This is a genomic window from Flavivirga aquatica (assembly GCF_001747085.1).
Classification (GTDB): domain Bacteria; phylum Bacteroidota; class Bacteroidia; order Flavobacteriales; family Flavobacteriaceae; genus Algibacter_C; species Algibacter_C aquatica.
On the sequence record NZ_MDJD01000050.1, the window covers coordinates 1 to 50106 of the forward strand.

47 protein-coding genes and 1 riboswitch are annotated in these 50106 nt (G+C 31.3%); of the genes, 16 read left to right on the forward strand and 31 right to left on the reverse strand.

What is annotated here, in order from left to right:
* Positions 1-373 (forward strand): T9SS type A sorting domain-containing protein (locus A8C32_RS14110; protein ID WP_131798811.1); only part of this gene is annotated, 373 nt, incomplete at its 5' end.
* A gap of 76 nt (positions 374-449) precedes the next feature.
* Here the strand turns inward: A8C32_RS14110 and A8C32_RS14115 are convergent.
* The 6 genes from A8C32_RS14115 to A8C32_RS14140 form a co-directional block, all read right to left on the reverse strand.
* Positions 450-1241 carry a TIGR00266 family protein gene (locus A8C32_RS14115; protein ID WP_069831079.1) on the reverse strand — a complete coding sequence of 264 codons (792 nt, stop codon included), beginning with the start codon at positions 1239-1241 and terminating at the stop codon, positions 450-452.
* A 53-nt stretch (positions 1242-1294) separates the two neighbouring features.
* Complete coding sequence (locus A8C32_RS14120; protein WP_069831080.1) at positions 1295-1750, reverse strand: DUF4442 domain-containing protein; 456 nt, start codon at positions 1748-1750, stop codon at positions 1295-1297.
* A gap of 545 nt (positions 1751-2295) precedes the next feature.
* Positions 2296-2646, reverse strand: a complete 351-nt coding sequence (locus A8C32_RS14125) for a hypothetical protein (RefSeq protein WP_069831081.1) — start codon at positions 2644-2646, stop codon at positions 2296-2298.
* Between the two features lie 11 nt (positions 2647-2657).
* Complete coding sequence (locus tag A8C32_RS14130) at positions 2658-6311, reverse strand: flagellin family protein (RefSeq protein WP_069831082.1); 3654 nt, start codon at positions 6309-6311, stop codon at positions 2658-2660.
* Between the two features lie 587 nt (positions 6312-6898).
* Positions 6899-7366, reverse strand: coding sequence for an N-acetylmuramoyl-L-alanine amidase (locus tag A8C32_RS14135; protein WP_069831083.1), 468 nt, complete (start codon positions 7364-7366; stop codon positions 6899-6901).
* A gap of 700 nt (positions 7367-8066) precedes the next feature.
* Positions 8067-8312, reverse strand: a complete 246-nt coding sequence (locus A8C32_RS14140; RefSeq protein ID WP_069831084.1) for a hypothetical protein — start codon at positions 8310-8312, stop codon at positions 8067-8069.
* 511 nt (positions 8313-8823) lie between these two features.
* On the opposite strand from A8C32_RS14140, the gene A8C32_RS14145 reads away from it, so the two are divergent.
* From A8C32_RS14145 to A8C32_RS14170, 6 genes are all read left to right on the forward strand, one after another.
* A complete protein-coding gene (locus tag A8C32_RS14145) occupies positions 8824-9225 on the forward strand; it encodes a hypothetical protein (protein WP_069831085.1) in 402 nt (133 codons plus the stop codon).
* A 533-nt stretch (positions 9226-9758) separates the two neighbouring features.
* Positions 9759-10196, forward strand: a complete 438-nt coding sequence (locus A8C32_RS14150; RefSeq protein ID WP_069831119.1) for a DUF4870 domain-containing protein — start codon at positions 9759-9761, stop codon at positions 10194-10196.
* Positions 10197-10289: 93 nt separating this feature from the next.
* Complete coding sequence (locus A8C32_RS14155; RefSeq protein WP_069831086.1) at positions 10290-10631, forward strand: PadR family transcriptional regulator; 342 nt, start codon at positions 10290-10292, stop codon at positions 10629-10631.
* Positions 10628-12439, forward strand: coding sequence for a PspC domain-containing protein (locus A8C32_RS14160; protein ID WP_069831087.1), 1812 nt, complete (start codon positions 10628-10630; stop codon positions 12437-12439). Before A8C32_RS14155 ends, A8C32_RS14160 begins: the two co-directional genes overlap by 4 nt.
* 133 nt (positions 12440-12572) lie before the next feature.
* Positions 12573-13301 carry a head GIN domain-containing protein gene (locus A8C32_RS14165; RefSeq protein ID WP_069831088.1) on the forward strand — a complete coding sequence of 243 codons (729 nt, stop codon included), beginning with the start codon at positions 12573-12575 and terminating at the stop codon, positions 13299-13301.
* Between the two features lie 110 nt (positions 13302-13411).
* Positions 13412-14251: a GIN domain-containing protein gene (locus A8C32_RS14170; RefSeq protein WP_240491754.1), complete on the forward strand. Its 840-nt coding sequence runs from the start codon at positions 13412-13414 to the stop codon at positions 14249-14251.
* A gap of 69 nt (positions 14252-14320) precedes the next feature.
* Here A8C32_RS14170 and A8C32_RS14175 read toward each other — a convergent pair whose 3' ends face one another.
* The 15 genes from A8C32_RS14175 to A8C32_RS14240 form a co-directional block, all read right to left on the reverse strand.
* Positions 14321-14908 (reverse strand): carboxymuconolactone decarboxylase family protein, encoded by a 588-nt coding sequence (locus A8C32_RS14175; protein WP_069831089.1) that lies wholly within the window; start codon positions 14906-14908, stop codon positions 14321-14323.
* Between the two features lie 93 nt (positions 14909-15001).
* Positions 15002-17593, reverse strand: coding sequence for a TonB-dependent receptor (locus A8C32_RS14180; RefSeq protein WP_083253363.1), 2592 nt, complete (start codon positions 17591-17593; stop codon positions 15002-15004).
* A gap of 42 nt (positions 17594-17635) precedes the next feature.
* Positions 17636-18652 (reverse strand): phenylacetaldoxime dehydratase family protein, encoded by a 1017-nt coding sequence (locus A8C32_RS14185; RefSeq protein ID WP_069831091.1) that lies wholly within the window; start codon positions 18650-18652, stop codon positions 17636-17638.
* A gap of 2 nt (positions 18653-18654) precedes the next feature.
* On the reverse strand, positions 18655-19668 hold the full coding sequence (locus A8C32_RS14190) for a carbon-nitrogen hydrolase family protein (protein WP_083253364.1): 1014 nt from the start codon (positions 19666-19668) through the stop codon (positions 18655-18657).
* 705 nt (positions 19669-20373) lie between these two features.
* The gene (locus A8C32_RS14195; protein WP_069831093.1) at positions 20374-21738 is read right to left on the reverse strand and encodes a hypothetical protein; all 1365 of its coding nucleotides are present in this window, start codon (positions 21736-21738) and stop codon (positions 20374-20376) included.
* Positions 21739-22447: 709 nt separating this feature from the next.
* Positions 22448-23440, reverse strand: a complete 993-nt coding sequence (locus tag A8C32_RS14200) for an AraC-like ligand-binding domain-containing protein (protein ID WP_069831094.1) — start codon at positions 23438-23440, stop codon at positions 22448-22450.
* Between the two features lie 34 nt (positions 23441-23474).
* Complete coding sequence (locus tag A8C32_RS14205; protein WP_069831095.1) at positions 23475-24542, reverse strand: hypothetical protein; 1068 nt, start codon at positions 24540-24542, stop codon at positions 23475-23477.
* A 10-nt stretch (positions 24543-24552) separates the two neighbouring features.
* On the reverse strand, positions 24553-26436 hold the full coding sequence (locus tag A8C32_RS14210) for an FAD-dependent monooxygenase (protein ID WP_069831096.1): 1884 nt from the start codon (positions 26434-26436) through the stop codon (positions 24553-24555).
* A gap of 116 nt (positions 26437-26552) precedes the next feature.
* The gene (locus tag A8C32_RS14215; RefSeq protein ID WP_069831097.1) at positions 26553-27503 is read right to left on the reverse strand and encodes an MBL fold metallo-hydrolase; all 951 of its coding nucleotides are present in this window, start codon (positions 27501-27503) and stop codon (positions 26553-26555) included.
* Positions 27504-27528: 25 nt separating this feature from the next.
* Entirely contained in the window at positions 27529-28182 is a 654-nt protein-coding gene (locus tag A8C32_RS14220; RefSeq protein ID WP_069831098.1) for a CoA transferase subunit B, read from the reverse strand.
* A 44-nt stretch (positions 28183-28226) separates the two neighbouring features.
* Positions 28227-28922 carry a CoA transferase subunit A gene (locus tag A8C32_RS14225; protein WP_069831099.1) on the reverse strand — a complete coding sequence of 232 codons (696 nt, stop codon included), beginning with the start codon at positions 28920-28922 and terminating at the stop codon, positions 28227-28229.
* 7 nt (positions 28923-28929) lie between these two features.
* Complete coding sequence (locus A8C32_RS21390; protein ID WP_349267250.1) at positions 28930-29229, reverse strand: hypothetical protein; 300 nt, start codon at positions 29227-29229, stop codon at positions 28930-28932.
* Positions 29174-29824 (reverse strand): flavin reductase family protein, encoded by a 651-nt coding sequence (locus A8C32_RS14230; RefSeq protein WP_349267251.1) that lies wholly within the window; start codon positions 29822-29824, stop codon positions 29174-29176. The genes A8C32_RS21390 and A8C32_RS14230 overlap by 56 nt, the downstream gene beginning before the upstream one ends.
* 2 nt (positions 29825-29826) lie before the next feature.
* Entirely contained in the window at positions 29827-31080 is a 1254-nt protein-coding gene (gene fahA / locus A8C32_RS14235; protein WP_069831100.1) for a fumarylacetoacetase, read from the reverse strand.
* An 11-nt stretch (positions 31081-31091) separates the two neighbouring features.
* Positions 31092-32249, reverse strand: coding sequence for a homogentisate 1,2-dioxygenase (locus A8C32_RS14240; protein ID WP_069831101.1), 1158 nt, complete (start codon positions 32247-32249; stop codon positions 31092-31094).
* 143 nt (positions 32250-32392) lie between these two features.
* Here A8C32_RS14240 and A8C32_RS14245 point away from each other — a divergent pair, with 143 nt between their 5' ends.
* A complete protein-coding gene (locus A8C32_RS14245; protein WP_069831102.1) occupies positions 32393-32971 on the forward strand; it encodes a TetR/AcrR family transcriptional regulator in 579 nt (192 codons plus the stop codon).
* Positions 32972-33057: 86 nt separating this feature from the next.
* On the opposite strand, the gene thiH is transcribed toward A8C32_RS14245, so the two are convergent.
* From thiH to A8C32_RS14290, 9 genes are all read right to left on the reverse strand, one after another.
* On the reverse strand, positions 33058-34170 hold the full coding sequence (gene thiH / locus A8C32_RS14250; RefSeq protein WP_069831103.1) for a 2-iminoacetate synthase ThiH: 1113 nt from the start codon (positions 34168-34170) through the stop codon (positions 33058-33060).
* A 9-nt stretch (positions 34171-34179) separates the two neighbouring features.
* The gene (locus A8C32_RS14255; protein ID WP_069831104.1) at positions 34180-34950 is read right to left on the reverse strand and encodes a thiazole synthase; all 771 of its coding nucleotides are present in this window, start codon (positions 34948-34950) and stop codon (positions 34180-34182) included.
* Between the two features lie 19 nt (positions 34951-34969).
* Positions 34970-35623: a thiamine phosphate synthase gene (thiE, locus tag A8C32_RS14260; protein ID WP_069831105.1), complete on the reverse strand. Its 654-nt coding sequence runs from the start codon at positions 35621-35623 to the stop codon at positions 34970-34972.
* 190 nt (positions 35624-35813) lie between these two features.
* Entirely contained in the window at positions 35814-36032 is a 219-nt protein-coding gene (locus A8C32_RS21135) for a four helix bundle protein (protein ID WP_240491755.1), read from the reverse strand.
* A gap of 96 nt (positions 36033-36128) precedes the next feature.
* Complete coding sequence (locus tag A8C32_RS14270) at positions 36129-36890, reverse strand: hydroxymethylpyrimidine/phosphomethylpyrimidine kinase (RefSeq protein ID WP_069831106.1); 762 nt, start codon at positions 36888-36890, stop codon at positions 36129-36131.
* Positions 36891-37490: a thiamine phosphate synthase gene (locus A8C32_RS14275; RefSeq protein ID WP_069831107.1), complete on the reverse strand. Its 600-nt coding sequence runs from the start codon at positions 37488-37490 to the stop codon at positions 36891-36893.
* A 288-nt stretch (positions 37491-37778) separates the two neighbouring features.
* Positions 37779-39638 (reverse strand): phosphomethylpyrimidine synthase ThiC, encoded by a 1860-nt coding sequence (gene thiC, locus A8C32_RS14280; RefSeq protein WP_069831108.1) that lies wholly within the window; start codon positions 39636-39638, stop codon positions 37779-37781.
* A gap of 100 nt (positions 39639-39738) precedes the next feature.
* Positions 39739-39939, reverse strand: a complete 201-nt coding sequence (gene thiS, locus A8C32_RS14285; RefSeq protein ID WP_069831109.1) for a sulfur carrier protein ThiS — start codon at positions 39937-39939, stop codon at positions 39739-39741.
* A 101-nt stretch (positions 39940-40040) separates the two neighbouring features.
* Positions 40041-40146, reverse strand: a riboswitch (TPP riboswitch).
* A 128-nt stretch (positions 40147-40274) separates the two neighbouring features.
* Complete coding sequence (locus A8C32_RS14290) at positions 40275-40652, reverse strand: hypothetical protein (protein WP_069831110.1); 378 nt, start codon at positions 40650-40652, stop codon at positions 40275-40277.
* Between the two features lie 91 nt (positions 40653-40743).
* On the opposite strand from A8C32_RS14290, the gene xerA reads away from it, so the two are divergent.
* From xerA to A8C32_RS14320, 6 genes are all read left to right on the forward strand, one after another.
* Entirely contained in the window at positions 40744-41871 is a 1128-nt protein-coding gene (gene xerA / locus A8C32_RS14295) for a site-specific tyrosine recombinase/integron integrase (protein WP_069831111.1), read from the forward strand.
* Positions 41872-41940: 69 nt separating this feature from the next.
* Positions 41941-42888, forward strand: a complete 948-nt coding sequence (locus A8C32_RS14300) for a hypothetical protein (RefSeq protein WP_083253365.1) — start codon at positions 41941-41943, stop codon at positions 42886-42888.
* Positions 42881-43411 (forward strand): SLATT domain-containing protein, encoded by a 531-nt coding sequence (locus A8C32_RS14305; RefSeq protein WP_069831112.1) that lies wholly within the window; start codon positions 42881-42883, stop codon positions 43409-43411. The genes A8C32_RS14300 and A8C32_RS14305 overlap by 8 nt, the downstream gene beginning before the upstream one ends.
* A 226-nt stretch (positions 43412-43637) precedes the next feature.
* Positions 43638-44198 carry a DUF4468 domain-containing protein gene (locus A8C32_RS14310; RefSeq protein WP_069831113.1) on the forward strand — a complete coding sequence of 187 codons (561 nt, stop codon included), beginning with the start codon at positions 43638-43640 and terminating at the stop codon, positions 44196-44198.
* A gap of 249 nt (positions 44199-44447) precedes the next feature.
* The gene (locus A8C32_RS14315) at positions 44448-44900 is read left to right on the forward strand and encodes a hypothetical protein (RefSeq protein WP_069831114.1); all 453 of its coding nucleotides are present in this window, start codon (positions 44448-44450) and stop codon (positions 44898-44900) included.
* A 162-nt stretch (positions 44901-45062) separates the two neighbouring features.
* Positions 45063-47300: a hypothetical protein gene (locus A8C32_RS14320; protein WP_069831115.1), complete on the forward strand. Its 2238-nt coding sequence runs from the start codon at positions 45063-45065 to the stop codon at positions 47298-47300.
* 219 nt (positions 47301-47519) lie between these two features.
* On the opposite strand, the gene A8C32_RS14325 is transcribed toward A8C32_RS14320, so the two are convergent.
* Positions 47520-47723 carry a hypothetical protein gene (locus A8C32_RS14325; protein ID WP_069831116.1) on the reverse strand — a complete coding sequence of 68 codons (204 nt, stop codon included), beginning with the start codon at positions 47721-47723 and terminating at the stop codon, positions 47520-47522.
* 168 nt (positions 47724-47891) lie between these two features.
* Here A8C32_RS14325 and A8C32_RS14330 point away from each other — a divergent pair, with 168 nt between their 5' ends.
* Together A8C32_RS14330 and A8C32_RS14335 are read left to right on the forward strand one after the other, a co-directional pair.
* On the forward strand, positions 47892-48104 hold the full coding sequence (locus tag A8C32_RS14330) for a helix-turn-helix transcriptional regulator (RefSeq protein WP_069831117.1): 213 nt from the start codon (positions 47892-47894) through the stop codon (positions 48102-48104).
* A gap of 24 nt (positions 48105-48128) precedes the next feature.
* On the forward strand, positions 48129-49964 hold the full coding sequence (locus A8C32_RS14335) for an ATP-binding protein (protein WP_069831118.1): 1836 nt from the start codon (positions 48129-48131) through the stop codon (positions 49962-49964).
* Positions 49965-50106 lie beyond the last annotated feature (142 nt).

Consider the following 50106-nt stretch of genomic DNA (forward strand, 5'->3'; position numbering starts at 1 on the left):
CAATAATAAAAACTTATACTATAACTTAAGACATGGAGAGATTCAAATTATATTAGATGAAGTTAAAGAATATAATGAATTTTCTATAGTATTTAAAAAAGATTCTGCTTTAGAAACAACAACATTTAAAAATGAAAATTTCTTCACCTTTTATAACCCCGAAAATAAACATCTGGAACTATATAATATAGATAGCATAAGTAATATAGAATCATTAAATATTTACAATACATTGGGGCAAATTATTATATCATTGAATTCATTAGAAGCTAATACTATAAATATTTCTAATTTAAATGACGGTATATATATTCTTAAAGTAAAAACTAAAAACGCTCAAAAATTAAAGAATAATAAGTTTGTAAAGTATTAATACGCTTTTGATAAAAAAGATAGCCCATGTGAAATTGTAAATTTCACATGGGCTATCTTTTTAACTATAAATAGAATCAATTATCTCCATCTAACAAATCTCCTAATCCACCTAAAATACTTCCTTCTCCTTTATTACCACCACTTCTAGGAGCAGAAGCTAATACTCTCCCTGCTAATCTACTAAAAGGTAATGATTGTATATAAACAGTTCCAGGTCCTTGTAATTTAGCAAAAAACAGACCTTCTCCTCCAAATACAGTATTCTTTATACCTCCAATAAACTCTATATCATAATCAACAGTTTGATCAAACCCAACAATACAACCTGTATCAACTCTTAAGGTTTCTCCATCTAACAATTCTTTTTTTGCCATAGTACCTCCTGCATGAACAAATGCCATACCGTCTCCTTCTAATTTTTGCATAATAAAACCTTCTCCTCCAAAAAGACCTCTACCCAATTTTTTAGAAAATTCAATACCTACACTCACTCCTTTCGCTGCACATAAAAAGGCATCTTTTTGACAAATAAATTTCCCTCCAAACTCTGTTAAATCTATTGGGACAATCTTTCCTGGATAAGGTGATGCAAACGACACATTTTTTTTCCCAACAAACGTATTATAAAAAGCAGTCATGAATAAGCTCTCTCCTGTTAAAATACGTTTTCCTGCTCCTAATATTTTACCTAAAAACCCAGTATCCTTTTGCGAGCCGTCTCCAAAAATAGTTTCCATTTTAATACCATCATCCATCATCATAAAGCTACCTGCCTCAGCAATAACAACTTCTTGCGGATCTAATTCAATTTCTACGTATTGCATTTCTTCTCCGTAAATTCTATAGTCAATTTCGTGTGCTGTCATTTTTTATGTTTAATTTATTGTTAGTTGATCTATTGATCGTTTTGTTACAAAACTCATTTTTTAATTTTCAAAGACCATTCAAAATTAAAAGTAGAAACGACAATACCCTCTTCATTTACTCCAACAGATTTCATCCATAATGTTTGTCCCTCTTCAGTTTCAATAGCTCTTTTAAGAGCTTCATCAATAGCTTTTCCATCATGACATGTAAACATAATTTTGCCAGTAGCTTTTTTTGTAAATATGGCATTGCTACTAGTCACCAACATCGATACACGTTTACCAGATTCTTGAATTTTTCCTATCATTAATGCTCCTGTAGAAAACTCTGCTGCCATACCTTGTACAGCCCAAAATATAGACTTAAATGGATTCTTGTTGATCCATCTATATTTGACACCAACTTTACATTTCTCTTCATCTAAATGTTTTGTTCTAACACCGCATAAATAAGCAGATGGCAATTTAGTTATGATAAAAATATTTAATTTCCTAGGAGTTAAAGTCATAATTAATCATTTAATTTTTTATCCCTAATAACAATATGTCCATAGGGCTTACTCTTTCTTTTGAAATTTATTCAATAATAACAAGGACTAACATAATATTCATCCTTAATATTGTTTTTATAACAAATGCTTATACTAAGTATTTTCTGGTGTTACTTAAAGTGTTTAAAACAAATTTAAACAATATTTACAGTAGTCAAGAAAACCAACATCAAAAACTACCTTATTGTCCTTATTTTAAACTTTCATGGATGAATTCTTAACTTATATTATTAACATTCTTCATCTCTTTTAGAGTAAAATAATTAGATTTTGTAGTCAACCACTAAATACCTGTTTTATTATAAGGATTCCTTTAGCGTTGTTTATAGCATTTCCTTAAAATAGATGCTTAAACATACTTTGTTTACCACCATAATAACAAATTAGGTTTTTAATTTATTTTTCTTTTATAAAAGCCCAATTAGAAGGTTTATCTTCCAACTGAACTTTGATGCTAATTTAATTAACCTGAGAAGTTTTTTTATCCTCCTTCAAGTTTATAATTAAATAGTCTTTTTAATTATTTTTTTACTTAACCATTTACTAATTTTATGTTGTCCAAATCCAATTACTACCATCATAAAATATGGTGTCATTTTGATTCCTTCAGGCAAACTACTAACTAAAACAGCTTTGTAATTTGCATAAAAACGAATTAATATATAAGTAAGTATTAATATTATAATGTTATTTGTTTGAATACGCCAATACTTAAAAGTTAGTTTTGTTATTTTGTCTTTCCTCTTTTGAATACGTAGCAATACATAAAGTAAAATACCCAACCACATTAAAACTACATGAAAAAGCCATTCACTTATACTCATACCTCCTAAGACTAATTTTATAAATTCCATATGCTTATATTTTAATATGTTATTTCAAATTTATTCTTATTACTACTATCTTTATAATAATATCCTATTCCTAGTGCTTCAACTGCTGTAGAATTATCTATATATGCAGGACAATTAGCGTCTGGATATGTAAACAACAACTTATCTTCTGGTCTTAAAATAAATATTACATTATCAAGTTTTGGATTTTTAATTGTTACTGCTCCAAAGGTAGCAGGGAATATTAAAGTGTTTGTAAAATCAATTATTTTAGCTGATACCGATTTAAAAGAACACCTATTGAATCTAGTTGTGCCAAAATGCTTTAATCTCATATATCTATTAGACGAGCCTATTTGAGAGCTTGATACTTGTAAATCAAAATCAAAATCGTTAAATTCTAAATTAAAATATTTAGCTTCTGTATCTAGAAGATTAGAGCCTGAATTTGTCCAATTATAATCATTATTTATATGCACGTAACCATCATTGAATTTATGAGTATATTCATTACCAGTAACAGTATTTTCATATTGGTTTAAATTAAACTGTAACCATCCATCTACTTTAAAGTTTGAGTGTGTTAGGCTCCTTGGCACTCCTCTCTGAAATTCTACACTAGTACCAAAATATGCGTTAGTATAATTTGTATGCGGAATATAAAAATTCTCTGATGAATAATCCCTAGAATCTAAAGAAGGTTTTGCTCCATAAACTTTAAAATTCTTGATTTCACCACCATAATTAATTGTTTGATTTAATGTATGCGCAAAAAATGAAGTAGAGTAATAATCACTTAATTCATATGTAAATACTTTTTCTTGTAAATAAGTAGATCTACCTTGCCAATTAAATATCACTTCAACATCATTTAAATCTAACTTATTTGTATCATCTCGAAAGATATTAGTGGCGCCTAATAACATAGCAGGATCATCATATGTGAATTTACAATGCTCGAATGCATCTTTCATTCTAGCGTACTCATTTTCTACAGTAGGCATGATTACATTATGAAAATGTGAATTTTTAATGTATACTGCATTTCCCTCTGTTGTTATTCGACCTCCATTCATGAATAAATTGTCAACCTTAGCATTTCTACTTAACGACACAGATTTGCCTTCAATTGTCGAATTTGTTATTTTTAGATTCCTAGCAGTAGAAGAAATACCTATCTCGTATACTTGAGGCGACCAATTATTTCGTGTAGATCTTTCTAGGTGTATATTATCTAAAGTTACATTTTTAGTACCTACAAAAGATAAATCCCCTCCATAATTATTTCTAAATATTACATCACGATATGTCACATTCATATTTAATCCTCGTCTATCTTCGTGGTTAGTTCCAAAACCTGGCTCTTTATCTCCATTATCAGCTATCAGACCTCCTTGCCATAAAAAGTAACTAGGTCCATTACTTAACCCCTCTCTTTTATTGAATGTAGCATTACAATTAAACAATGATATATGGGACCCTAGTAAGTCAGGGCGTATGCGTACGTTTATTAACTCTTTATCTGTTACATCCTTAAACACTAAACGCATCTGTGCCCAATTAGGGTTCCTAATTGGAATTTTGTTATAGAATGTCTGTATAGGTGACTTCTCTATAAATACACCTCTAGAATCATAATATATTACTTCATAAGTTGGAAATGTTAATCCACTCCAACCCGCAAAACCTGAGCCAGTAACATGATAAAAAGGATTATCATCCCACTGAAATGTAGTTATATCTAACATATCAGTAGAGTATATGTAATCTGTTTCTTCAACTTGTATATTGCCATATCCGTCTATGTTACCTAGACTTAATCTAGAATCGACATTACCAGCTATAGCCTTAGTACCTGCAATTATGTTAGTAAATTGAGTATCGCCTTTACCGTACCAGCCATCCGCTTGAAAATAACTAGATTCGCAATTAATAAAAGTAGCAGTTTCGACGTTGTCTAAGAAAGTAAAACCATGAACTCCTTCATGTGCTCCTCCCACACTTTCATCATGGTAAAGTGTTTCTCCTATAATTAATAGATTAGATACGGCTAGTCGTTTAATCTCATAGAAGGACATAAAATAACTTTCTTCGTAATTATGAGGTAATGATCGTATTTCTGCTCCGTTACCTTCTATAACTACATCTGTCCCGTATCCATAGACTAACCCTTTAGGTGTATTTGCTGATTTCTGTTCTGCTGCCACAGCCCTAGTGTAATATATACCGTTATTAAAACTCATAGGACAGTCACTAGAATTACGTATATATGCTTGGGCTAAAAATGCCTCGTAATTATCTGTGCCAGTACCTACATCAGTATTTGTAATAGTAACTACTGCATTATCAACCAAAGTTACTGTAGTCGGACTAACTATGCTTGCTATAGTTGTAACTAATGTCTCACCTCCAGCACCTGCTCCTTGTATAAACAACACGTCATTTATATCAGAACTAGTAAAATTAGCTCCAGTTATTGTAAGTAAGTTAGTAGAAGCAGATATACTCCCAGCTGAAGCATATAGTATGCCATCAGGATTAGCTCCTACATTATTAGCTGATATTGAATTAAAATCCCAAGTTCCATCTACAGAACCTCCATTAGCTAAGTTAAATAGTATATTATGAGGATCAATTATAGCTTTAGTCTTACTTCCTGTAAGTTTAAATCCTGCAAAATTGATCACTCCTCCACCACTTTCTAGAGTTACACCAGGCGGTATTATTCTATTCGCTGTTAGCGAAAAATCCCCTTGAATACTTAATGTTTTATTGGTATTAGAGACATCATATAATTGAAATTCAGTCATAATTGCAACAATATTAGGGTTACCTCCTCCTGATTCAATTTCAGATTGTAAAGCAAGTCTCCCTGATGTTAATGGCAATATTACTTCTACATCTTCAACCGCATCATTTATTATGACAGTACTCCCAGAATCGGTTTCATTATTTATTTGCATTGAATCATATCCAAATATAGCATTCCCTTCAATCTGAATACCTGGAATAGAAGGGGAAAGAGTTGTTCTTTCAGAACCTCCACTATTTGATATCCCTCCAATAACAACCTCCAAATTATCTCCAGTTATAGAATCAGTTTTTGTGATACCTTTACCTTTATAAGTATCTAAACTAGGTTTAACTAAATCTAATTGTCTTTTGCTAGCTACTCGATTAGATACATTATTATCTTCAATAATTAAGTCCTCTTCAATATTTATATTTGGAGCTAATAACTTAATAGGTATATCATCTCCCAAATGAAGCTTACTTCCTGCTGTTTCTATGGATGCTTCATCATTGGCAGTTAATATAAGGTCATCCATAATTATGAATGTTTTATCCCGAAAGTCCGTAAACAGATTATTATCTGTTGTAAAACACATAAAACAAGGAGCTCTATTTAAACTTAAATGACACGTTAAAAAATCTATACTTCTATTATAAGTAAATAGAGCATCTGTATTGTATATATCATCAGGTTGTTTTTCTAAATCTTGTATAGTAAAATGTTTAACCTCATTACCTATAGAATCAACAACCAGCATTTTATCAGCTAAAGAAACAGCTCCTAAATGATTAACTGTAAATATCTTAACTCTGCTATTATGTCCATCAATTTGACTATTGCCTATTAAAAACGAAAAGAGTATTAATAGTACGGATGTTAATATTTTTTTCATAATTGAGTAATTGTTTTTAGTTTATATTAAAAATATTTCTTCTGTTTATATTAAAACATTTCAATTCTCTCGGATATATTTACTTCTATCAAATGCTATTGTTAAATCACAATATCTTAAGTTATTCCAAGTTCTAGAAACTATAAAGTCTTTAGTTTCTAATATCTTTGATTTTTGTAGATTGTCATTAATAATTCTTGGAAAGAAGGTAAAGCCTTTTATCTAATTTATAATCCAAATATGATTAGACGTTCTTGATAGAAATAAGCACTATTAGTTCATCTTTACCTATCAGAATTAATTATATATTGAACCTGAATCATAGCTTATAATCTATATTGAAGGAGTTCTGCGAAAAGTTTACTCCATCTCCTCCAAAATATATGGGTCTGAATACTTCATAGGTTATTGTACCAGATATGGTCATGAGAAGACATTTGCGCTAGAGTCAATGTAACTTCTTTATGATTTCCTTTTTCCAATAATATTATAAGCTATTTCTCAGGGATCGAAACCAATTATAAACCTACTTCGCAAATCAGAAGTTCCATTACTACTATTACATAGTTCCAAGTTGTATAACTTTTTCATAATCCAATATTTATTAATTTAATTCCTATTTCTTTTAACCATTTTTGAACATCAAAGCTAGGACAACCTTTGTTTGATATTTGATTATGACCTATAATTTTAATTTTAGGGTGTCTTAAAATCATATATCTTATATAAGTTTCCAGAGCCTTTTTTTGCGCCTTGGTTCTTGTGTCTTTTGCTATAAGAATATTGTCTTTACTTACTCCTCCTGAATAAACAATATGTTGACTAATACCATTATATCCTTTAGCTCCATTAGTTACCTCCCAATTATCAACATAATCATCTTGATTAAATTCATGAAGACTAACAAGTGTTCCATCTAATTGTATTAAATCGCAGTAACCAACACGAGACCATCCACGACCTTTTAAATGCCAATCTTTAATATTTTGTTTAGTTACTTCTCTTTCTTCAGGAGTTGCAGTACAATGAATTACTAAGTATTTAAGTTTTGCCATTTTTGTTAGTTTTAATTTTTAATCGTTTACTAATTGAAGTACAAATATTTATTAATAAAAAGTATTTAACAAAAACTTGTAAACACTGTAAACACATGTGTTTACAGTGTTTACAAGTGTGTTAAATAAGGTTACAACTTTTTTATTAGGAAAGCGTTTTTTTGTAATGTTTGTATAAAAACGGAACTATGGAGTTAAAGAAAATGGAGAAAGATGAGTATACAAAAACCCTGTTTTTAGGTGCTACTCAAAACCTAACTATTAAGAGGTTTTAAATAAACTACGTAAGTTACTCATAGTGATCCATAAAATTATTGAACCTACTTTATTCCATAAACGATTTTTTAAGCGAATAACAAAGCGGGAGTCATATAAGAGCTAGAGAGCTTGCAAAGTTTACAAGTCTTATCACCGTAGTTTTACATCTTATATTAACAGACAGAAAGAAAAATGTATTATTAACAATTAAGGTAACCAGTAAAATTAAAAAACTTAAATAATGAACTAGATAATACAGAACATCTAAACCAAATCTACCCTAATAAACGATTCAAAATATATTGATAAGGACTTACTGGACAATTAAATAACTATACAACCTATTTCCCTATAAATGGACGTATATTATATATGTAAATAATGCTAATTATAGTGATATTAGCATTGATAAAACAACATAACCTTTTAGTTTAAACAATACTTAAAACATACTTATTTGAGATGCCTCTATGATTTCTACCTTTTTAAGTTCTTTATCTACAGGTGTAGCAAGGATTTCATAAAGTGTCTTTCTAGAAATAGGGTAAACAGGATAAATATATTTGCGTAGTACTACGGTAACAGGTATATCTTCTGTTTTATGTTTTTTATACAACTCAAGTATTAACTTATACCTAAGTAGTTTGTTTTTATTAACTCCATGCTGTTGACGTTCAAGTCTTGTCATATAACAAAAATAGGAAACTTGTCTAATTTAAGCAAGTTTTTTCTTACATTATATAATTAACTTAAGCTATCTATGTGACATTTGTCCATAATTTAGATCCTAATTATAACACCAAGCTTATTACTGTAATATGTATAAGAGTTTTCTTTTTCCATTTTAAATATTAATTTCTTGTAGAATTAAATACTCTTTATAGATAAAAAGTTAACTATAAATTCTGAAATTTTAATTAAAGAAGTTTCATAAGTCTCAGAAAACAAATATTTTATAAGTTTGTAGAAACTAGTAGAAATGTTTTAAATTTTAGTTCTCTTTCTCAATTCGTTATCATAACTGCATATCGGCTAGTAATGTCATCTCTTTTAGAAATAGATTTTAAATTCTTTCATCTTAAAGTGAGTTTTATCTTCAAATATTGAATAAATTTCATATATTTGTTTATATACATGAACAAAATCAAGACAAACGTACTAATTAAAGCAAAAAAATAACGGACACTTTTCCTTTTTATATGAAAAAGCGCTGGAATAAGGCATTAAACTTAGGTGGTCACAAGCTTACAGATATTGCAAAAGGTATAGATATGAAAAGCGATACGCTAAGAAAAGCAATATATCGCGAAAGTATAAACGATGGGTATTTAGTACTTATTGAACAGAATTTTGGGATTTCTAAAACATGGATTAAAGAAGGTAAAAAACCTATTCTAATTAATAAAGAGGAGGCCTTAATTAATAAAATAGAGGAAGATTCTTATTATATACTAGAAAAAATAGATCCAGAGAAAATAGTTGCTTATTTACTTTTAAGAGAAAAAATGTTTACAAAGTTAGGATCATTTAATAATTTAGTAGAAAAACTACAATCTACTAAATGTCATAAAGGTAATACTAAAAAGCACCTGAATGATTAGGTAGGACTATACGTTTTTATAAACTAATTACCAAAATTATACAGACCTCCTTTGATAGTTCAACTTAATTATCCGCTAAACTTTACATATGCTCCCCTTAGTATTTCATTACTTTTTAACTTTTTTAAAATAATTGCATAACCTTCATTCCTACTTGTTATAATAAGCCTATAAGTTTTATTATGAGCTATCATTTCTTTAGACATCTCTCCAAAAAATATATGTAATAAAATATACTAATTATTAATAATAAAAACTATGTTTTTTATTATTAATAGCTTAAAAAAAGGTTATTGCATGATTTTTAGATTATACAATATCTTTGAATTTTCACAATAAAAGGTTTAGTGTATAACTCGTAGCCTTTAATTGATTTAATTATTTGTGCGTCCATCAATTGTATAGCCTCAGTAAACCATAAAATGTCAAGCATATACAAACGTTAAAGTTTTGTTAATTTTCAGTACTATGCGTAACACAGTACTTTTTTTTAGATATATATTTGCATAAGAAACTATTATATGTTTAAAATTATGTTAGACAACCATCATAAAAATATAGCTACTTTTATTCATTTATCAACATTTAGTAGGTTTATTATTCCTTTTGGAAACTTCATTGGCCCTATTGTTTTGTGGATAACAAATAAGGACAAATCAGAATTTGTGAATGAACATGGTAAACAAGCAATAAACTTTCAAATTAGCATTTTACTATATGCTATTATTGTAGGTACATTAACCATTCCCTTTTTCATCTTTAAAATTTTTAATGGTATAGATTTTCATGGATTTCATAATTTTCATATTAATATAGATAAACCATCACCTTTCCTTTATATAGGAGGAGCTTTAGGATTTTTAGCAGTTATAGGCTTTATTTTTGAAATTGTCTTTATTGTATTAGCAAGTTTAAAAGCTAGAGATGGTAAATTATACCATTATCCATTAAAAATCAATTTTTTAAAATAATATATACTGAATTTATTTCAGTCTTTCATCAAAATAATCATTATCAAATCAATCAAAAAATGAACAGTTTTACAAAATTAAACGAATGACACTATGAAGATAGAGAACACAAAAGCACAAATGCGTAAAGGTGTATTAGAATTCTGCATCCTATCTGTTTTAAAAGACAATGCAGCTTATGTTGCAGAAATTTTAGGTACACTAAAAGATGCAAAATTACTAGTGGTAGAGGGAACAATTTACCCGCTACTAACCCGACTTAAAAACGCAGGACTTTTAAGTTACAAATGGGAAGAATCGACCTCTGGACCTCCAAGAAAATATTATGAACTTACAGAAACAGGAAAACTTTTTTTAAAAGAATTAGACAGTACTTGGAATGAATTACAAAACGCAGTAAACATAGTAACAAGCCAAAAAACCAAAACAAAATGAATAAAACAGTCAATATAAATTTAGCAGGTATATTTTTTCATATAGATGAAGATGCATACTTAAAACTGCAACATTATCTTGAGGCTATAAAACGTTCATTTACAAACTCTCAAGGTCAGTCAGAAATCATAGAAGATATTGAAGCTCGTATTTCCGAACTTTTTAATGAACGCGTACAAAATAACAAACAAGTTATACGTATAAAAGAAGTAGATGAGGTCATTTCAATTATGGGACAACCTGAAGACTACCTTGTTGATGATGAGATTTTTGAAGATGAGCCACAATCCTCTTATAAAAAGAAATCGACAACTTCTAAAAAACTATTTAGAGATACAGACAACTCATATATTAGTGGTGTATCTTCGGGGTTAGCTCATTATTTTGGAATTGATGCAATTTGGGTTCGTTTGGCTTGGATTCTTTTAATCTTTGGAGCTGGTACAGGTTTCCTACTTTATATTTTACTTTGGATTTTAGTTCCAGAAGCCAAAACTACTGCTGAAAAAATAATGATGACAGGCGAACCTGTTAACATTAGTAACATTGAAAAAAAAATTAAAGACGGGTTTGAAAACGTAACAGACGTTGCTAAAAATGTAGGAGAATCAATTGGAGCAGCAGCAAAAAATGTAAGCGAATCAGTATCTAATGCAGCTAAAAATGTAAACGTAAAAAAACAAAGTAACTCCATTAAATCATCATCAAAAACCTTTTTCGACACTGTAGGAGATGTTATCATGTTCTTCTTTAAAATTTTTGCCAAGTTTATTGGAGTCTTACTAATAATTATTGGTTCATTTGCTTTAATAGCACTAGCTGTTAGCTTGCTATCATTAGGTGTTGCTGATATTATTCATATACCAGGTTTAGATTTAGTCGACATTGCAAATACAGGTAACACTCCTATGTGGCTTATTTCCTTATTAGCCTTTTTTGCTATAGGAGTTCCTTTCTTTTTCTTATTCTATTTAGGGTTAAAAACCCTAATAAACAACTTAAAATCAATAGGAAAAATAGCGAAATTTACTTTATTAGGATTATGGCTTATATCAATAATAGGCTTAGTTATTGTTGGTATCAGACAGGCTAGTGAACATGCTTTCGAAGAACATTTTATTGAAAAAACAGAGTTCCCCATTACTTTCAATGATACTTTAAATATTAAAATGATTGGTAATGATAACTTTAATCTTGGTTTTCACAGACGTCACAATGATTTTAAATTAGCTCATAATGAAAATGGAAATAAAGTTATTTATTCATCAGACATCAATGTTATTGTAAAATCTACTACAGATTCTATAGCAACCATAGTAATTAAAAAAAGCGCCGATGGAAGAGATTACGATACAGCTATAGAACGTGCAAAAAATATAAATTATAACTTTCAGCTTAAAAATAATACACTCATACTTAATTCTTACTTAACAACTAACCCAGAGAATAAGTTTAGCGATCAAGAAGTCAACGTTATATTATACATACCAATACATACAATTCTATATTTTAACAGTACAACCAAATCATACTTATACCACTCAAGACGCAATGACAACATCGTTACTAACAGAAATACCAACCATTATTTAAAAATTCTTGATAACGATATTGAATGTTTAGACTGTCCTGATGGCGATTTTAAAATAAAAGTTAATACCAATGGTGTTAAAATAAATGAAGATGGTATAGATATTAATGATGGTGAAAATAGTTTAAAAATAAATGAGGATGGTATAAGAGTAAAATCCGACGAAGTAAAAGTAAATATCGATTCAAACGGTATTAAAATAGAAACAGTCAAATAATGCTAATTTGAACATAAAATGATATAACAATTCATCAATAAAAAACAACAATTCAAATACTTAAATTACTCATCAATAATTATTTAAAAGATATTTGAATACTAAATAATCATCAATCAAAAAACGAACAATTATGACAACTTTAATTAAAATTATTATAGCAAGTATATTGAGTTTAACTCTTTTTTCATGTAATTTTGATATCAACTTTAACCCTGGTGTTAAAGGAAACGGAAATGTGGTAACAGAAGAAAGAACTATTAACGAACCTTTTACATCCATAAAAGCTACAGAAGGCTTAGATGTTTATTTAACGCAAAGTGAAAACGAAAGTATAAACGTTGAAGCTGATGAAAACTTACAAGACATTATTATAACAGAAGTTATTAATGGTGTTTTAAAAATTCATACAAAACAAAGCATTGGCAAGTCCGTTTCTCAAAAGGTTCGAATAAGCTTTAACACTATTTCAAGCATTACATCAACTAGCGGTAGTGATGTCTATTCTACAAATACTATTACGGTAGAAAACTTAGACATAAAATCTACTAGTGGTAGTGATATGAAACTTGATGTAAACACATCTTTATTAAACTGTAAATCTACAAGCGGAAGTGATTTAAGGCTATCTGGAAAAACTTTAAAACTAATTGCAGAAGCAACTAGCGGAAGTAATATTAAAGCTGCCGATTTAAAAGCTGAATCAAGCCAAGTTAAAGCCACCAGTGGTGCAGATATTACTGTAAACACATCAAAAGAATTAACAGCAAAAGCTAGTAGTGGCGGGGACATAAAATATTATGGAAACCCTGAAAAAGTAAACACAAACAATAATGTTTCGGGAAGTATTAAAAGAAAATAAAACGTATAATTAAACCAATATTAGTTTTTAAAACCATTTCAAACTTTACTCCAAGTTTGGGATGGTTTTTGTTTTATATTTGCTTGTATAATTTATTTCCATAATTAAATATGAAAAAAAAACTTACTATTTCATTCATCAGTTTTCTATGCTGTCATCTCGTTATTGCCCAAACGCTTGAAAAAATAAAAGGCAATAGAAATGTAATTACAAAACAGACAAATATAGAATCGTTTCACACTATTGCATTAGATGATGATTTCAAAGTTGAATTAATACACAATAATACACCTTCTATAGAAATTGAAACTGATGAAAACCTACATGAAATCATTGAATTTACTGTACAAGATAGTATACTTCGTTTAAAAAAAACGTTAAAAATCACTTCTAAAAAAGCATTGTATATAAGAGTTAGTTACGATAATTCGTTAAAAAACATTCAAACTACAGACAATGCAGAAATAAGCTCGATTACCTCTATAAATTTAGCTAACATAGTTTTAAATACTAAAGGGAACTCCAATGCAGCGCTAACCATAAAATCAGATAATTTTAGTTATGAAGCTAGTGATAAATCTAAAGCTAAATTAAATATAACTAGTGAACATTGTTCTATAAATCAAATAGGTACAACCAAACTAGAGGCTCTTATTAATTCTAAACAGTTTGCAGCAATATTATACCAGCGTGCCAATGCTATTATTGAAGGATCTTGTGATGAAGGAATTTTGGAAATGGATAACAACACCACATTTAACGGTAAAAACTTTACTATGAATACTTGTAATACAATTTGTGAAATCAATAGTGACGCTTATATTGAAGTATTAGAAAAATTAACATTAAATATATCTGGCACTAGTTCTATTTATATTTATGAAAACCCACAAATTATAATAAACAAATTTACGGACACCTCTAAAATTGAGAAAAAAGTAAAAAAGTGATACAATTTGTATCACTTTTTTTTATTTAATTTTAATCAAATTATGCTTATTACTATTAATCATATACATCTATCCGTGCTTACCAGGATTCCAACCTTTAGAACCTATTAAATCTTTTGCAACTTCTTTAGGATAATCTTCAAGGTCTGTTGCCATGGTATCATTCCAACGATTTAAATAACCAAATAATGCTAACGAAGCAACAATCTCTACAATTTCACTTTCACTAAAGTGCTTTTTTAATTCATCAAAATCTTTTGCTTCAGCAATATTTGGTATTAAAGCACCTTTAAAAGCTACATTTAGTGCAGCCCTTTCTGCTTCAGAAAATAAAGGAGAGGTATGAAATTCCCAAACAGACTCTATCTTTTCTTTAGATGCTTTATAAATCCTAGAAAGGTTTGCCATATGAGCTTGACAATAACGACAACCACTAGCTTGACTAGAAATAAGACTAATAAGCATTTTTAATTCTTCTGAAACAGTTCCTTCGTATAAAACAACTTGGTTTAACTGCATAAATGCTTTCGATATTTCTGGTCGTCTTTGCATGGTTAATATACTATTAGGAATAAACCCTCTCGTTTTTTGGTAGTTATCGAACTTAGGCTCTAATTCTGAATGTAAACTTTTTGAAAGTGGTTCTAAATGTGCCATTCTATTTTATTTTTAATTATTAAAAAATTAGAGGTCTCAAACCATTACAACACCGAAACCTCTAACCCAATCAAACTATTTTGAATATATTTTTTAAAAGAATTTATAACTAAGTCCTAAATTGAATTCTGCAGGCCTTGCATAAGTTCCGTAAATAATACCAACTCCTGGATTATTATAACCTCCAACAAGATAGGTTTCGTCTGTAATGTTACTCCCTCCTAGGGTGACTTTCCAGTCTCTTTGAGGTCCTTCTAACGATAAAGAGGTATTAAACAACGTTAATCCTGGCTGTCTAAGAATCGCTGTATTTTCTACATCATTATAAACTTCACTTTTATTTACCATATCTACATGAAATAATAATCTAGCTTTATCTTCTCCTAAAGGAAACGTAATATCGGCCGATACCGAACTAGAAAAATCTGGTGTATTTATAAAGCTAAAATCTTCTGCTATTACAGCATTAGGATCTGTAATAGAAGTATAAGACGCATCAATATATCCAAAGTTTCCCGAGAACAATACATTTTTAGAAGCACGCCATTGCGCATCTACTTCTATACCTTTAATTTCTGCCTGAGCAGCATTTTCAACAAAAGGGGTAATACCTCTTTGTACTGTAATTTGTAAATCTTGATAATCTGTATAAAAAGCAGACACATTAAAACGAACCGTATTATTGGCTAAATCCGTTTTCAATCCAAGCTCATAAGTATTTGCTTTTTCAGGAGCAAACTCAGGTGCTTCAAGTACAGGAGTTGTTACCCTTGTTGTCCATCCTCCAGATTTAAACCCTTGAGCAAAAAAACCATAAGCAAAGACACTCTCAGAGAATTTATACTCCGTACCAAATCTAAATGTTGGTTCACTAAACGTTTGCTTGTTCACTCCTGGAGGATAGTATAATGTAAGATCAGATGTTGGAAAATCTGCAGGTGATACCACGCCTGTTTTTAATGCAAAACTGTTTAAATCTCGTTGTCTACCATCCAATTCTTTTTCTTCATAAGTAAAACGTGCGCCACCAGTTATACTCCATTTATCTGTTAATTTAAGTGTCGCTTGTGCAAATCCTGCATAACTTTTATTTTTAACAAAATTCTGTCCATATATCTGTACTAAACCTCTACCTAAAACCACTTGATCGGTAACCGACCCATCTTCTGAGAAATAATAAAGACCTCCTATCCATTTAAGCTTATCACTATTTCCTACCAATTGGAATTCTTGTGTAAACTGTTCTTGAGGCATAATAAACCCTGCTGTTCCAAAATCTAAAGGAGAAAAATCTTGATCTTCTGCAAATTGAGATTTTAAATTTCTGTATGATGAAATAGATTTAAAATCTATATTGTCGTTAAGTTCCCATTCTAATGTCAAAGCAGCTCCCCAAGTATCAATTTTTGTTCCCGAATCTGCAGTTGCATAATTAGTAAAAGGATCATCGGTTATAAAACGTTCGTCATAAGGCGTAGCACCTATTAATTCTAAACCAGGAGCATTTGCAATAGAATTACATAACTCTGGAGGTAATAATCCTGCTGCACAAGCATTATAAGCACCAACTATTGTTGGAGCTCCTCCTACATCGTTAAACATTGCTAAAATTTTACTAGCATTTTGATTTTCTCTTACACGTTCATAATCTGCACTAAATGTAGCAGTAAAACTATCTGATGCTAACCATTTTAGCTTAGTTCTCCAGGTATCGTTATTTTGGTTTCCTTGATCTCCATCATTATTGACGTCTGAGAAAACACCTAAACGTGGATTTGCTAAATCTGCATTTGCTGGTCCATTATAAGGAAGCCTTTCTACATGACCATCTCTATTAATTGACGATACAGAAACGCTCGATAATAATTTATCCTCGATTAAAGGAATATCTACCGATACTTTAGTATCTAACCTGTTATAACTACCTGTAGTTATTTGCCCATTAGCAGAAAATGTAGGAGACGGATCTTTTGTAGTAATACTTATAGCTCCACCAATGGTATTTCTACCAAATAAAGTTCCTTGTGGACCTTTAAGCGCCTCTACCCTAGACACATCTAATAAATCTATAACCGAACCTACAGTACGTCCAAAATAAACGCCATCAACATATAATCCTACTGCTGGTTCATAGGTTATTGCAAAATCTACTTGACCAATACCTCTAATGTACGGTGATAATATAGATTGACTACCACTAAAAGGCGCGGTAACATCTATTTCTACATTTGGAATATAATCCCCTATTTGAGATACATTCCCAATACCTTTAGTTTCTAATGCTTTTGCTGAAAATGCAGCTACCGAAATAGGTACTTCTTGTACATTTTCAGATTGTTTTCTTGATGTTACAACTACTGTTTCTAAACCATAACCTCCTTCTTTAAGGGAAACATTAATTACAGTTTGGCCAGCAACTGAGACTTCTTTAGTTTCATATCCTATATATGAAAATACCAATATACTATCACCATTTAGAGTGATTGAAAATTTTCCATCAAAATCTGTTGCCGCTCCTTTAGATTGATTTTTCACGGCAATATTCACACCAGGCAAAGGTATTTTATTAATATCTGTAACAATCCCATTAACTGTTAGTTCCTGAGCAAAAGTGGATAGCGAAAAAACCATAAGAAGACACGCTATATAAACTTTAAGCTTTCGTTGGATTACATATTTTTTCATTGTTTTGAGTTTTAAAGATTAGTTATTTAGTTTTGTGAGAGTTTATCTAAACCAAGGAAGAAGTCCCGATTTTGGATGACAGTTTATATATTCGAATATTTGACCTTCGGGTAAAACCGATACTTCATGCCAAAGTTTTATATCTATTTGTCCTCCTAAAGATTGTACCATATTTAAAAAACTATTAAAAATGGCTAAATGCGTAGGATGTGTTCTAGACCATGTTTCTAAATGTTCTAACGTTAAAAAGTATGCAAAACCGAATGTTTTCTTTGTTTTTTCACCAGCTATGGTTAGTTCATCTGAAAATCTTGAACTACAACACCCTGTTTCTTCTGGATGCGTTGAAATAAATTCCATACCCTTTATTAAATTAGGGTATACTTCTGTATGATAATAAGTATTTTCTTTATTATTACTTTCTGTTAAATTTTGAGCAGATCTAATAATAGCAAGGTTTTTTGGGGTCTTTAAATGCACTCGCTTTCCTAAAGTTTCAATTTGAGACTGTTCTATTAAATTTTCCATATTCCCCTCTAATAAATTAACTTCAGAAATATCTAATCGATCTCGCATACCTCCCCAATAGTTATGCTCTTTAATTGGCCCTTTAAAATCGTTAAACATGGTTGCTGCTCCAGCTTTATCTTCAGATGAGAAAAGCGTTTCAAAACGTTCTATAGGAATAACCATAGGCTCAGACCAATAGCCAAAATCATCATTTATACGGTCTTTAGAATCCCACCAATTTGTAAATGAGCTTGATGCTCTCCATGTTTCATAACTTACTTTAGAGTTCCAATAAGAAATATAAAACCCATTACTATACTCTTCATTATCTACTACATGACCTCTTTCTGTATGTATAGGAGCGTGGTTTATTTTTAATAAACCTAAATACCAATTATGAAACTCATCTGGTGTTTTATTAGACTCTTTTTTAATTTGGTATCCAAAATAACCAATAACAATTTCAGTACAATCCTTTTTAATATCTGCACTCCAAGCAGGAACGGGAGGCTCCCACCCTTTAGGCATGTTTTTTTTATACTTTCTCATTGCTATTCGGTTATTTCTTCGCTTAAAATCTCCTCTGCTTTCGCATCTTTTCCCGCATTATATTCTTCTCTCAAAACCACTGGGCGTTGTGGATTTGGATTAAAAAGTAATTGGGTAACATCTGGTCTAGCATAATGACCGGCAGGATCTGCAGCAGCCTTAGCAACAGCAATAGCTCCTAAATCAATATCGGCATATAAAATACCTTCTTGATCATGTGGAATTGGTTCTGCTAATTCAGATCCATCTGGACCATAAATTCTAGCATGACCACCACCCAATGGTAAAAAAACCTTTTTAAGATCGGTATCACATAGCATATCATGAATTTCCTGTGTTATTAAAGGGGTTGGAGCAACGACGTAGCATGAGCCTTCTACCGCATAAATTCTACTTGCAGCAGTATTTACTTCATACCCCAATGCAAAAGCCTTTCCTTCGTATAAAGAGAACCCTGGCCATGCAGCAAAGTGTACCTGTTCATTTTGTGAATACATGGCATATTTACTTAAAGGTTGTAAATGTTCCCAACATGCTAAAGCTCCTAATTTTCCTATGCTTGTATCATGTACTACAAGATCACTACCGTCTCCATTGCCAAACACAGTACGCTCAACATGAGTTGGTTTTAATTTTCGTCTTGCAGATACGGTCTCACCTTCATCATCAATAACTAATTGTGCAATATATAATGACCCACCATCTCGCTCACTAAACCCCATACCTACATATATATTATTACGTCTTGCAACTTCACAAAGTCTCATGTGTTGCTCACTTCCTAATTCCATTGCATTTTCAAAATATGGTTGTACATATTGCATCCCCATAGCAGGTGCATCAAGCCATATCCACCAAGGGTAACCTGGTAGCCAACATTCTCCAAAAGTGACAAGCTTGGCTCCATGACTTGCGGCTTCTTCAATTAATTTTATTGCTTTATCAATTGAAGCATTAAGATTTAAAAAAACTGGTGCTGCCTGTACAGCGGCAACTTTGTAGCTTGTATTTTCCATAATAAATAGACTTTTTGTTTAACTGTTATCAAGTAACAACAAATAAATGATCACTAATTGTTCAATAGCGCACAAAATATTGTCTATTAGCGCAATACAAAAAAAACATCCTAAAAAGACAGTTTTTTTTATATACTTGGAAATTTATTTAGGAAACTCTAGTTCGAAAAACGGTATAACAATACATTTAAATTAGATCGTAGAATTAACACTTATTTTTCGATGAAATATCTTGATTTAATAACAGTTTAAATCTAAAATATTGTATGGCGCTTTATTCTTTTTAATTCTAAACACCTTGTTTATAAATTACATAATAAGTTTATGTTTTATCACAGCTTTTTAGATAAAAAACTACTTTAACTTTAAACTAGTATAACATCTTAAAATGTACTTCGGGATTTTTAATCTATTTCTTTCCTTTGAATGTTTTTCTAATCTACTTTGAATACCATTTATTAAAAAAGCTTAGCAACATAATTGTTACTAAGCTTTTCTTATAGAAATCATCTTAACTTTTTTATTTTCTAAAAAATGTCCATATTTCGGTTATTTTCTCATGCGTAGCGATGTTATACCTTTTAAAAATAACTTTATCTGAACAAATTTTAACTCATTTTAGCTTAAAAACAAAAAGTCAAGATGAATTCATTTATTTAAAAATTAAAGACAAACAAAATATTAATTAGTTCATCTTTAATATTATTAGTTATTTCTTGGTAATCCAATTTGGGTCCCTATAGCACTTTCTCTAGGCTGTGTAATTACTGGACAATTAATAATTGCTCCTGTTGCCGTTAATAAGTTAGATAATGAATTTGCTAATGGACTTGGGTTTGCATTTCCTCTAAAAGGAATTAAAGTACCGTTTGCTAAAAGTGCATTTACTTGATCAAAACTTTTTAAGATTGGGCGCTCATTTTCTGGAACTGTAAATTCTGTAATATGTGCATCCCACATAGGTGCATACCTTCTATCTCTAGGGTCAATTGGGAATGTATTTGTTGGATCCTGCACTTGTCTGGTACTTAAAGAAGCTGAATTTAATCCTTGAACTCCATCACCATCTGTATCTGTTGTTCTACCATTAGCTGTAGGACTAAAAGGTAACATAGAACCTCCTGGAAACACTCCAAATCTTGGTAAATTAGCTAGCCTTGGTGCAAAAACCCCTAATTCGATAGTTGCAGGTCCTGGAGCAGAAGTATCTGTTACAATATGAAAGTAGTATGGTTTTCCATCTTGCCACCCATCTAAAAGTTGCATTACAACAGAAGCCTGACCTATACCAAGGTTTGGATTATTTAAATCATCTTGATCTCTACGACGGTTTCCATTTGGATTAGGTATTCTGTCATGGATACCTGTATTGTTAGCTACCATTTGAGCATTAATAACAACTCCACTAGGTAATACGACATAAGAAGACCATGCTGAATCCGCTAAAGCACCTGGGTTAGCTTGAGCAGGAGGAAAACCAAATAATAATCCGTCGTCAGATCTAGCTCCAGCTCTTAAAGATCTTTTTGGGGAAAAATCTACAGAACCTTCAAAAACCAGTCTTCCTTTTTTCGTCCAAAAAGCTTTTTGTTCACCTCCAGATCCTACAGATCTAGCCATTCTAGGAGAAAAAATAACACCTAATTCTCTAGCCATTACTCTATTAGAAGCTTCAGTTATTACATAATAACCTTTTCTTCGAGTTCCATTAGGCAATGTTTCCCAACCTTGAAACATTGGAAATCTAGCTGTTGGTCCAGCAGGAACTACAGTTCTATCGATTCGATAATCAATACCTAATACACTAGGTAAAAACACATTTTGGTCTTCGGTAAAAGTAAGTGCAGGATTAGATACATCGTAAGGAACTCCTCCATCTTTTTTAATACTAGCCAATAAAAGCTTAGCTTCTTTATAGGCTTCTTTAGATTGAGTCCGCAAGGATTTAGACGATAGTACTGTTGACTCCTCTGCTGTTACATTATCATCTATTACATTGTCATCCTTATCACAGGAAACAAATAAAGAAGCAACAAAAATACTTAAAAGGGTTGTTATAAAATTTTTCATTTTTGATTTTTTTTTTAATAATTAAACTAAAAAACAATTGGCCAATCATTTTTAAAATATCAAAGGCTTTAAGATTTGATATTTATTAAGACGTCGTAATATTTTATACTTACAGAGAAAAGATTACAAAACCCTCACAAACAACTTGTTTTGATTATCTTACATATCTTAACTCTGTAGAAATCAACTTATTCGAAAGAAAAATCTTCTAATAAAAAAAATTGATATTTTTTTCATTAACAAGCAATTAGCATCTACTATTTTGTTTTTAGGAAAATAAAGCATCTTGGGTTTAACAATAATATTAACAAGTGTTTTAGATTTTTATAATATCATAAGGATACCAAATAATTCACTTTTCAGATTTATTCGGCATAGCAAGGAAAATGTAATTTATATAAAATCTGTTGGTTATAATTTAATACCAAGAATCAGGTTAATTATTTCTAATTTAAAAAAATCGATTATTAAATATTATTGTAGAGCTTAAAAAACTAAAGTTCTTAATTTTAAGAATGAGTAGAAAAGTAATTTTTCAAGACTTAAGATAAAGAGTACTTAAGCTTATTAATTTTAAATTATAATGATTTAATACTTATTAACCGCTGCTATTATATCTAGTTGTAATATATTATAAAAACATATAAAAGAGATGACAAAACGAAGTATCATTCAGATTTATGTTTCTTAAAATCAAAATAATAGTTAATTAATAAACAACTTGAATTCTGTTTAAACTAAACGATTGTTCGCAAATATTTCTATATTCTCCTGGAGGGATACCAAATTTTTGTTTAAAACATTTTATAAAATTACTAATATTGTTAAATCCGTTTTTATAACCTATTTCGGAAACACTTAATTTTGATAAGCCTAGATTTTCAATATCATTTTTACATTTCTCTAATCGAGAATTACGTATGTAATTATTTATAGTACAATTTTCGTCATTAAAAAGCTTATGTAATTGTCTTTTAGAACATTTAAATGTTTGAGCTATTTGCTGAATGGATAACTGCGGATTGGTAATTTGTTCTTCAACAAAAGACTTTATACTTAACAACATCGTTTCTTTAGATGGCGATGCATTCTTGTCTGATGCGAATTTTAAGTTCAAATAATCATTTAATAACTGAAGTAAATTATTAGCTAAATATTTTCTTGTAAACACGTCAACTACTTTTAGTTCAAGACTTAAACTGTATATAAAATTCTTTAAAATTTTCCCTAAACCAGAGTCATCTAATAAACAAGCCGTATTAGCAGTTATATAAGAGGTTCCATAAGTCAATAAATTACGAGGAATTTTTAAAACTAATTGTTCAAATCCACCTTTAAAATCCAATTCATGAGGACGTGTACTATCTGTAAAAGTCCAATCGTTTTGCTTTAAAAGAACTGTTTTTCCATCTTGCTTTAAAACTGCTTGCCCACTTAACTGATAATTAATTAAAAAATAAGCTTCAGAAGATTTAGAAATCTGACTTTTACTTCTGCGTACACCGCTACCTTGAGAGTATATTTTACAAACGTGAATCGTATCTAATTGATGACCTACTAACGAACCATAAAAAGATGATTGACCTCCATTATGAAAAACATCTAATTCTACAAGTGTTTTGCACACATAATCGTTCCAATAAGACAAGGCATCTTTAGGATCTACTTTTTCCGTACTTATATAAAAATCAGGTGCTTGCATAAAATATAGGGATATATAAATATACGTATTTTTTTTATCTTTTCTTAATTAGCCAAAAATTTAAAAAGCCAGTAACTACTAAAATTAGTGGAAAAGAAATACCTAACATGGTATCTGCAATCCATAAATCTAACTGATAATTACCTGTTTTCCCAGCTACTAAATCTTGTCCTGTTATATACGGTGATAAATTATAGTATATAGCATACATTAATAACCCCATGGAAGTGGCAATAATCACTTTATATAATCCCTTAAGAGGTTGAGGTGTTTTTTCAAAAAGTAAAAACTGAGTCATATTGTTTACTAAAAATACACCAAAAACCATGCATATAGGCACTAAAACCATATACACCATCATATCCATTTCTAGTATATCTATAAAAAAATATTGAAAAACAAAAGTTATAAGTAGTACTAATATTGTATTTATTATGGCTTTAAATGGTTGTTTACCTCCTGTCCATCTGTCTAAAATCCAACTATCAAATAATGCCAAGTATAATATAATTGGGCAACAACTAATTATAAAAACAATAGCACTCACAAAATTAAAAATGCCTTTGGGGTCTAAAACCTCATGATACCATGGTGCTAGGTCTGCTACATTTTCATAATTAAAAAATAGAGTCCAAACTAAATAAGCTAAAACATATGCTAGAATTAAAGTAAAAAAACCAACACCAGCGATATTTTTTACTTTTCCAATAAAGGGCCAAAAATTCACAACTACAGCAAGCCAAATGGTTACAATAATAGCTATAATCATGTAATGAGATAATTGTGGAGAAAGTATCCAATTCCCTTTTGCTAAAATTAATATAGCTAAACTACCTATTGCAAATCCAAAAAGAGCCGAGATTAACGTAAGAACAACACCTTTGAATGGTTGAGGCTTTTGGTCTAAACCTTTAATAAAAGGCAGGTCATTCTGCCACAAAATACCAATTATTATTTGAGCTGGTGTAGCTGCTAAAAAAAAGAAAACTACCCATTGATAATTTATTGGGGTAAATATTGCTGCAATGGTAAATGCCATTACCATAACAAGTAATAATGCCAAAATACCTTGTGTTAAAGTTTGTTTAATTGAAAATTCCATAACCTTAGTTTTAAGATTCTATTAATACATTATTTTCTTTAATCGCTTTAGCTGAATTTATAATAGTATTCCATTCACTAACAGCTTCAGTTTTATCCATTAATAACAAAATTAATTTAGCATTTAGCTTATGGCTTTCTTCTTCGGTTAATCCTTCATGTGCTTCTATTAAAGCTTTGTACATGTCATCTTTTTGGTGTTGAGGATTCATATCTTTTATATTAGATTTTGAATAATCTTCAGAATTATTAGTGGCTTTTAAAATTGCTTTTTTTATACGTTTGTTATCTAATACTTTTCCTCTTGAAGCAATGTAATGGTCTGGTCTTAATAAATACCAACTTCCTTTTTGTGCATCGTATCTATTTTTAAAATGCTCATTACTATCTACTAAATCACTATAATTTTGTGTATCTGAAATAACAACTATTTTCACATTAAATATATCTGTTAGGTCTATTACATCTACTGGTATTTCTCCATATACTATTAAAGTAAAATCATTTCCTAGTTCGTCAATAAGATGTGTTGTTTTACCATGCTTTTTTAATGTAACATCATTGAATGAATACCCAGGTTGTAAACCAGCCTGCCAATCATCAGAAGGATTATCTGTAGATGTTAGCGAAGAATCTAAATATTTAAAAGCATTTGATAGTCTACCACTATTCACCAACTTTTGAGCGAATAAATGATCTTTCGCCAAATCTAAAGTTTGGTTTCTAAATACCGTACTTATTTTAGATTTAGGTGAAATAAAATCGGTAGCATTAGAAGAATGATATATATTTTCGTCTGCCGCTGGACTTCTTTCTTCTTGGTAAGTGTTTAAAAGTGATTTTGGAGCTAATCCTTTTATCACGTATGCCAATTTCCAAGATAAATTATCAGAATCCTGCACACCTCCATTAGCCCCTCTTGCTCCAAATGGAGAGACTTGATGTGCGCTATCGCCTGCAAAAAGTACGCGATCATGAATCAAGCTATCCATACGCATGCATCTAAAATTATAAATGCTGGTCCACTCTAATTCAAACTTACAATCATCCCCTAGCATTTTACGTAATCTAGCTTTAATGCGCTCTTGGTCTAATTCTTTAGCCTTATCAATACCTTCTCTACCCAATTGCAAGTCGATACGCCATACACCATCTGGTTCTTTATGTAATAATGCGGAATAGCCTTTATTAAATGGCGGATCGAACCAAAACCAACGTTCTGTTGGAAAATCATTTTCCATAGTTATATCTGCTATAAGGAAATTTTCCTCAAACAACTCACCTTCAAAAGGAAGATTCATCGTATTACGTGTTGGACTATGTACCCCATCGCAAGCCAATAAATATTCAGCTTCTATATTATAATTTCCTTCTTCGGTTTCAATTTTAAGTGTTACCTTCTCTTCATCTTGCGCTATAAAATTCGCTTTACTTTGCCAACGCAAATCTATTAAAGGATTATTATGAGCTTCCTCTGCTAGATATTCTTCAAAATAATATTGTTGTAGATTTATAAATGCTGGTATTTTATGACCTTCTTCTGGTAATAAGTTGAATTTATAAACTTCATCATCTTTATAAAATACTTTTCCTAAATTCCAGGTAATACCTTTATCAATCATTCTAGATACGGCATCTGGATTTATTCTATGTATTATTTCCAGACATTTTTTTGAAAAACACAAAGCTCTACTACCAACACTTACCGAGTTTTCCTTGCTAAAAACAACGCTTGATATACCTCGGTTAGCTAAATCTAATGCTGTTGTTAAACCAACTGGACCTGCTCCAATAATGGCAACTTGGTGTTTTGTTGGCGTATTAGAATTCATATCTGAAACCTGTTTAAGCGGATAGATAGGATTCGTGTACGTTTTTGGTATAACCCATTTCATAAGTTGATAGTTTTAATGTTTATAATCCTGCAAGGTTCTAGTCCTTATAGGTGTTTTTTGTCTACTTTTTTTACACCTACAAGGTTCTTTAAAATCTTGTAGGTGTTGATTATGTTTTATGAGTTTAACTCATTCCACATGGCTACATCTCTTTCGTCTGTCCAAATTCTTGGATGCGAAATTCCACTGGCTTCATCAAAAGCTCGGGTTACATTGAAAGGCATACAGTGTTCGAAAATGACCCATTCCCCAAAACGAGGTGTCATATTTTTCATTAATGCATCATAGCATTGTTTTAAAGTTTCTCCTCTGGTAACACTTAATAAAGCTTCTTGATATAGCATGGTTACGTATTCTGAAGTCATTTGTATGGCTTCTTGACATTCTACTTCATTCTTTAAGGCTTCTCCACGACCAGGCACTAATGCTTTTGGTTTAAAATCACTCAATTTTTGAAGTGTTAATGGCCAGTTTTTAAGTTGTGCATCGCCACAATAAGGTGTTGCTCCATACTCTACTAAATCGCCTGCAAACATGACTTTTTCGTCTGGTACCCAAACGATACTATCACCTCGGGTATGCCCTTCGCCTACATGCATGATTTCTACTTTTTTGTTTCCTAGATCTACTGTAAGTTTATCTTCAAAAATCATGGTAGGGTGTGTTAACCCTGGAATACTTTCATGACCTCTAAATAACCTTGGAAAGCGTTCAAACTCACTTTGCCAATCTTGAGCACCACGTTCTTCAACCATTTCATTGGTTTTTTGAGACATGATAATTTCGTCTACACCATACTCACTAGCTCCTAAAACTCTTACGGCATGATAGTGTGTAAGTACTAAATATTTAATAGGCTTATCTGTTACGCTACGTATTTTAGCGATAACATCTTTTGCCATTCGTGGTGTTGCTTGTGCTTCGATAACCATTACGTAATCGTCTCCAATTATAACACCACTATTGGGGTCTCCTTCTGCTGTATATCCGTAGCACCCTTTTCCTAGTTCTACAAAAGAGATTACTTTTTCTCCTAAATCAGCTTTTGATGCAAATTCTTTTGCCATTGTTTTAATTTTTTATGTTCAATTATTATATATGCATTTTAGGTATCTCTCCTTCAATGATTAGATTGCCTTCTGTGGCTTCTTTTATGGTTTCTACTGAAACGTCTGGTGCTCGTTCTAATAGTTTAAATCCGTTTTCTGTGACTTCTAACACTGCCATATTGGTTACTATTTTCTTTACACATCCAACACCTGTTAGTGGTAACGAGCAGCGTTTTAATAGTTTAGATTCGCCCCGTTTGTTGGTATGCATCATCGCTACAATGATATTTTCTGCACTGGCTACTAAATCCATAGCACCTCCCATGCCCTTTACCATCTTACCTGGGATCTTCCAGTTTGCGATATCGCCATTTTCGGCTACTTCCATAGCACCTAGTATGGTTAAGTCTACATGTTGGCCTCGTATCATCGAAAAGCTCATCGCTGAATCGAAAAAACTGGCTCCTGGTAATGTAGTTATCGTTTGTTTGCCTGCATTAATCACATCGGCATCTTCTTCGCCTTCAAACGGAAAAGGCCCCATGCCTAAAACTCCATTTTCACTTTGAAACTCTACTTCTATATCGTTACGCACGTAGTTGGCTACTAAAGTGGGAATACCTATACCTAAGTTAACATAGTAGCCATCTTGTACTTCTTTTGCTATTCGTTTTGCTATGCCTGTTTTGTCTAACATCTTTTAAGTTTTAAGTGTCTAAAAGTTTTGATAACTTCTATTTTTTAATCTTTTACCCTTACCGTTCTCTGTTCAATACGTTTTTCATAGGTGTCTCCTTGAAAAATGCGTTGTACAAATATGCCTGGGATGTGAATCTGGTTGGGGTCTAATGTTCCCAGTGATACCAATTCTTCTACCTCAGCTACTGTTATTTTTGCTGCTCCACACATATTGGGATTAAAATTTCTAGCGGTACCTTTAAAAATTAAGTTTCCTGCTTCATCGCCTTTCCATGCTTTTACAAAGGAAAAATCGGCTTTAAAGGCATGTTCTAGCACATACATTTTACCATTAAACTCACGGGTTTCTTTGCCTTGGGCCACTTCGGTACCATAGCCCGCTGGGGTATATACTGCTGGAAATCCTGCTTGGGCTGCACGACAACGTTCTGCTAATGTCCCTTGCGGAATGAGTTCTACTTCTAATTCTCCTGATAGCATCTGGCGCCCAAACTCATCATTTTCACCAACATAAGACGATACCATTTTTTTGATTTGTTTTTGCTGAAGTAGTAAACCAAAATCGTCTACACCAGCATTGTTTGAAATACAAGTGAGTCCAGACACACCTAATGTTACTAATTCTGCTATTGCATTTTCTGGTATACCAGAAAATCCAAAACCACCTAACATTAGTGTCATGTTGTTCTTTATGCCTTTTAAAGCTTCTGATATATTATTTACTTTTTTATTAATCATCGTTTAATTAATTCATGCAGAACAGCACTTCTAAAGCAATTTCTGGCTTGTTATTTTCTATAAAGATTTTAGCATACTTATGCAACTCATTTTGTATATCTTCTTTATCTTTCATTTGAAAGATTCCTTGTATTACTTTAGTGTTTTTATGCTTTTCAATTTGTAATGGATCTGGAGTTTGTTCCAAATTACCTAGTCTTCCTAGGTTATTTCCTGAAAGGATATTACTTTCTATTACATGCTTTGGTAAATTATCGATACCTAATCCCTTTATTAAAAATAGGTTTAGGTATTTCGAATAACGCATTGCCACTGGCTCTACAATACCAACTTTCTCCCATACGGGCTACTAAATCCAATTTTTGAGTATCTAAACTTCCTTTATCATTCAAATATTTTTCTTGAATATGAATGCGTTCTACTTTAGAAATTACCAAATTTCCTGCGCCACCTTTATCTCCTAATTCTATAACGTCTTGAACTGTGCACTCAAAAGACACAGGTGATTCTGCTACTCTTGGTGGTGTTACTACTTCTGAAGGAATTGCTGTAAAACCTGCTTTTTCAAATTCATTAATACCTTTATCGTACTCGGTGCTGGACAATGAGGTTTGCTCTACAATATTGTGGTTTACTATATTTATAACCACTTCGCTTACTGCTTTTACATTTTCGTAGGTATGCTTAGTGGTATTGTCTCTTCCGCGTCTTGCTGGTGAAAAAATTAAAATTGGTGGATTTGCACTAAATACATTGAAAAAACTAAAAGGGCTTAAATTAACATGACCATTCGCATCTACCGTACTAGCTAAAGCAATAGGACGCGGTGCTACTGCAGAAAGCAAAATTTGATGCAATTCTGAAGTTTTAATCGTTTTTGGATCTATCGTTTTAATTGCCATTATTAATTGTTTTTTGCTGGTAATAGTTTTGTTCTTACTTCTCCAAACCCAACACGTATATTGTCATTTTCACAATAGCCACGCATAATAACCGTATCGTTATCGTTTATAAACTTGCGCTCGGAGCCATCGTTAAGTTTTATTGGCTTTTGTCCTGCCCATGCTAATTCTAACATAGAGCCATAACTGTCTGGAGATTTTCCGCTTATAGTTCCTGATCCCATCATATCTCCTACACTTAAATTGCAACCATTCATAGTATGGTGTGCTAGTTGTTGCGCCATATTCCAGTACATATATTTAAAGTTGGAATGACTTATGGTAGTTTCTGCTTCGTTTTCGGGTTGTAAGGCTACTTCTAATTTTATATCGTAATTCTTTTTACCTGAATATTCTAAATAGGACAGTACGTCTGGTTCTTGCTCTGGTCCTTGAACTCTAAATGGTTCTAGGGCTTCCATAGTAACTACCCAAGGTGAGATTGAAGACGCAAAGTTTTTTGCTAAAAAGGGTCCTAATGGAATGTATTCCCATTTTTGTACATCTCTGGCAGACCAATCGTTGAAAACAACTTTCCCAAAAATATAGTCTTCGGCATTATTTGTATTTAAGGTTTCTCCTAAATTGGTACTTTTCCCTATAATGTATGCCATTTCCAGTTCAAAATCTACACGCTTTGATGTGGTGTAAACGGGCTTGTCTTCTCCTATTGGTAGTGTTTGCCCCATGGGTCTATGAATATCTTGACCACTTGTTATTATTGAAGATGCCCGACCGTGATACCCTACTGGAATATGTTTCCAATTGGGTAGTAATGCATTTTCTGGATCTCTAAACATTTTACCTACATTGGTGGCATGCTCTATACTTGAATAAAAATCGGTATAGTCTCTTATAAATACAGGTAAATGCATCTTAGCTTCGCTTTGTAAAATAAAAGCTTTGTCATGCTTTTTTAAGACTGAATTCTCATTTATTAATTCATTTTGAATAATCAACCTAACATCATTCGTTGTCTTTTTTCCTAAATCTATAAACGGATTTAAAAACTCATTTTTAAAAACATGTTCATCTATCTTTAAAAGATTAAAAATACCTAAACTAGCTGCTACGCTTAAGTCTAAGATATGATCTCCTATAGCAATACCTATACGCTTAGTTTCATCTGAGTTTGAAAAAATTCCAAACGGGATGTTATGAATAGAAAAATCTGAATTTTCGGGTATGGTAACCCAACTTGCTTTATTTGTCTTCATTATTTATATTATTAATCTAACCAAGATGTATGGTAGGTTTCATCTGCTATTTTCATGGCTTCTTCTGTTACTTTTAATGGTTTAAAAGTATCTACCATAACTGCTAATTCTTCTGTTCTTGTTTCTCCTATACTACGCTCTGCTGCTCCTGGATGTGGTCCATGTGGAATCCCTGCTGGGTGCAATGAAATATGCCCTGCATCAACATCGTTTCTACTCATAAAATCACCATCGACATAATACAATACCTCATCGCTATCTATATTACTATGATTGTAAGGTGCTGGAATACTATCCGGATGATAATCGTATAGCCTTGGCACAAAACTGCAAATTACAAAGGCATTGGTTTCAAAGGTTTGATGTACTGGTGGCGGTTGATGTATTCGCCCTGTTATGGGTTCGAAATCGTGAATTGAAAAGGCATACGGATAATTAAATCCATCGTAACCAACTACATCGAATGGATGTGTTGCATAAATGACTTCTATAATATCGTTCTGCTTTTTTATTTTCATAAGAAACTCGCCTTTTTCATCATGAGTTTCTAATTGGTCTGGTCTACGAATATCACGTTCACAAAATGGTGAATGTTCTAATAATTGCCCAAACCAATTTCTATAGCGTTTTGGTGTATAAACGGGGCTATAAGATTCTACAATGAATAAGCGATTGTCTTCGGTATCGAAATCTATTTGATAAATCATACCTCTGGGGATTACTAAATAGTCGCCATAACTAAAGGTTAGGTTACCCATATGCGTTCTAAGTGTTCCTGTTCCTTTATGGATAAAAAGGACTTCGTCTGCATCTGTGTTTTTATAAAAGTAATCACGTAATGACTTTTTTGGTGCTGCTAGAATAATATTGCAATCACTATTAGTTAGCATGATCTTTCTACTATCTAAATAATCATTCTCTGCTGGCACATCGAAACCTGTAAATTTATAGGACTTTAAATTGTTTGCTTTTGCAACTTTAGGCGCTACACTATATTGCTTTACTATTTCCTTTACTTGGGTTGGACGATGCTCATGATATAGGTTTGATGATATGCCATCGAAACCTATGGTTCCAAATAATTGTTCGTAATATAAATCCCCATTTGGCTTTCTAAAAATGGTGTGTCTCTTTCTTGGAATTTCTCCTAATTTATGATAAAATGGCATAATCTTAAAACATTTGTTTATTCAAACATAAACAATTGTTGATTAAAAAACAAATAACTTTTATTTAAAGCATTTTTTTTCTTTTATTTGCAATACCATTTATTTGGCAAAAAGCTAGGTATAGTAACGATTTAACTAAGTATATGAAGGTCAGCACAAAAAAAGAGGAATTTTTACAAGAATCATTAAAACTGATTCACGAGAAGGGATTTAAAGCTACAACTATGAGAGACATTGCTGATAGATTGGGTTTTGATGTTTCTAACAGTTACAACTATATAAAGTCTAAACAGGAGATCTTAGAAAGCTTCTTATTTAGAACTTCTAATGAGTTTCATGACTCCATGAATAACATCATGGGATCTAATTATCCAATAGATGAGAAATTGAAACAGGTTATCTCTGCTCATATAAAAATTGCTTCTCAACGGCCTTATGAAGTTGCTCTTATGGTTAACGAATGGCGAAATTTAAAAGAACCTAAGTATACTCAATATGTTGAATTACGAGATACTTATGAACAAAAATTTGGCGATTTACTTAAGGAAGGTATTGATAACCATATTTTTAAAGCTATGGACATTGAAATTGCTACGGCTGTTATTTTATCGTCTATTAGATGGTTTTATGATAAGTATACTAATGATGGAAAAAGCAATTTAAACCCTATTGAATTGGAAAGACAGATTATCGATTTTGTTTTTAATGGGGTATTGTTGTAAAGTTTCTTTTTAACTGTTGAAACCTCTTTTTTAAAGATTACTTCGGTCGTGCCTCTCTCGTAATGACGGGGATAATTATATTTTTTCTACTGCCAGTTATTAGCCCAATCTTTCCAAACAACTTCTAGTCCTTGATTTTTTAACATAGCTGCGACTTCTTCTGTAGAGCGTTCGTCTGATATTTCGAACTGCTCTAATGATTCTGGTTCTACAGCGTACCCGCCTGGATTTGTTTTAGATTCTGCGCTTATTGAGGTTATTCCTAAATTAACAATATTATTTCTAAATACTTCACTTTCTCTGGTCGAGATAGACAGTTCAACATCTTCATCTAACAGTCTGTAAGCACATATTAATTGTACCAAATCTGGATCTGTCATTTCTACTTTTGGCTCTAAACCTCCTGAATGCGGGCGTAGCCTTGGGAAGGAAATTGAATATTTTGTTTTCCAATAGGTCTTTTGCAAATATTTTAAATGTAATGCGGTAAAGAAACTATCTGCTCTCCAGTCTTCTAATCCAAATAATGCCCCTAGCCCTATTTTATGTACTCCTGCTTTTCCTAATCGGTCTGGAGTTTCTAATCGGTAATCGAAATTCGATTTTTTTCCTTTGGGATGGTGTTTTTTATATTCTTCTCTATGATAGGTTTCTTGGTATACTAAAACAGCATACAATCCGCTATCTATTAATTGTTCGTATTCTGGCTGATCTAGTGGTTGTACCTCTATGGTAATATTTGCAAAATGCGAGCGTATTAATTGTAGAGCATTATTTATATACTCTACGCCTACGGTTTGATTTGCTTCTCCTGTTACTAATAAAATATGGTCGTAACCTTTGGATTTTATGTACTCGACTTCTTTTAAAATTTCGGCATCTGTTAGTGTTCTTCTAGGAATTTTATTGGTTAAACTAAAGCCACAATAGGTACATATATTTTGACACTCGTTGCTTAAATACATTGGGGAATACATTTGTATAGTATTCCCGAATCGTTTTTTTGTAAGTCGCCTACTTTCTTGAGCCATCTCTTCAATATATGGTCTTGCTGCTGGAGAGATTAAGGCTTTAAAATCTTCTAAACTTCTTTTTTCTGCTCGCAAAGCATTCCATACATCTTGTTCTGTTTTCCCTAAAATACTGGACAGGGTTTCATCCCAATGGTATTGATTAAATGTCTCTTTAAATGTACTCATGTGTTTATTCTAATTCAAAAAACTAGTTAATGGACTACTGGCTTCTGCATGTTTTTTTACTGGGGCTAATTTTGCATTGTATGCTATTCTGCCTGCTTCTACTGCCATTTTAAAGGCTTTCCCCATATCTATTGGGTGTTGAGAAACTGCTATGGCTGTATTAACTAATACGGCATCTGCTCCTAGTTCCATAGCTTGTGCTGCATGCGATGGGCTTCCTATACCTGCATCTACTATAACTGGTACATTACTTTGGTCTATTATTATTTCTAAAAACTCTAAGGTTTTTAAGCCTTTATTACTTCCTATTGGTGCTCCCAATGGCATAACGCATTGTGTTCCTACATCTTCTAAACGTTTACACAATACGGGATCAGCATGAATATATGGCATAACTATAAAACCTAGTTTTACTAGTTCTTCGGCTGCTTGTAATGTTTCTATTGGGTCTGGTAATAAATATTTTGGGTCTGGATGAATTTCTAATTTAATCCAATTGGTATTTAGGGCTTCTCTTGCCAATTCTGCTGCGAAAACGGCTTCTTTTGCTGTTCTTACTCCTGATGTATTGGGTAATAAATTAATATGATTTTCTTGAAGATGTGTTAGTATATCGTCTGATTGATTATTAACATCCACACGTTTTAATGCTACGGTTACCAACTCACTTTCTGATGCTATAATGGCATCTCTCATAACTGCTGAATCGTTAAATTTACCAGTTCCTGTGAAGAGTCTTGACTTGAATGTTTTATCTGCTATGGTTAATTGATCACTCATAAATTATTAAGCCTTTTTGCTATTTGTTTTTTGGCGCTTTCCAAACTTGCTCGTTTGTTGATGGGCCTTTTAATTTTTTATTGAATTTTGTAATACGGTTAAAATCTTTAGTGATTTCTCCTGAAACGGCTATACCGTGTACTCCTGTTTTTACAATTTCGGGTACATCTTCTAATGTTATGCCTCCTATAGCTATTATTGGTGTTTCTGTTTTTAAGGCGTCTAGAATTGCGATGTAACCTTGGGTGCCCAGAATAGGGCTTAAATTGTTTTTTGTTGTTGTAAACCTAAATGGTCCTAAGCCTATATAGTCTACTTTTTTAGCGATTAAGGCTTCGCAATCTTCTAGGGTATTTGCTGTACCTCCTACCATATAAAATTTTCCTAAATATGCTTTTGCTTCTTTTGGACAGGCATCTGTTTTACCTAAGTGTACTCCGTCTGCTTTTACTGTTTTAGCTATTTTATAATGGTCGTTAATAATAAGACGTGTTTGGTAATGCCCTGTTATTTCTCTAGCTTTTTTAGCGGTTTCTAAAATAACGGCTTCGGGTGTGTTTTTAAGGCGTAACTGCACTAATTCTGCTCCAGATACACAGGCATTTTGTATGTTATCTAAATGGTCTTGTGGTGTTGCTCCTTGCGATATATAGTGTAGTTTTGGAATATTCATATGATAGTAGTTAAAGTATTTTTAGGAGTTATAGAATTTTAGGAGTTAAGAATTCATTGAATTAAGTATGCTTCTACAATATGCATTAAGCATTTTACTAACTTCTCTAATTAATTCCATTTGTTCTGTATTATCTTTAATGTATGTTAGGTCTTTAGATAAAAAATTATCTACATTCTTCTAAAGATGCTTATGCTATATTATAAAATCGTAATTTCTCTTTATTACTTAGTCTTTTGTACCCTTCGGCTATATTTGCTGTGATAGAAACAGATGCTCTTCTAAATTGAGAGGTTAATCCGTAGATTTCCTCTTTTGGAAACTGTTTCGTTATTTTATAAGTTTCTAAAACAAATTGATGTCCTTTTTGCCAAACCATTAAATTTTCAAAACTCTTAGATCTCTCCATCTCGTAACTAACTTATATTCTTTAACTTATTAATTGTTATTAATTTCTAGATTCCTTTTTCACCTCTAAACTACCATAACTTCTAAAATTCTATAACTACTTAATGCCAGTACTATGTATTCCTAATAGCGAGTTATGACTGTTTAAGAATCTTTCGGTGTAATACTTGGCGTTTTTACAGGCGTCTTCTAATGGTATTTCTAATGCTAAATTACTGGCTATAGCTGATGATAATACACAACCGCTGCCGTGTTTTTGATAAATAGTTTTTGCTTCTGGTTCTATATTTACTTGTACAATACCGCTATGGTATAGTTCGTCCCATCCTTTTTTATCTTGACGATGCCCACCTTTAAGGTAAATATCTGTTTTTTCTGAAATATATTCTACAGTTTCTTCTATATTTTTTTTAGGAAACAGGGCTTTTATTTCATCGTAATTTGGGGTTATGATATCGCATAATTTTAATGCTTTTTCAAAATAAGATAGTGATTCTTGCGAATGAAAACTGAATCCTGCACTGGCTTGTAAAATGGGGTCTAAAACAATTTTAATATCTGGATTTAATGTTTTTAATAATGATAATACGTCGTAGACTACTTGCCAATTTTCTACTATTCCAATTTTTGCTACTGGAATTGTAAACCTTTCGAATAGTGTTTTTATTTGCTTTATAATGAATTCTTTTTCAACCCATTGCGCGTCTTTAAAACTGATATCGTTTTGATTTGTAACACTGGTACATACTGATAAACCATATAAACCATGTGCTTGGAAGGTTTTAATATCTGATGTTAGTCCTGCTCCCGATGAGGGATCGAAACCTGCTATGGATAGTATATATTTATGTGCTTCCATTTAAATAGCGTTTTTAATGAAATAATCATTCATTTTTTTAAAATCTTGAATGGGTGTTTTACTATTCCAAATGCCTCCTAATACGCCTACACCTTGAAATCCTAATTTTTTAAATTCTGATAGGTTTTTAGTGTTAACGCCACCCATTCCTATAATTCTTTTGTCTATATGATTTACATCGAAACCTCTCCCTTGGTAGCCTTGTTTGGATATTGATGAAAATACGGGACTTAGCAAATGATAATCGAACTCGAATTCGCAGGTTTTTAACTCTTCTGGTTCGTGAAATGACGAACTAATGGTTTTTCCAAACATATTTAACCCTTTAAAATACTGTCCTGGATTGTCTATGTGGTCTATTCTTTTTTGTTCTTGAAAATGAATGCCTTTTATATTGAAAACATTTATCAATTCATGAAAATAATGTACTACAATTCTGTTGTGATATTTTTTATCTATCTGATTTAAATAGTCGCTATGTTCTTGATAGTTTTTATGTGGTTTTCTAAAATGATAGTACGCTAATCCTTCTTGAAATAGTTGGTTGAGTATTTCTATTTCGTTGGGTATATCTTGTTCTGGTGCTATGACTACTATCATTCTTTTTTTGAGTTTTAATAACTTTTCAGTGCTATTTTTTCATTCTTCAAAAACCACTTGAAATTATTGGTTTTTAATCAGGCACATAATAACAAATCAATCCTTTATTATTACATCTAATAAATTAATTCTTTCTTATATTATTTTCTTTTATTAAGAAGTTAATTAGACTGATAATGAGTTAGGGATTGCAGTGAAAATCCTTTTGCTTTTTCTGCAAAAGATTGTAACGGAAAGCCCGCCCACGCTTTTACTAAAAAAAGCGTGGGAACTTCCTAAATATCTATACTACAGGTATACTTCTGATCCTTTTTCTTTAAATTCTTTAGATTTTTCGTCCATACCTTTCTGTATGACTTCGTTATCTACTATGTCGTTTTCTGCTGCAAAATCGCGTACTTCTTGCGATATTTTCATGGAACAGAATTTTGGCCCACACATGGAACAGAAGTGTGCTATTTTGGCTCCTGCTGCTGGTAGGGTTTCGTCGTGATATTCGCGGGCACGTTCTGGGTCTAATCCTAAATTAAATTGGTCTTCCCAACGGAACTCGAATCGTGCCATACTTAGGGCATTATCTCTGTGTTGCGATCCTGGATGTCCTTTTGCTAAATCTGCGGCATGTGCTGCTAATTTATAGGTTACAACGCCTACACGTACGTCTTCCTTATTGGGTAGCCCTAAGTGTTCTTTTGGGGTTACGTAACATAACATGGCACAGCCGTACCAACCTATCATGGCTGCTCCTATTCCGGAGGTTATGTGGTCGTAACCTGGTGCGATGTCTGTGGTTAATGGCCCTAGGGTGTAGAATGGTGCTTCGTCGCAAACTTCAATTTGCTTTTCCATGTTTTCTTTTATCATGTGCATTGGCACGTGACCTGGCCCTTCGATAAAGCATTGTACTTCGTGCTTTCGTGCTATTTGTGTTAGCTCGCCTAGGGTTTCTAGTTCTGCAAATTGTGCTTCGTCGTTTGCATCGGCTACAGATCCTGGGCGTAAGCCGTCTCCTAATGAGAAGGCTACATCGTAAGATTTTAAGATTTCGCAAATTTCTTCGAAATGTGTGTATAGGAAACTTTCTTTGTGGTGTGCTAAACACCATTTTGCCATAATGGATCCGCCTCGAGATACAATGCCTGTTACGCGTTTTGCCGTCATGGGTACGTAACGTAGCAATACGCCTGCGTGAATGGTAAAGTAATCGACGCCTTGTTCGGCTTGTTCGATTAAGGTGTCACGGAAAATTTCCCATGTTAAATCTTCGGCTACGCCATTTACTTTTTCTAGGGCTTGGTAAATGGGCACGGTGCCTATTGGTACTGGTGAGTTACGCACTATCCACTCTCTTGTTTCATGAATGTTTTCTCCTGTTGATAAATCCATGATATTATCTGCTCCCCAACGGCATGCCCATACGGCTTTTTCTACTTCTTCTTCGATTGATGATGTGGTTGCTGAGTTCCCTATATTGGCGTTTATTTTTACTAGAAAATTACGCCCTAATATCATAGGTTCTGCTTCTGGGTGATTTATATTTGATGGTATTACTGCACGCCCTCTTGCTACTTCTTCTCGTACAAATTCTGGTGTTATTTTGGCTGGTATTGATGCACCAAAATGTTCTCCTGGGTGCTGTTTTCTTATTTCGGTCATCTCGTCTATTCGCTGGTTTTCACGAATGGCGATGTATTCCATTTCTGGAGTTATGATTCCTTTTTTTGCGTAATGTAATTGGGTTACGTTTTGTCCTTTTTTTGCGCGTAATGGTTTTTTTAGGTGTGCAAAACGCATGTGGTCTAAACTTGAATCGTTTAAGCGTTGGTTACAGTATTTTGATGAAAACCCGTTTAATTGCTCTACATCTTGACGGTCTAAAATCCATTGTTCTCTAATGCGGTCTATTCCATTATGTACATTAATGTCTTTACTTGGGTCTGTGTAAGGTCCTGAGGTGTCGTAAACTGTTACGGGTTCGTTTGGTGTTAACTTTCCAGTTAAAGAGTCTTTGGTATCGCTTAAAGAAATTTCACGCATCGCTACTTTTATTTGCGGGTGAATTTTTCCTTGCACATAAATCTTTTTTGAATTAGGAAATGGTTTTCTTGTTATTTGCCCTTCCTTTGGTGCTGTGTCTTTGTTTTTCATGTTTTTGAACGTGTTAAGCACAAAGTATAAGGCATTATAAGACTTATTTACGTTGTACTACTTTTATTTTGTTAAGTTCGAAGTTGTCTATTAGTATTTTTTATCCGCCTTGGGTTGCTTGAATAATTAGAATATCGTCGCCAGTATTAATAATTTTATTTTCCCAATCTGTTTTAGTAACTATTTGTTGATTAATAGCGACAGCTATTCCGTTTTCTGGCTGCTGTAATTGTTTTAACAACTGAGAAACTGAACTGTTTTTGGAGATGCTTTTGGATTGATTGTTAACGCTAATTTTCATTTCTTAAATGTTTTGCGATAACTCTAGCAGGTTAATTCCTGTTTGAAAACTGATAGGTAGTACGCGAAGTAATACGTTACTACATTCATAACAAAAAGAAGCTTAAAACTTCTACTTTTCCCTACGCAAGTACTAGCTCATTCAGGTTCAAAGGGTAACTCTCAGTTTTTTTGTTTTTACTACAAAAAAACACCCCTAAAGTTTATCTGCGGTAAAAGTAATGAATAGCTAATGATTTTTAAAATTTAAAGGTTAATAAATTATCTGTATATCGATAAGGTTATGATATGAATACCTTTATTTAAAGAATCTTAACTGTTAAATAAAATTTAGTTTTACTTATCCATATATTCTTGCCATTTTATAAGTACATATTTTTCTTTATTGTTTTCACGTTTTTTTAAAAACCCGTATTCATAAACAAAAAGATAAATATCTCCTTTTTTGTTTTTCCAATAATGTGTAAAAAAGTTTGGGTTAAAACCTAAGTCTAAAATTGTTTCTGCTCTTACTGTTGCCTTACCTGCTTTATTATAACTTTTTAAAATGCGTCGGTTTAACTTTAATTGATTATTTACTTTATTATAAAATCGAGGTGCTTCTTCCAATGACTTCTTATAATGGAAAGAACTCTTACAGTAAAGGTCGCAGAATTTCTTATCGGACCTACCTTTTAGTTCTTTCTCACAAGCTAAACATGTATTTATTATCATAAACTATATTAAGTGTATATTAAACGAATAATATTCGTTTAATATACGACTATTTTATTAGACATAAATACCTTGCGTGAAAACCACTAAGATGCTGAATAAACATATTACATTAAAACACCTTTTAATTAGAGAAAAACAATGTATTGGTTTACAATTTAACTCTGATAAAGTTATTCAAGCGTTAATTAAAGAGTTACCTTATCCTAAATGGAGTAAGGAGTTTAATATGGTATATATTATAAATAACAAGTCTAATCTTAATTTGATTTTTAAAAAATTTAGAGGTGTCGCTTGGGTTAATTGCAATTATTTTTATCAAAATAAAAAATTGAATAGTAACAATGACACTATTGATGTTTCCTGGTTTAGAAAACGATCTAATAAACAAAATTTTAGATTATGCCCCGAAGAATATCTACAAAAATTGGAGTTAAAAAAATACTCGAATAGCACTGTAAAAAACTATGTTCATAGTTTTGAAACATTTATTAATTTTTATAATGACAGAGAATTATTTAGTATAAATGAAAATGACATTAGGCTCTATCTTCAAAAACTAATTAAAGAGGAAAAATCAAATTCATATATTAATATGGCTATTAATGCCATAAAATTTTATTATGAAATGGTTTTAGGGATGCCTAATAGGTTCTATTCTATAGAAAGACCTCGAAAAGAATCTAAATTGCCTAAAGTATTATCTAAAGAAGAAATAATTTTAATAATCAATCATACAAACAATATAAAACACAAATGTATTGTGAGTCTCTTATATTCTTCTGGTTTACGTAGAAGTGAGCTTTTACAGTTAAAACTAAAAGATATTGATAGTAAAAGAATGGTTATAAGGGTGGAGCAAGCTAAAGGGAACAAGGATCGTTATACTGTTCTTAACAAAAGTGTTCTAAATGACCTGAGAACGTATTTTAAAATTTACAAGCCTAAAATATATTTATTTGAAAACTCTATTTCTGATAACAAATATAGTAGTTCTAGTGTATTACAAATTGTTGTTAAATCTGCTAAAAATGCAGGGATTAAAAAACGAGTAACACCCCACATGTTGAGGCATAGTTTTGCAACACATTTGCTTGAAAGTGGTACCGATATTCGTTATATACAACTGTTATTAGGTCATAATTCTACTAAAACTACAGAAATCTACACACATGTTGCTACAAATTCCTTTACAGAGATTAAAGATTTATTATCTTAGCACGCATATAGAAGATATATAGTTAATAACTATATATTTTTGTTGGCAGTAATATAAAAAACCGAGATATTGAAAGAAGAAAATAACACCGAAACAAAATTATCGGTTTATGAATTGAAGAAATTCAATTTTGAAACTTTGATTCATTCAATCAATAGATGCTATGCAAAAGAAATCCAACAAAGACTTCCAAAAGCAATTGATTTTCCAAAAACAATATTTGATTCAAACAATAATCTGAATTTACAATCTCTAATAGAATTTGCTCAATCTACAAATGACATTTACTTCCTTTCAGTAGCCAAAAGAATCAAAGGAGTAAGATTAATTCAATTTTCAAGAGATGAAAACACCAAAATTGAATTGAAAACTGCTTGGAAGTTGATATCGGAATCAATACTTGACATTCCAAGCGAATGCACAATTTCATCTATAGGTTCACAAGGCTTCTTGTCAATTCCTATTTTTAAATATGATTCGGAAATAAACGACTTCGATTTTTTAAGGCTTCATATTTGGGAAAATAGTTTATTAGAATATATTGACACAAACATTAGTGAAAGATTTTCAATTCACTCTCACTCATTCTTAGCCCAAAGTTGGATAATAGACGGAAAAATAATTAATGAAAGATATTCGGTTAATGAAACCACAGAAAAAAGCGATTCAGCAATATTTAAAATAGAATATAACAAAACACTTAACGAAGTTAACCAACATACTTCTATGGCTGTAAATACAGGCAAAAATATTGAGGTTTCAAAAACTTCAAGAGAGGAATATTTTTTCGGAGAGACGTATAAAATAAATGCAGGAAAATATCATAAATCAATTTCTCAAGGAGAAAATGGGTTATCAGCAACTTTCTTTTCGTTTACAACTCAAAATAATAACGTAGTTCAATCAAATGTTACAGGACCAAATTCTATGCAAACTTCTAAAATAAATCGGAAAATGCATATTGACCCTAAAAAACTGATTAAAACTATTGACCAAAAACTTAACTCGAATGAATGAATCACAAAGAAAAATGCTTCTTGATTGGATGAGAAAAATTCATCAATTAGAATATGCTCATCGCTTTGAGTCTTTAAAATGGGAAAAAAGAAGATATTTAACTGGAATATTAGCATTTTCAATTTCAACAATTATTGCTTTCTCATTTAAGTTCCCTAAAATAGAACCAGAAACACTTGAATTGTTACCTGTATTTCTTCATCATAAATATTTTATTGCAATAGCATCATTTATCGTTGCAATGCTGACAGGTTATCAAACTTTTACTAAACCTAATGAAAAAGCGTTAACTCATAAAAATACGGGAAGTAGTTATGAAAAACTTCGCCATAGAATTGAATTTGTCCTAACTACAGAATTTCAAGAATGGGAATTAAAAAAACGAATAGAAATGATCAAAGAAGAATGGGAAGGACTTGATGCAATAAACGTTTCTAAAAAATACTTTGACGAAGGAAAAAAGAAAGTACAGTCATTTAATAAATATCCGAAAGAACTCGATTTTCTTCCGGATGTTGAATAATAAAATACTACTGCCAACACGGTGTATAAAACATAGCTAATAAGTGATTAACCGAAAGGTTTGTGTATATTTAGAAAGTCCGCCAAATTTTTAATTTGGCATTTAAAAAATGAAAAATTAAAAACAAAATATAAAAATTCGGCTCTGTGTTAAACCGAAATGTTAGTGTCTTTTTACACGCTACGTTTCATACACAAGTCCGTTGTAAAACATTTAGAGAAACATTATGAACAGAATTTTAACATTGAGTTTTTTATTTTTAACCTGTATTAGTTTTGCACAGGAATTTGAAATAACGCCAAACGGATTAAAAGATAAATCAAATACCGACAACGGATTTTTAGTAATAAAAGCGTCTGATAAAAAAACGGACGAACTTTATAAAAACGCAATAAAGTACGTTAATGAAAAATATAAGAATCCTGAAAAAGTAATCAAAGGAAAAACAGAAAACGAATACTTACGATTTGAAACTTATGTTGGACAATTAACTAAAGTAAATAACAGCGGAGTAAAACTTGACATAAGTGCAACTTATACAACCGAATTGAGATTTAAAGACGGAAAAGTTCGCTATGAAATAATTGAATTGGATATGACTGCTGATAATGGTGGTCGAAATGTTTATTGGAAAGGAAGTATTTGGAAAGGTTATCCAATTTTTAATAAAAAAGACGAATTAAGACTTGAGAAAACCAAAACAGATTTAGAGAAATATTTTAACGCTCAAGTCCAAATTATATCTGATTTTCTAAACGAAAAGAAATCGGAAAAAGATGACTGGTAAAAAAACGTTTTACAACAATGTATAACCGCAATTACGGCGGATTCGACTACGTCCGAATCCACTCGGAATTGCTAAAGCCTGTGCTAAACCGAAAATTAACGCATATTAACCCGTAACTGACGGTTATACGAGACCGTTAGCTATAATTAGAAAAACTCATACTTACGAATGAATTGGAACTATCTTTCGAAATTTATTTTAATATTGATTCTGATAATAAGCTTGGTAATCTACATCATATTTTATCCTTTGAGATTTGAATTCTATGAAGACATTAGAGCTAAACAAATTTCTGACTTTATTGTTATTCCTATTTTTGGAATTTTAGTTGTCTACGACATAATCAGGAATATCAAAAAAGGAGAAAAAAATTGGCAAAAATATATAATTGATTTTTTTAAAGGTACAGCTCTATTTTCTGTGTTTTATTTTTTAATTATTAGAAGATTCTTTTCTTGTTTATTAATATTCGTAAACTCAATTTTCGGAGAATTCGAAACTGTAACTATTAGCGGAACAATAATTGAAAAAATTGACCGAAAAGGTAGCGGAAAAGATATTGGAGACCATAAAATAACAATTAAGCAAAAAGAAACTGATTTGATTTTTGATACTAGAATTGATATTATTGAAAACTATTACAAAGGACAAAATGTTGAAATAGAAATGAAAAAAGGAATTCTGAATTTAATGTACAAATAACTATAGCTAACAAAGTATAAAATTAATGGCTAGTGAGAGCTTACTTGGAAAATTCCAGCGGGATTTTCCTCTGGCAAGTATTTGTTTGCTTACTTAGTTACTTAACAACGCCACTAACCTTATACATAAACGTTATGTTGCATTTGACAAAAAACCTTATAGATGGATAAATCGGAAATTAAAATTCAACATATTCTTGAAACAATTCCATCAATCCTACTTAAAAAATTTGATTCCTTAGGGATTACTAATCTTCAACAAGTAGAAGAAATTGATATTCAGGAATTTTCTAGAAAAAGAGGAATTGGAAAATCTGTAGTATCAAAACTTGAGGAGTATCAAGACTATATTGAAAAAAATATTATCGATTTAGTTCAGTTACAAGAATCGAAAACTAAACAACATTTAATCCCTTTAGACTTCAATAATTTAAACCCTAATTCATTCATAGAGTTAATAAATGAAACAGTAAGTGACTATTTAAACCTAAATAGTGATGACTTATTAAAAGGGATTATAAATCATTATTATGGTTTAAATAACTCTGATAAGTATACATTAGATGAGCTATCAGGTTATTATCAAAAAACTAGCGAGCGGATAAGGCAGCTAAAAATATTAGCTCTAAACAAATTAGATTCATTCCTTACAAATGGAATAGATGAAGAAATAAGATGTAATTGTGTAGAAGAAATTAGCTCAAATTACAAAAATCTTAAAATAGAAATTTTAAGTCAAAAAATTTTAAGTAAAGAAACACTCATAGACTTTTTAACGGAAAACTATAATTATAACAATAAGAATGTAGAAGTTGTTGATTTGGTAATTGATTTGTTTTCAATAAATGCTTGTGGTAAAGTTGAAACCTATTTTACTACAGCGGATATCTTAGTTGTTGACAAATCTGAAAAGAAAAAGTTTCTAAAAACTGCCGATTTAGTACTTAAAACTCTTAAAAATGCAATTACACCGTTAAATGAAATGCAGGTTATAATAAATTGTAAAAAAAAGAATAAAACTCTCACAAATAACCATATTCTAAAAGCAATTGAAGTTCTGCCAGAAATTGAAATGATACAGAACGAAGAAACCAATTTATATCAGGTAAAGTTTGAGTTTTTATCAAGTGCTAGTGATAGAGCATTCCGCATATTAATTGAAAATGGCGACACTATGTATATTGATAACATAGTATCTGAAATAAATCGGAGATTGGTTCATTCTAACACTTCTAAAATTTATGATAGACATAGTTTAGTAATTGCACCTGACAAAAGGTTTACTGCATTAGGAAAAACAGGTTATTGGGGATTAAAAATCTGGGGAAAAAATTCAGATAAAATTGAAATTTTAATTAAAAAAGCGCTTTATAAGCTAAACAAGCCTAGTAGCTATGAAGAAATTTTTGCAGAAGTAATTAAAGAGCGCCCTAAAGTTAAAGAAAGAGCTGTAAGAACATTAATTGGAAGAGATTGTTTAAAAGTTGAGTCAGATAATTGGATTCTAGCTGAATGGAAACAAAAGTATTCTAGTCTAGCCTTTTTGAAGAGAATAAAACGTGAAGTTACTCACGAACCAGAACATAGATTAGAGCAAAGATTAAAGGTTATAGAATTTTTAAATCAAAAGCAATCTAACCAATCTTTGGCTTCTGAGATTATAAAAACTTTAGAACACTTGGACAAAAGATATACTAAAGTTTCTTTCTATAAATTATTTGAACAAACCGAATATTTCATTAAATCTAAGAATGGCAGCAGAATTGTAATAAAATTAAAACAACAAGATGTTTTTAATGTAGCAATTGATGAATTTAATTGGCAGTCAATTAAGGAGAAACTTTATCGAGATTTAAGAAATTATTTTTCTGATCCAACTACTTCACCTACATATGCATTTGATTTAAGAGAAAGCATTGAGTTATTCAATGAGCTGATAGTTTTCAATACACATATAACTGAATTTGATGGTTTAGATCAAAGACTTTTAGGGAATTTAAACAAGTTTTACTTAACAGCTTCGGATAGTGTAGATAAATTAAATTACTTGAAGCAATTTTTAACTTGTTTAGATCCTTTATTCAAGAAAATCTTGTTCTTAGTAAATGAAGTTGATTATAATTATATTACTACTAATAATAAAGGATTGGGCAAAGTAATAGAAAAGTTAGATAAGCTTGATCCTACTAAAGAAAGATACAAAGACTTTAGAAGTGCTCGGAAATATAAATTCGGTAAGCACATCCAAACTTCATATTATTATAGAAACAATGATACACATTCAGCAAATGACTGGACTGAATTAGAAATTATAAATACTATAACAAGTTGTTTTGTTTTTTACATTTTCGCCTGTTCAGAATATTATAATGAAATTAAAAATAAAATAAACGCAACATAACATTATATATAGCAAATTGGGCGATTAATGTTTAACCGAAAGGTTATTGTCTATTTGCAAAGTCGCCAAATCTTTTGATTTGGTATTCAAATAGGAAAATTAAAACAAAATAAAAAAGATTTGGCTTGTGGCTAAACCGATAATAATCGCTTGTTTCCTGCCCAACTTGCCATATATTTACCGTTGTATGCCATTACGGAAAACACAATCGCATTTGATTTATGATTTTGTTTTTCTTCTAGTCGGATACATTACCTGTTGCTTTTTGAATTGACCGATTTCTTCTCTTAACGTCTGATTGATATTGTGAATCAAATCATTTTGGAATTTCATAATTCCCAATAAATCGTGCATTGCATTTAAATTTTCTAATTGCTTGTATACAATCTCCTCTAAATCAGCTTTGGTATATCTTTTGCTCATAACTACGTGTTTTAATATTCAAAAAAAACTTTTGTGGGTTTATTTGAACCCTTAAAAGCATAACAAAGATATTAAAATTATTCAAATGAATACTAAAAAGCATAAAATAATGCTAAAAACATTAAAAATGAAGTCATTACATTTGACATTAAACTATAATAATTTCTTATGAGCAAAGAAGTTTATAATCGGATAAAAGCAGTTTTAGCGGAACAAGGAAAAACCAATAATTGGTTAGCAGATGAATTGGAAATGAATAGAACTACCATTTCTAAATGGTGTAGAAATGAAATGCAACCAAGAGTTGAGACTTTATTTCAAATTGCAAAAGTGCTTGGAATTGATGTAAGAGAATTATTAGTTTCTAATAAAAATAATTAATCAGAGTTTTTACGAAGTGATAAAATGAAAGTTAAGTTAAGTCAAGCAGTAAAAATGTTTTTTGGGAACTCCTCACTTGAAATGGTTTATTTCGAGGCAATAGCTAATGCATTAGATGCTAATGCAACAGAAATAACTATAGACATAACTGCAAAAGCATTTAATCAACCTCAAACTTTAGAAATTGAGATTTCCGATAATGGAGATGGATTTACTGATGACCGATATAAAAAGTTTTCAAATCTATTTGATGTCGAAGAAAGTTCACATAAAGGATTAGGTAGACTTGTTTATTTGTGCTATTTCGACAAAGTAAAAGTTGTTAGCCATTTTGAAAAAAACAAAAAAAGAGAATTTGATTTTTCTGAAGAATTTAACGAAGAGATATCTAATGTAGCCAAAATTTCTGAAAATGAGTCAGGTACAAAATTTAAAATGACTGGATATACACTTCAAAAAATAGCAAAAAGTGAGTTTGTTAGACCAGATATTTTAAAAAATAGAATTCTTGAAGAATTTTATTCGAGATTATTCCAGTTAAAGAAAAAAAATGTTCAGATTTTAATTAAAATTAATGCAACTATAGATGGACATAAAAAAGAAGTTACTCTTAACAATTCAGAAATTCCAAAATTTACAACTTTAGAACTCAATAGCTCAATTAACCTTATTGATAAATTTGACCTTTATTATTCTATTAAGGAAGTAGACCCTATACACTCATCTTTGATAGCGGCAATATCGGTAGATAATCGGACAGTTAAAGTAAATATTATTGCCGAAGAAAATATACCTCTAGGCTATCAAATGGTTTTTCTTCTTTATTCAGATTATTTTACTGGCAAAGTTGACGCTGCCCGCCAAAACCTTACAATTTCGTCTGCTGAATTAAAAGAAATTCAAAATATATTTCGAAAGGAAGTTGCTTTAATTATAGAAAAAAACATTCCTAAAATAAAAAAACGTAATGTAGAGACAAAAAATAATTTAGTTTCTAAATACCCTCACTTAAGTGGTTATTTTGACTCTAAAAACATAGGTTATATATCAAGAAATGATGTGCTAAAGAAAGCTCAAGATGAGTTCTTTAAAGCCCAAAAAGAATTGTTAGAAGCTAGTTCTTTAAGTGACGAACAATATGAAAAATCATTAGAGTTGTCTTCTAGAGCTTTAACGGAATATATATTATTTAGACAACTGACAATTGAGAAATTAAAAAAATCAAATAAGGATAATAGCGAAGCAGATTTACACAACTTATTTGTTCCTATGAAAGAACAATTTGATAAGGACAATGTTGCGAACGATTTATATCGTAATAATGCTTGGTTACTAGATGACAAATATATGACCTATGAAACCATTTTGAGCGATAAAGAAATGGGAGACGTAGTTGAATATATTACAGAAGGAGAAACATCGAAAAGAGATGATGACAGACCTGATTTAGCACTGATTTTTTCGAACAATCCTAAAGATACAGGACTGTTTGACGTTGTTATTGTTGAGATAAAAAAGAGAGGAATCTCTTTAGAGGAAAATATGAAAGCTGTTACTCAATTAGAGAAAAGAGCTAGGAAACTTATGAAATATTATGAGAACAAAATACAACGTATTTGGTTTTATGGTATAGTAGAGTTTAATGATGACTTAGAGTTAGCATTAACAGGAGAATACAAAGAACTTTATTCTACTGGAAAAATGTACTACAGAGAAACAAAAGTCGCAATACAGAAAAATCCCGATATTATTTTACCTATTGGAGTATTTGTACTGGATTTAGATTCTGTGGTTAGTGATGCAGATGCAAGAAACTCGGCTTTTCTAAATCTGATTAAAAGTAAGTTTTTAAAGGAATGATAATAAAAGTCGAGTAGGTAAAGGGGAATCTCACCCCTAAACCTCTCACAGAACCGTACGTGATAGTCTCCCATCATACGGCTCTTCTTAACAAGTCAAGTCAAGGTGTAAATCCATATTGCCAATGTACAAACATATTTGG

What these genes read in the sequence shown, in the direction of transcription:
- A8C32_RS14240 (WP_069831101.1), bottom strand. Translation starts at nt 32,249, where the DNA reads ATGCCATTTTATCATAAATTAGGAGAAATTCCAAGAAAGAGACACACC.
- A8C32_RS14325 (WP_069831116.1), bottom strand. Translation starts at nt 47,723, where the DNA reads ATGAGCAAAAGATATACCAAAGCTGATTTAGAGGAGATTGTATACAAG.
- fahA (WP_069831100.1), bottom strand. Translation starts at nt 31,080, where the DNA reads ATGAAGACAAATAAAGCAAGTTGGGTTACCATACCCGAAAATTCAGAT.
- A8C32_RS14320 (WP_069831115.1), top strand. Translation starts at nt 45,063, where the DNA reads ATGGATAAATCGGAAATTAAAATTCAACATATTCTTGAAACAATTCCA.
- A8C32_RS14180 (WP_083253363.1), bottom strand. Translation starts at nt 17,593, where the DNA reads ATGAAAAAATATGTAATCCAACGAAAGCTTAAAGTTTATATAGCGTGT.
- A8C32_RS14195 (WP_069831093.1), bottom strand. Translation starts at nt 21,738, where the DNA reads ATGAAAAATTTTATAACAACCCTTTTAAGTATTTTTGTTGCTTCTTTA.
- A8C32_RS14135 (WP_069831083.1), bottom strand. Translation starts at nt 7,366, where the DNA reads ATGGCAAAACTTAAATACTTAGTAATTCATTGTACTGCAACTCCTGAA.
- A8C32_RS14145 (WP_069831085.1), top strand. Translation starts at nt 8,824, where the DNA reads ATGAAAAAGCGCTGGAATAAGGCATTAAACTTAGGTGGTCACAAGCTT.
- thiS (WP_069831109.1), bottom strand. Translation starts at nt 39,939, where the DNA reads ATGAAAATTAGCGTTAACAATCAATCCAAAAGCATCTCCAAAAACAGT.
- A8C32_RS14160 (WP_069831087.1), top strand. Translation starts at nt 10,628, where the DNA reads ATGAATAAAACAGTCAATATAAATTTAGCAGGTATATTTTTTCATATA.
- A8C32_RS14165 (WP_069831088.1), top strand. Translation starts at nt 12,573, where the DNA reads ATGACAACTTTAATTAAAATTATTATAGCAAGTATATTGAGTTTAACT.
- thiE (WP_069831105.1), bottom strand. Translation starts at nt 35,623, where the DNA reads ATGAATATTCCAAAACTACACTATATATCGCAAGGAGCAACACCACAA.
- A8C32_RS14175 (WP_069831089.1), bottom strand. Translation starts at nt 14,908, where the DNA reads ATGGCACATTTAGAACCACTTTCAAAAAGTTTACATTCAGAATTAGAG.
- xerA (WP_069831111.1), top strand. Translation starts at nt 40,744, where the DNA reads ATGCTGAATAAACATATTACATTAAAACACCTTTTAATTAGAGAAAAA.
- thiC (WP_069831108.1), bottom strand. Translation starts at nt 39,638, where the DNA reads ATGAAAAACAAAGACACAGCACCAAAGGAAGGGCAAATAACAAGAAAA.
- A8C32_RS21135 (WP_240491755.1), bottom strand. Translation starts at nt 36,032, where the DNA reads ATGGAGAGATCTAAGAGTTTTGAAAATTTAATGGTTTGGCAAAAAGGA.
- A8C32_RS14150 (WP_069831119.1), top strand. Translation starts at nt 9,759, where the DNA reads ATGTTAGACAACCATCATAAAAATATAGCTACTTTTATTCATTTATCA.
- A8C32_RS14225 (WP_069831099.1), bottom strand. Translation starts at nt 28,922, where the DNA reads ATGATTAATAAAAAAGTAAATAATATATCAGAAGCTTTAAAAGGCATA.
- A8C32_RS14155 (WP_069831086.1), top strand. Translation starts at nt 10,290, where the DNA reads ATGAAGATAGAGAACACAAAAGCACAAATGCGTAAAGGTGTATTAGAA.
- A8C32_RS14335 (WP_069831118.1), top strand. Translation starts at nt 48,129, where the DNA reads ATGAAAGTTAAGTTAAGTCAAGCAGTAAAAATGTTTTTTGGGAACTCC.
- A8C32_RS14290 (WP_069831110.1), bottom strand. Translation starts at nt 40,652, where the DNA reads ATGATAATAAATACATGTTTAGCTTGTGAGAAAGAACTAAAAGGTAGG.
- A8C32_RS14310 (WP_069831113.1), top strand. Translation starts at nt 43,638, where the DNA reads ATGAACAGAATTTTAACATTGAGTTTTTTATTTTTAACCTGTATTAGT.
- A8C32_RS14275 (WP_069831107.1), bottom strand. Translation starts at nt 37,490, where the DNA reads ATGATAGTAGTCATAGCACCAGAACAAGATATACCCAACGAAATAGAA.
- A8C32_RS14170 (WP_240491754.1), top strand. Translation starts at nt 13,412, where the DNA reads ATGAAAAAAAAACTTACTATTTCATTCATCAGTTTTCTATGCTGTCAT.
- A8C32_RS14125 (WP_069831081.1), bottom strand. Translation starts at nt 2,646, where the DNA reads ATGGAATTTATAAAATTAGTCTTAGGAGGTATGAGTATAAGTGAATGG.
- A8C32_RS14120 (WP_069831080.1), bottom strand. Translation starts at nt 1,750, where the DNA reads ATGACTTTAACTCCTAGGAAATTAAATATTTTTATCATAACTAAATTG.
- A8C32_RS14210 (WP_069831096.1), bottom strand. Translation starts at nt 26,436, where the DNA reads ATGAAATGGGTTATACCAAAAACGTACACGAATCCTATCTATCCGCTT.
- thiH (WP_069831103.1), bottom strand. Translation starts at nt 34,170, where the DNA reads ATGAGTACATTTAAAGAGACATTTAATCAATACCATTGGGATGAAACC.
- A8C32_RS21390 (WP_349267250.1), bottom strand. Translation starts at nt 29,229, where the DNA reads ATGCGTTATTCGAAATACCTAAACCTATTTTTAATAAAGGGATTAGGT.
- A8C32_RS14130 (WP_069831082.1), bottom strand. Translation starts at nt 6,311, where the DNA reads ATGAAAAAAATATTAACATCCGTACTATTAATACTCTTTTCGTTTTTA.
- A8C32_RS14330 (WP_069831117.1), top strand. Translation starts at nt 47,892, where the DNA reads ATGAGCAAAGAAGTTTATAATCGGATAAAAGCAGTTTTAGCGGAACAA.
- A8C32_RS14140 (WP_069831084.1), bottom strand. Translation starts at nt 8,312, where the DNA reads ATGACAAGACTTGAACGTCAACAGCATGGAGTTAATAAAAACAAACTA.
- A8C32_RS14270 (WP_069831106.1), bottom strand. Translation starts at nt 36,890, where the DNA reads ATGGAAGCACATAAATATATACTATCCATAGCAGGTTTCGATCCCTCA.
- A8C32_RS14115 (WP_069831079.1), bottom strand. Translation starts at nt 1,241, where the DNA reads ATGACAGCACACGAAATTGACTATAGAATTTACGGAGAAGAAATGCAA.
- A8C32_RS14215 (WP_069831097.1), bottom strand. Translation starts at nt 27,503, where the DNA reads ATGGCAAAAGAATTTGCATCAAAAGCTGATTTAGGAGAAAAAGTAATC.
- A8C32_RS14230 (WP_349267251.1), bottom strand. Translation starts at nt 29,824, where the DNA reads ATGGCAATTAAAACGATAGATCCAAAAACGATTAAAACTTCAGAATTG.
- A8C32_RS14200 (WP_069831094.1), bottom strand. Translation starts at nt 23,440, where the DNA reads ATGCAAGCACCTGATTTTTATATAAGTACGGAAAAAGTAGATCCTAAA.
- A8C32_RS14305 (WP_069831112.1), top strand. Translation starts at nt 42,881, where the DNA reads ATGAATGAATCACAAAGAAAAATGCTTCTTGATTGGATGAGAAAAATT.
- A8C32_RS14205 (WP_069831095.1), bottom strand. Translation starts at nt 24,542, where the DNA reads ATGGAATTTTCAATTAAACAAACTTTAACACAAGGTATTTTGGCATTA.
- A8C32_RS14185 (WP_069831091.1), bottom strand. Translation starts at nt 18,652, where the DNA reads ATGAGAAAGTATAAAAAAAACATGCCTAAAGGGTGGGAGCCTCCCGTT.
- A8C32_RS14190 (WP_083253364.1), bottom strand. Translation starts at nt 19,668, where the DNA reads ATGGAAAATACAAGCTACAAAGTTGCCGCTGTACAGGCAGCACCAGTT.
- A8C32_RS14245 (WP_069831102.1), top strand. Translation starts at nt 32,393, where the DNA reads ATGAAGGTCAGCACAAAAAAAGAGGAATTTTTACAAGAATCATTAAAA.
- A8C32_RS14255 (WP_069831104.1), bottom strand. Translation starts at nt 34,950, where the DNA reads ATGAGTGATCAATTAACCATAGCAGATAAAACATTCAAGTCAAGACTC.
- A8C32_RS14220 (WP_069831098.1), bottom strand. Translation starts at nt 28,182, where the DNA reads ATGTTAGACAAAACAGGCATAGCAAAACGAATAGCAAAAGAAGTACAA.